Source organism: Curtobacterium sp. L3-7 (genome assembly GCF_048756585.1).
Lineage (GTDB): Bacteria > Actinomycetota > Actinomycetes > Actinomycetales > Microbacteriaceae > Curtobacterium.
In genome coordinates this window covers 286,289-343,959 of sequence record NZ_CP151474.1, presented here as the reverse complement: position 1 = coordinate 343,959, position 57,671 = coordinate 286,289, and the positions used below count along the sequence as shown (strand labels likewise).

Sequence of the window (57,671 nt, the reverse complement as noted above, 5' to 3'; positions counted from 1 at the left end):
GCGTTCCCCGGTGAACATCGTCAGCCGGAAGACCTCTTCCGCGACGACGAGGGCCTCGTCGAGGCGGCCGAGCAGACGCAGGAGTTCCGCGCGCTCGGCGAGGGCCTCGGTGCTGCGGCTCTGCCCGAGGGCACGGAGGCGGTCCTGGACCACCTGCACGTCCACGGCCGGACGGAGGCTGATGGGCGCGAAGGTGCTGCCCGGGCTGACACCGGCGGTGACGGGAGCCGCGTGGCGCGGTTCCCGGGCGCGGTCGTCCTGGTCGTCGAGGTGCTGGCGGTCGTCGGGGGACATCAGGGTCGAGGGTAACCGTGCGTGCCCGGGAGCGGCCGGTGCCACACGCGGTTGCTCAGGAGACGCCGTTCGAGACCGCGACCGCGGCGACTGCTGCGTACGTGACGAGCACTGCGATCACCGCGACGATCGCGAGCACGACGGCGAAGACACCCCAGCCGCGTCCGCGCTTCGTCGCGATCGCGATGATGCCCTGCACCAGGGCCCAGAGACCGATCACCGTCCCCAGGAGGAACAGCACGCCAGCACCCGCGAGCGCCGGGTCGTTCTCCATGTCCTGGAACTGCGACGGGTCTGGGGTCGTGCTCCCGCCGTTCTGCAGGATCTGGTCGAACGCGCTGCTGTGGACGATCGCGGTGCCGAAGAGGTAGCCGGTGATGACGCCGACCACGAGTGCGACGAGCCCGAGGACGAACGCGATGACACCGACGGTCTTCTTCTTCGCCTTCGGTTCCTCGTAGCTCTGCCAACCGGGGGCGCCGGCGGACGCGGGTGCCGCTGCCGCGTGCTGCTGACCGCCCCACGTCGGAGCGCCCTGCTGCTGGTCGTGCTGCTGCTGGCCGTACTGCTGCTGCCCGTACTGCGGCTGCTGCTGCCCGTACTGCTGCTGGCCGTACTGCGGCTGCTGCGGTGCGGCCTGCTCGCCGTACTGCGGTGCGGAGGCCGGGGTGATGCGCTCGCCGTATCGCGGTGCATCGTCCTGCGGAGCCGCCGGCTGCTGCGTCGGCTGCTGCTGCGGAGCGGGCTCGCCCCAGGTCGGTGCCTGGCCGTCGCCCGGCCGGTCCTCGTTGCTCCGGTCGTCGTTCGTCATGAGCGCTTCCCCGTCTCGTTCGTCCACGCACCTGCGCGGTCGTTCAGCACCCATCCTGGCAGCGGCACCACCACGTTGCCCGCAAGCAGGTCCGGGTCAGGCGCCGAAGACGGACCGGTTCGGTTCCGGAGACGCGACGGCCGTCGCGTCGGTGACGATGGGCGCACCGGCGATGAACGACCGGAGCTCCGCGCCGTGCACGACCTTCGCGGGCATCGGGTCGGACGAGTACCGGCGAGGCATGTCCGCGACCGGGAGGTCCGTGGGGGAGCCGAGCAGCACGATGTTGCCGAACCGACGGCCCTTGAGCATGCCGGTGTCCGCGACGGCCGCGACGGACGGCAGCACCGACTGCAGCGTCGACGCCTGACCCCTGGCGAAGGCGAGACCGGCACCGTCGGCGACGTTCACCGCGACGATGCCCGTCGGGGACAGGAACTCGGCGACCTCGCGGTAGAACTCGACGCTCGTCACGTGCGCCGGGATCCGTGCGCCGCCGAACACGTCCACGACGGCCAGGTCGACGGTGCCGCGCAGCCCGTGGGGGAGCTTCCCGAGGACCTCGCGCGCATCGCCGTACCGGACCCGGATCGAGGCGCCTCGGGGGAACGGCAGGGCCTCACGCACCTGGTCGACCAGGTCGCGCTCGAGCTCGATCACCTGCTGCCGCGAGCCCGGCCGGGTCACCGCGACGTAGCGCGGGAGCGTCAGGGCGCCGGCGCCGAGGTGCAGTGCCGTGATCGGTCCGGGCGGCAGCAGGTCGATCGCGTGGCCGATCCGGCGGATGTACTCGAACGCCAGGTGGGTCGGGTCCTCGAGGTCGACGTGCGACTGCGGCGTGCCGTCGACGACGAGCGTGAACGAGCCGGGCCGGTGCCGGTCGGGCTCGATCACCGAGAACCCGGCACCGAGCTTGAACCCGTCGAACGCATCAGCCATGGGTCCATGGAACACCACGCGATCACCACCCACGTCCCCACCCGTGGTTGGTGTGGCCCGCTGAGCGCCCGAACCACGATGGGATCACCGGTCGGGAACCCCCGCCGGACCCCACCGAAAGGCACACATCATGTCGGTCCAGCTCATCGCGAACATCGTCATCGGGCTCGCGCTCGTCGGGTTCCTCGCGTACCGGCAGGCCACCTGGCGGTACCTGGACCCCGCTCGCATCTGGCGTGGTCCGCTCGTGATGGCGGTCATCGGCGTCGTCGTCCTGGCGCAGACGAAGGCCACGATCACCACGACGGACATCGTCTTCCTCGGCATCGAGGCGCTCATCTCGGTCGGCGTGGGTCTGGCGATGGGCACCATGACCCGCTTCCGGACGGTGTCGACCCCTGATGACAAGGGCCGAACGATCCAGTCCCGGACCGGCTGGTACGGCGCCGGACTCTGGTTCGTGCTCATCGCCGTGCGTGTCGGGCTGGACGTCGTCGGCGGGAACATGGGCGCACACCTCCTCAGCTCCACCGGCGCGATCCTCCTGATGCTCGCGATCAACCGTGCCGCCCGCGCGCTCGTCATCGACCAGCGCATCCCCGGACGGACCCGCGGCATGATGGTCAGGTGACCTTGCTGTCCGTCCCCGAGCCGACCGACCCGTCCGCGGGCCGGTCGCGTTCGCGTCTCGGGTGGGTGCTGAGCGCCGTCGGCATCGTCGCCGTCACGTTCTGGTTCATCAGGAACGGCATCGCCGAGGAGCTCCCACCGTGGGTCTGGGTCGTCGGTGGCGTGACGATCGCGGCGTGGACGCTCCGGGAGTTCGTCAGGACGCCCCGCACGATGGCGGCAGCCGGCGCGGTCATGGTCGTCGCGGGCTCCGCGGTGGTCGCCCCGACCGACGCGCTGATGATCGCAGCCGTGATCGTCGGCATCGTCGTGCTGCAGGCGAGTGCGGCGGTCCCGGTGTGGGCCGGAGTCGTCGCCGCGCTGGTCGCCCTCGTCGAGATCGCCGTCTCCGCGAGCCTCGAGGGTGCCACCGTGCAGTTCGTGCTCGGGTCCTGCGCCGGTCTCGTCCTCGGGATCCTGGTCGGGTTCAGTCGGCGGCAGTACCGTCTCGCCGAGCAGCAGGCGCGCCAGGCCGAACGCGACCAGCAGCGTGCCCGGCTCCTGGCCGACCGGTCGCGGGCCGCCCGGGACATCCACGACGTCCTCGCGCACTCCCTCGGCGGCCTGGTGCTGCAGCTCGACGCCGTGGAGGCCCTGCTCGAGGCCGGTCGGGTCGACGAGGCCACGCTGCGTGCCGGTGCCGCGCGCACCCTCGCGGCCGACGGTCTCGCCGAGGCCCGCCGGGCGGTGCACGCCCTCCGCGACGACGCAGAAGCGGACACCGACACAGCCGCGACCACCGACACAGCCCCGGTCGCAGCACCGGGCGCCGGCCTGCACCCCCTCGTCGCCGCCCACCGTGACTTCGGCGGGGAACTCGTCGTCACCGGCGACCTCGCCCTCGCCGACCTGGACGACGCCCACCGCGCCGTCGTCGTCGCGAGCACCAGGGAGGCCCTGAGCAACGCCCGCCGCCACGCCCCCGGCCGACCGGTGTCCCTCTCGGTGATCCGGGACGGCGACGCCGTCGACGTGGTCGTCGCCAACCCGCTCTCCGGCGGCGGGCACGGGCTGATCGGCATCCACGAGCGCTTCGCAGAGCTCGACGCCGGCGCCACCGTCGAGGCCGAACGCTCCGAGGACGAGTTCGTCGTCGCGATGCACGTCCCCGTCGCCGGCGCCCGCGTCGACGAACCAGACGCGCAGGACGTGCAGAACGCGCAGAACGTGACGGACGCATGACCATCCGCGTGCTCGTCGTCGACGACCAGGCGATCGTGCGCGACGGCCTGGTGACGGTGCTGTCCATGGTGCCGGACCTCGAGGTCGTCGGAGAAGCAGCTGACGGGGCCGAGGCGCTCGCCGCGGTGGAACGGTGGTCCCCGGACGTCGTGCTGATGGACCTGCGGATGCCGGGCGTCGACGGTCCGACCGCCACGGCGCGCATCACGGCGGAGCACCCCGGCGTGGCCGTGCTCGTGCTGACCACCTTCGCCGACGACGAGTCGATCACCACCGCGCTCCGAGCAGGTGCCCGCGGATACTTGACCAAGGACGCCGGACGGGTGGAGATCGCCGCCGCCGTCCAGGCCGTCGCGTCCGGGCAGTCCACGTTCGACGCCGCGGTCGGAGCACGACTCGTCGCGCAGCTGACCGCGACGACGGCACCCGAGCGGCCGGCGTCCCTCCGCGCCCGCTTCCCCGAGCTCACCCCGCGTGAGGCCGACGTCCTCGAGCGCATCGCCGACGGCCGGACGAACCCGGAGATCGCCGCCGAGCTGTTCCTCACCGTGCCGACCGTGAAGTCCTACGTGAACCAGCTGTTCCAGAAGCTCGGTGTCCGCACCCGCGCGGAGGCCGTCGCCCTCGTCCTGCGCTGACGCGCGAGCGGGGCCGGCAGGCTGATGCGCGCGCACCGCCGCCCAGATGAATGCGTACACATGAACGGCCAGTGAACGCCAAGCGTCCTGACGTACCGTCGACCACCGTCGTCGTGCCGGGTGCGTCGACCCCCTGGAGCCCCCACCTCCCCGCGGGTCCGCACGCCGGCCGACCGTGACGCGCGTCGCTGTGCAGCGCACCCCACGCCGTCACCCGCAGTCCGCCTGCGGCTCCTCGGCGTGCTCGCGCGCACCGACCATTGAGTACATTGCGTTCGTTATGTAAAATACGGATGCAGCATCCGCCGGCCACGAACCGCAGGAGACCCGACATGTCCGCCGACACCATGAGCATCCAGACGCACCGTCTCGCCACGCCGAGCGTGCCCGCGGAGGCGACCCGTGCCTCCCGTCCGTTCCACGCGGACCGCGAGACGGCCCCCGTCTGGATGCGCGTGATCGGTGGTGCGCTCCTCACGGCGGGTGTCGGGTTGACCGCGGCCGTGCTCGGCTGGCCGGGGGAGGCGCCGGAGGCGGCGCTCCTCGTCCCGGGTCTCGTCGGCGTCGTCGTCGGCCTGCTCCTGCTGTTGGCGCGGTCCGGGTTCACGGTGACCGACACGCACGTCACCCTGCACTTCCGCCCCCTCCCGCCCCGGCGGATCGCGCGGCACCGGATCGTGGACGCCCGTCTCGTCGAGGCCGACGCGGCGACGTACGGCGGCATCGGCCTGCGGCTCGGCCGCGGCGTCCGGGCGCTGCTGTTCACCCCGGGGCTCGGCATCGAGCTCACGGACGAGCGTGGTCGCGTCACGTTCGTGCGGACGCGGCGTCCGGAAGACGCGTTCCGTGCGCTGGCGGGCCTGACTGGAGGCTCGGCTGCAGCTGAGCGCGAACGCCTGGGCTGAGCGCACGGCCGGGAATGGCTGCTGGTCGCCGCTGCTTATACACGGCAGTCCTGATCTTGGTCAAGCCAGGACTGGACATCGTGCGTGAGCGCTGCCTATGATGGCAGTTCGCGCTCCCTGGCATCCGTGTCGTCATATTGCGGTCGACGCAGAGTTCTTCGAGAACAGGCCCTGGTGAGTTCGGTCCCGTATATGTCGGCGGGTACCGCTCACCCAGATCATCGCACATGTGTTCCCGCTCACGCGGCTGGCCCATGATCGCGTGTCTTCGAGGGTTGCGCCGAGCGTTCAATCCACTCACCTACATGCTGCTCGTCAGTACCGGCCCGACGGGGCCTACGGAGGTCACACCCTTGGCTGCTGCGCCCAACGCATCCACCAACCCCAAGAACGGTCGCAACCACTCGCGACTCTCGTTCGCCAAGATCACGGACACCCTCACGGTTCCCGATCTGCTCGCTCTCCAGACGGAGAGCTTCGACTGGCTCGTCGGCAACGACGTCTGGAAGGCCCGACTGGCCGAGGGGCAGGAGCAGGGTCGTACCGACCTCGCGCTGCACTCCGGCCTCGAGGAGATCTTCGAGGAGATCTCCCCGATCGAGGACCTCGGCGAGACCATGCAGCTCTCGTTCACGTCCCCGGAGCTCGAGGACCCGAAGTACTCCATCGACGACTGCAAGGAACGCGGCAAGACCTACGCCGCCCCGCTGTACGTCAACGCCGAGTTCATGAACCACATGACCGGTGAGATCAAGACGCAGACGGTCTTCATGGGCGACTTCCCGCTCATGACCGAGCGCGGCACCTTCATCATCAACGGCACCGAGCGTGTCGTCGTCTCGCAGCTCGTCCGCTCCCCCGGCGTGTACTTCGAGCGTCAGCAGGAGAAGACGTCCGACAAGGACATCTACTCCGCTCGCATCATCCCGTCGCGTGGCGCATGGCTCGAGTTCGAGATCGACAAGCGCGACCAGGTGGGCGTACGCATCGACCGCAAGCGCAAGCAGTCGGTCACGGTCTTCCTCAAGGCCCTCGGCCTGACGAGCGAGGAGATCCTCGACGAGTTCCAGGGCTTCGCCTCGATCGAGTCGACCCTCGAGAAGGACGCCATCCTCACCAAGGAAGAGGCGCTCAAGGACATCTACCGCAAGCTCCGTCCGGGCGAGCAGGTCGCTGCCGAGGCCGCGCGTGCGCTCCTCGACAACTTCTACTTCAACCCGAAGCGCTACGACCTCGCGAAGGTCGGCCGCTACAAGCTGGACCGCAAGCTCGGCATCGACGCGCCGCTGTCCGACTCCGTGCTGTCCGTCCAGGACATCGTCGCGACCATCAAGTACCTGGTCTCGCTGCACGCCGAGCGCACCACGATCGACGGCGTCCGCGACGGCGAGCCGGTGCAGCTCCGCCTCGACGTGGACGACATCGACCACTTCGGCAACCGTCGCATCCGCGCGGTGGGCGAGCTCATCCAGAACCAGGTCCGCACGGGTCTGTCCCGCATGGAGCGCGTCGTCCGCGAGCGCATGACCACGCAGGACATCGAGGCGATCACGCCGCAGACGCTCATCAACGTGCGTCCCGTCGTCGCCGCGATCAAGGAGTTCTTCGGGACGTCCCAGCTGTCGCAGTTCATGGACCAGAACAACCCGCTCGCGGGCCTGACGCACAAGCGTCGTCTCTCGGCCCTCGGCCCGGGTGGTCTGTCCCGTGAGCGTGCCGGCGTCGAGGTCCGCGACGTCCACCCGTCGCACTACGGCCGCATGTGCCCGATCGAGACCCCTGAAGGCCCGAACATCGGTCTGATCGGCTCGCTCGCGTCGTTCGGTCGGATCAACTCGTTCGGCTTCATCGAGACCCCGTACCGTCGCGTCGTCAACGGCGAGGTCACGAAGACCATCGACTACCTCACCGCCTCGGAAGAGGACGAGTTCGTCGTCGCGCAGGCCAACGCCCCGCTGACCGACTCGTTCCACTTCGCCGACGACAAGGTGCTCGTCCGCAAGAAGGGCGGCGAGGTCGAACTCGTCGCCAAGGACGAGGTCGACTACATGGACGTCTCCCCGCGCCAGATGGTGTCGGTCGCGACGTCGCTCATCCCGTTCCTCGAGCACGACGACGCGAACCGCGCTCTCATGGGTGCGAACATGCAGCGCCAGGCAGTGCCGCTCCTCCGCTCCGAGTCGCCGCTCGTCGGCACCGGCATGGAGGGCTACACCGCCATCGACGCCGGCGACGTCGTCACCGCCGACAAGGCCGGTGTCGTCTCCGAGGTCTCGGCCGACGCCGTGACCCTGCAGCTCGACGAGGGCGGCACGCAGACGTACTACCTGCGCAAGTTCGACCGCTCGAACCAGGGCACGAGCTACAACCACCGTGTCGTCGTCTCGGCCGGTGAGCGTGTGGAGCAGGGCGAGGTCATCGCCGACGGCCCCGCGACGGAGAACGGCGAGCTCGCGCTCGGCAAGAACCTCCTCGTCGCGTTCATGCCGTGGGAGGGCTACAACTACGAGGACGCGATGATCCTGTCGCAGAACCTCATCAAGGACGACACCCTCTCCTCGATCCACATCGAGGAGTACGAGGTCGACGCCCGCGACACCAAGCTCGGCAAGGAAGAGATCACCCGCGACCTCCCGAACGTCAGCCCGGACCTCCTGGCCGACCTCGACGAGCGCGGCATCATCCGCATCGGTGCCGAGGTCCGCCCCGGCGACATCCTCGTCGGCAAGGTCACGCCGAAGGGCGAGACCGAGCTCAGCGCCGAAGAGCGCCTCCTCCGCGCCATCTTCAACGAGAAGTCGCGCGAAGTCCGCGACACCTCGCTGAAGGTGCCCCACGGTGAAGAGGGCACGATCATCGGCGTCAAGGTGTTCGACGCGCAGGACGGCGACGACGAGCTCGGCTCGGGCGTCAACCAGCGCGTGGTCGTCTACATCGCCCAGAAGCGCAAGATCACCGCAGGTGACAAGCTCGCCGGTCGTCACGGCAACAAGGGCGTCATCTCGACGATCCTGCCGGTCGAGGACATGCCGTTCCTCGCGGACGGCACCCCGGTCGACATCGTGCTCAACCCGCTCGGCGTCCCCGGCCGCATGAACTTCGGCCAGGTCCTCGAGATCCACCTCGGGTGGCTCGCGAAGCAGGGCTGGAACGTCGAGGGCGTCCAGGAGTGGGCATCGGCCCTCCCGGAGGCGGCGCGCAGCGCGGCACCCGGCACGAAGGTCGCCACCCCGGTGTTCGACGGCGCCTACGAGCGTGAGATCGAGGGCCTCCTCGACTCGACGCTCCCGAACCGCGACGGCGAGCGCCTGATCGGTTCCTCCGGCAAGGCCCAGCTCTTCGACGGTCGCTCCGGCGAACCGTTCCCGGAGCCGGTCTCGGTCGGGTACATGTACATCCTGAAGCTCCACCACCTGGTCGACGACAAGATCCACGCCCGTTCGACCGGCCCGTACTCGATGATCACGCAGCAGCCGCTGGGTGGTAAGGCGCAGTTCGGTGGACAGCGTTTCGGCGAGATGGAGGTGTGGGCGCTCGAGGCGTACGGCGCCGCCTACGCCCTCCAGGAACTCCTGACGATCAAGTCCGACGACATCCTCGGCCGCGTGAAGGTCTACGAGGCGATCGTCAAGGGCGAGAACATCCAGGAGCCCGGCATCCCGGAGAGCTTCAAGGTCCTCATGAAGGAGATGCAGTCGCTCTGCCTGAACGTCGAGGTCCTCTCGGCCGACGGCCAGGCGGTCAGCCTCCGCGACACGGACGACGAGGTCTTCCGTGCCGCTGAAGAGCTCGGCATCAACATCTCCTCGCGGTTCGAGTCGTCCTCCGTCGACGACATCTGATCCCGCCCCGCCCGACAACGTTTCGAATTCAGCAAGAGAGAAGAACATTGCTCGAAGCAACTTCCTTTGACGCACTGCGGATCGGCCTCGCCACGGCCGAGGACATCCGCCAGTGGTCGTACGGCGAGGTCAAGAAGCCGGAGACCATCAACTACCGCACCCTGAAGCCCGAGAAGGACGGTCTGTTCGGCGAACAGATCTTCGGTCCTTCCCGGGACTGGGAGTGCGCCTGCGGCAAGTACAAGCGTGTCCGCTTCAAGGGCATCGTCTGCGAGCGCTGCGGCGTCGAGGTCACCAAGTCCTCGGTCCGTCGTGAGCGCATGGGCCACATCGAGCTCGCCGCACCCGTCACGCACATCTGGTACTTCAAGGGCGTCCCGTCGCGCCTGGGCTACCTGCTGGACATGGCGCCGAAGGACCTCGAGAAGGTCATCTACTTCGCCGCGTACATGATCATCAGCATCGACGAAGAGGGCCGGCACGCTGACATGCCGGGTCTCGAGAACGAGATGCGCCTCGAGATCAAGAACCTCGAGAACCAGCGCGACTCGATCATCGCCGACCGCCTCAAGAAGCTCGAGGACGACCTCGCAGCGCTCGAGGAAGAGGGCGCGAAGGCCGACATCAAGCGCCGCACCAAGGACACCGCCGAGAAGGAGATGTCCCAGGTCCGCAAGTCGTTCGACGAGGACATCACCCGCCTCGAGCGCGTGTGGGAGGACTTCCGCAACCTCAAGGTGGGCGACCTCAAGCCCGAGGACGCCGTCTTCCACGAGCTGCAGGACCGGTTCGGGATCTACTTCGACGCCTACATGGGCGCCGAGGCGATCAAGCTCCGTCTCGAGGCGTTCGACCTGGCCGCAGAGGCCGAGTCGCTCCGTCTGCAGATCGCCGAGGGCAAGGGCCAGAAGAAGATCCGCGCGATCAAGCGTCTGCGCGTCGTCTCCTCCTTCCTCGCCACCGGCAACTCGCCGGCAGCGATGGTCCTCGACGTCGTCCCGGTCATCCCGCCGGAGCTCCGCCCGATGGTGCAGCTCGACGGTGGCCGCTTCGCCACCTCGGACCTCAACGACCTCTACCGTCGTGTGATCAACCGCAACAACCGTCTCCGCCGCCTGCTCGACCTCGGTGCCCCCGAGATCATCGTGAACAACGAGAAGCGCATGCTGCAGGAAGCGGTCGACGCGCTGTTCGACAACGGTCGTCGTGGTCGCCCCGTCACGGGTACCGGCAACCGCGCCCTGAAGTCCCTGAGCGACATGCTCAAGGGCAAGCAGGGTCGTTTCCGCCAGAACCTGCTCGGCAAGCGCGTCGACTACTCGGGTCGTTCGGTCATCATCGTCGGCCCGCAGCTCAAGCTCCACCAGTGCGGTCTGCCCAAGCAGATGGCCCTCGAGCTGTTCAAGCCGTTCGTCATCAAGCGCCTCATCGACCTGTCGCACGCGCAGAACATCAAGTCGGCCAAGCGCATGGTCGAGCGTTCGCGTCCGCAGGTGTGGGACGTCCTCGAGGAGATCATCCGCGAGCGCCCCGTCCTGCTGAACCGTGCGCCGACGCTGCACCGTCTGGGCATCCAGGCGTTCGAGCCGCAGCTCGTCGAGGGCAAGGCCATCCAGCTCCACCCGCTCGTGTGTGCTGCGTTCAACGCGGACTTCGACGGCGACCAGATGGCCGTGCACCTGCCGCTGTCGGTCGAGGCCCAGGCCGAGGCACGCATCCTGATGCTCGCCTCGAACAACATCCTCAAGCCGTCGGACGGCCGTCCGGTCACCCTGCCCGCGCAGGACATGATCATCGGTCTGCACCACCTGACGACCGTCCGCGAGGGCGCTGTCGGTGAGGGCCGTGCGTTCTCCTCCGTCGCCGAGGCGATCCTCGCGAAGGACCAGAACACGCTGCACCTGAACGCCAAGGTGAAGATCCGCATGTCGGGTGTCCACTTCGCCGAGGGTGAAGCACCCGAGGGCTACGAGGTCGGTCAGCCGATCCTCCTCGAGACGACCCTGGGTCGCGCGCTCTTCAACGAGACCCTGCCGGCGGACTACCCGTTCGTCCAGCGGGTCACCGACAAGGGCACGCTCTCCGCGATCGTCAACGACCTCGCCGAGCGCTACTCCAAGACCGAGACGGCCGCTGCGCTCGACCGGATCAAGGACGCCGGCTTCTACTGGGGCACGCGCTCCGGTGTGACCGTCGCGCTCTCCGACGTCGTGACGCCTCCTCGCAAGAAGGAGATCATCGCCGGTTACGAGGCGCAGGCCGCCAAGGTCCAGGGCGAGTTCGACAAGGGTCTGATCACTGACGCGGAACGTCGCGCCGACCTGATCAAGATCTGGACCGAGGCCACCAACGAGATCGCGCAGGAGATGCGGGACAACTTCCCCATCGACAACACGATCAACCGCATGGTCTCCTCCGGCGCCCGTGGTAACTGGCTGCAGGTCCGCAACATCGCCGGTATGCGTGGTCTGGTGAACAACCCGAAGGGCGAGATCATCGCCCGCCCGATCATCAACTCGTACCGCGAGGGCCTGACCGTGGCGGAGTACTTCATCGCCACCCACGGTGCTCGCAAGGGTCTTGCCGACACCGCACTGCGCACCGCGGACTCCGGGTACCTCACCCGTCGTCTCGTGGACGTCTCGCAGGACGTCATCATCCGCGAGGACGACTGCGGCACCACGCGCGGCCTCGAGCTGCCGATCGCCACGGTCGACGCCGACGGCAAGCTCGTCCGCGACGCCCGCGTCGAGAACACCGTGTACTCGCGCACCCTCGCCACCCCGGCGATGGACGCGAAGGGCACGGTCGTCGCCGAGGCAGGCGAGGACGTCGGTGACGTCCTCATCGACAAGCTGGTCGCGGCCGGTGTCGAGAGCATCAAGGTGCGCTCGGTGCTGACCTGCGAGTCGGCCGTCGGTGTCTGCGCGAAGTGCTACGGCCGGTCGCTCGCCACGGGCAACCTGGTCGACATCGGCGAGGCCGTCGGCATCATCGCCGCGCAGTCCATCGGTGAGCCCGGTACCCAGCTGACGATGCGTACCTTCCACACGGGTGGTTCGGCGTCCGCCGACGACATCACCCAGGGTCTGCCCCGTGTCACCGAGCTCTTCGAGGCCCGTACCCCGAAGGGCGCGTCCCCGATCGCCGAGGCCCCCGGCCGCGTCGTCGTCGAGGACACGGACAAGGGTCGTCGGATCATCCTCACGCCGGACAACGGTGACGAGCCGTTCATCTACCCGGTGCTCAAGCGTGCGACCCTCCTCATCGAGGACGGCCAGCACGTCGAGCTCGGCGAGCAGTTCATCGCCGGCACGGTGGACCCGAAGGAGGTCCTCCGCGTGAAGGGCGTCCGTGAGGTCCAGAAGCACCTGGTCAACGGTGTGCAGGACGTGTACGGCTCGCAGGGTGTGCCGATCCACGACAAGCACATCGAGGTCATCGTCCGCCAGATGCTCCGCAAGGTGACGGTCGTCGACCACGCCGACACGGACCTGCTCCCGGGTGAGCTCGTCGACCGCTCGCGGTACAACGAGATCAACCGTGCGGCGCTGCAGGAGGGTCGCAAGACCGCTTCCGCTCGCCAGGAGGTCATGGGCATCACCAAGGCGTCCCTCGCGACCGAGTCGTGGCTGTCCGCCGCGTCCTTCCAGGAGACCACCCGCGTGCTCACGCAGGCGGCCATGGAGGGCAAGCAGGACCACCTCGTCGGCCTCAAGGAGAACGTCATCATCGGAAAGCTCATCCCCGCCGGGACGGGCCTCAGCCGGTACCGCGACGTGGACGTGAACGCGACGGAGGAAGCGAAGGCGGAGCGGTACCCGAACCGCATCTTCGCGGATGACTCGTCGTTCTCGGACGCCGACCTGAGCTTCGTCGACTTCGACAGCTTCTCGTCGGACGACTTCACGCCGGGCACGTACAACTGAACCGAGTGATCCACTGACGAGGGCCCCGCATCCACCAGGATGCGGGGCCCTCGCTCGTTGCCGGAGTGGATGTGGTCAGCGGTACGTCCGCGTGACGCTGCCGAGGGGACCGTCGTCGCCCGTGGCCGAGACGGTCACGATGCCGCCGGCCATGCGACGTGGGTCGAGCGTCACGCTCCACTGCGACGACCCGGGCACCGGCGGCTCGACGCGGTTGCCGTCGGCATCGGTCACCGGTGTGCCGTCGGCGTCGGTGAACGACAGGCGGGCGCCGGGCTCGGCGGATCCGCTGAGGACGAGCTTCGTGGCGGTGACCTTCGTCACGTCCGCCGTCACCGGGAACGGGATCGTCGCCCCGCTCGTCGTGGAACCGATGAGCTTGCCGTCGTCGTACACCTCGGCGACGATGCCCATGAACCGGGTCCCGGCGGGCGGGTACGCCAGGTCGGCGCTCCACGTGCCGTCGGTGTTCGCCGTCCAGTCCTGCCCGTCGGCCAGTGACCACGGGGCTCCTGATTCGTCGACGAACCGCATGTCGGTTCCTGCCGGGCCGCGCCCCTCGAGGTGCACGGTGCGGGCGACGGGGTCGACCCGGACCGTGTCCACGAAGGGGGAGGGTTCGAGTTTCGCCGAGGTGTTCACGCGGAGCTGCTCCGTCCCGTCGAAGCGCTCTACGGTCGTGAGGGTGTGGTCGCCGAAGCGCACGCCGGAGATCCGGTGGGCGAAGGCGCCGTCGCGGTCGGTCGTGGTGGTCGCGGTCGGGACGCCGTCGAGGGTGAGCTCGATGCGGCTGCGGGGCTCGAAGCCGGTGCCGTCGATCTTCAGGGACCGGTTCCAGTTCTCGCGGGCGACCACGATCCGCTCGAAGCTCACCTCGTGGGTGCTCGCGCGGAGGGTCGCCACGGGGGAGCCGATCGAGTCGGCGACGCGGAAGGTGTGGTCCCCGAACCCGTCGACGTGCGCCGTGGTCCGCCACGAGCCGTTCGGCTTGACGCGGGTCTCGACGGGCGCACCGTCCGAGGGAGTGATCGAGACGAGATCGCCGGCGTCACCCGTGCCCGCCAGGGTCACGTCACCCGCGTTGTGCGCGATCGCGCCGACCCTCGCGGTGAACTGTGCCGCCTGCGCAGGGGACGCGACGAGCGTCGATCCGAGGACCAGCGCTGCGGCGACGACCGCCGCTGCGCATCGTCGCTGTACCACATCTGAAATACGTGTGTTCTGCATGGCGGCCATGCTGGCACTGCGACGGACGCCTGTCCAGGGTCGAAACGCAACGTTCACACGGGTGCTGCACCGCAGGGCGGGAGGCTCGGTGCCAGCTGGCACCGAGCCTCCCGTCCGCCGTTCGGTCGCGTCTAGATCGTGCGGCCGGCGTCGCTGTCGCGACCGCCTGATCCGCGCCCCGTCTCGTCCGCGAGCGAGTAGAGGCTGAGCACGTTGCCGTCGGGGTCGCGGACGTCGAACCAGTCGACGGCGCCGTCGACGCACTCGATGGGGCCGACGTCGATGCCGAGCGCGCCGATCCTGGTGTGCTGCGCGGCGACGTCGTCGACGCCGAAGCGGACGATGACCGCGTTCTCCTCGGCCTGGTCGTCCTCGAAGAGCTGGATCCAGATACCGCCGATCTCGTACTCGGCGATGCCCTCGTCCGGCTCGAGGTCCGGCTCGACGCGCTCGAACACCGCGCCGTACCAGAGGCAGGACGCTTCGATGTCGGTGACGGGCAGCCCCACGGTCACGCTCGTGATGTCCATGACTCATCATGTCCTGCGAGTGCCGCGCACGTCGAGGGATTTCCTCTCCTCCACAGCACGATCGATTCCGCGCCCGTCCACCGTCCCCTGTTCTGGGTGCGCCCCGATGTCCTCCGGCCCTCATTCTGGGACTTCGGTACCCGCCGGTCCCGGCCATAGCGTGGACAGGCGTCGAACCCTGTCGACGCACCAGGACGTCCTCACGCAACCCGAAGGAGGCAGCGAGACTCATGGCGACGCTCTCCGAGATCCTGATCCTCAACGGAGCACTCCCGATCGAGCACCTCGACTCGCTCACCGGCGACGAGGAGATCGACGAACGCTCGATCCGTTCCCTCGTCGACCGTGGCGTCGTCAGCGAGGCGCAGTTCATCACCGCACGTGCGGCGTCGAACAACTCCAAGACCGTCCCCCTGACCGACTACCCGGTCGACGGCACCGCGGTGTCGATGCTCCCAGCGGCGCTCTGCCGGCGGCACCAGGTGCTCGGCATCGGCTTCGAGGGCGAGGTCCTCGTCCTCGCGATGGTGAACCCGACGAACGTGCTCGCGGTCGACGACGCCCGTGCCGCCTCCGGCCGTGCCATCAAGCCGCTCCAGGTCGAGGAACGCGACCTCGCCGCGGCGCTCGACCGCTACCTGCGTGCCGACGACGAGCTCAACGACCTGACGTCCTCCCTCGAAGAAGAGGCGACGGCGAACGCGCAGCAGCAGGTCGACATCGGCGAGGGCTCGCTCGACGACGTCCCGATCGTCCGCTTCGTGAACCTGCTCGTCTCGCAGGCGATCCAGGACCACGCGTCCGACATCCACATCGAGCCCGGCGAGCACGAGGTCCGGGTGCGCTACCGCATCGACGGCGTGCTGCACGAGATGGCTCCTGCGCCCAAGAACATCCAGAACGGCGTCATCAGCCGTCTGAAGATCATGAGCGACATCGACATCGCCGAGCGTCGCAAGCCGCAGGACGGCCGCATGTCCGTCCGCCACGGTGGCCGCCAGATCGACCTCCGCGTTGCGACCCTCCCCACCGTGTGGGGCGAGAAGGTCGTCATGCGAATCCTCGACAACACGAACACGTCGATGTCCCTCAAGGACCTCAACCTGCTCGAGCAGAACTTCGACGCGTACCAGCGGTCCTACTCCAAGCCGTACGGCATGATCCTCGTCACCGGCCCCACCGGGTCGGGCAAGTCGACCACCCTCTACACGACGCTCAACGCCGTCGCCCGACCCGAGATCAACGTCATCACGGTCGAGGACCCGGTCGAGTACCGGATGGGTGGTATCAACCAGGTGCAGGTCAACCCGAAGGCCGGCCTGACGTTCGCCTCGGCGCTCCGGTCGATCCTGCGTTCCGACCCCGACGTCGTGCTCCTCGGTGAGATCCGCGACCACGAGACCGCCCAGATCGCGATCGAGGCATCGCTCACCGGTCACCTCGTGCTGTCCACGCTGCACACGAACGACGCCCCCTCGGCGATCACCCGTCTGACCGAGATGGACATCGAGCCGTTCCTGGTCGGGTCGGCGCTCGACTGCGTCGTCGCCCAGCGTCTCGCCCGCAAGCTCTGCGACCGCTGCAAGGCCCCGGCCGAGTACACGTTCGACCAGCTCCGGGTGCTGGGCTTCGTCGGTGAGGACGACGCCACGATCCCGCCGTTCTTCGCGCCGGTGGGATGTGCCGTCTGCTCGAACACCGGGTACCGAGGCCGGATCGCCCTGCACGAGGTCATGACCGTCTCCGAGGAGATCGAGCGCCTCGCCGTCGCACGGGCCTCCAGCGCCGAGATCAGCCGCGTCGCGCAGGAGCAGGGCATGCTCACGCTCCGCCAGGACGGGTGGGAAAAGGTGAAGCTCGGGCTGACGAGCGTCGACGAGATCCTGCGCGTGGTGGCGTAGGCGAAGGGCACGAACCGATGACCGACTCCGTGTACGACATCCCCGACGTCAACGACCCCATCGACGGATGGCACCCCGGCCGTCCCGGTGCCGAGGTCGGCGGCCGCCGTGCCGCGCGCCTGGCGTCGCAGTCGGAGGCGACCGCGGCTGCGCCGGCCCCTGCCGCTGCGCCCGCGCCAGCCGTGCCCGTCTACGACCTGTCCGACGACCTCGCCGGGTGGCCCGCACCGTCTGGTTCGCCGGTCGCCGTGCCGGTCGCCCAGCCGCAGGCGCGTCCGGCGACCCCGCCGGCCGCGGTCCCGCCCTCGACCGCGTCGTACGGGTACGCGGACCAGGCGACCCAGCACCTGCCGGTCGTGCCTGCCGAGCCGACCACGGTCCTCCCGGCCGTGCACGCACCCACCGTCTTCGCGACGCCCGCCGCCGCACCGGGTGCCGAGCCGCTGCCGGAGATCGGCTTCACGCGCCACGCTCGTGAAGTCGCGGACCCCGACCTCATCACCGCGCTCGCCCAGGTCGTCTACCAGGGCGCATCCGACCTCCACGTCACCGCAGACGCCCCGCCGACCGTCCGTGTCGACGGCGGTCTCCGCCCCGCCGTTCCCGGCGGGCCCTGGGCACGGAACAAGGTCATCGCGGCGCTGAAGACCCTGATGACCGTCGAGCAGGCCGGGCAGTTCGACCACGAGCAGGAGCTCGACTTCGCGTACTCGCTGTCGCCGGAGTACCGCTTCCGCGTGAACTACTACCAGCAGCGCGGCAACTGGGGAGCGGCCTTCCGCATCATCCCCACCAAGATCAAGACGCTCAAGCAGCTCGGGATCCCGGAGCACGTCGGCGACTTCGCCAAGCTGCCGCGTGGGCTCGTGCTCGTCACCGGCCCCACCGGGTCCGGCAAGTCGACCACCCTCGCCGCGCTCATCGACCTGGTCAACGAGACCCGTGCCGACCACATCGTCACGGTCGAGGACCCGATCGAGTTCATGCACGACCACAAGAAGGCGATCATCAACCAGCGTGAGGTCGGTGCGGACACGCACTCCTTCGCGAAGGCGCTCAAGCACGTGCTCCGTCAGGACCCCGACGTCATCCTGATCGGCGAGCTCCGCGACCTCGAGACGATCTCCGTCGCGCTCACCGCCGCCGAGACGGGCCACCTGGTGTTCGCGACGCTGCACACGCAGAGCGCTCCCGGCACCATCGACCGCGTCATCGACGTGTTCCCGCCGCACCAGCAGGGACAGATCCGGACACAGCTCGCCTCGACTCTCGAAGGCGTCGTCTGCCAGACGCTCGTGCCGAAGGCGAGTGGGGTCGGCCGGGTCGTCGCGACCGAGATCATGACCACGACCCCCGCCATCGGCAACCTCATCCGTGAGGGCAAGACGTACCAGATCACCTCCGCCATGCAGGCCGGTCGTGACTCGGGCATGCACACGATGGACCAGGACCTCGCCGAGCTCGTCAACGTCGGCACCATCACGCGGCGTGCGGCGATGGAGAAGGTCCACGACCACGAAGGGTTCGACCGGCTCGTGCAGCGCGTCGAATCACCGTCCGACTCGTCCGCAGCGGCCATCGCCGCGAGCGGGATCGACTTCGGCGACAAGTTCTCCGGAGGCCACTGATGTCACTCGCGTTCGACTACCGGGGCCGCGACGGCGGCGGCAAGCTCGTCAAGGGTCGGCTCGACGCCGCGTCCGAGGGGGCTGTCGTCCAGCGCCTGCGCACGATGGGGGTCTCGCCGATCGCCATCACCGAGGCGAAGGCCGGCACCGGGCTGCAGACCGAGATCAAGATCCCGGGGTTCGAGAAGGGCGTCGGGCTCAAGGACCTGGCGATCGTGTCGCGCCAGGCGTCGACCATGCTCTCGTCGGGGCTGTCCCTGCTCAGGACCCTGTCGATCCTGACGGACCAGACGGAGAACAAGAAGCTCAAGGGCATCTTCGAAGACGTCCGCGACCAGGTCGAGCGTGGTGTCGCGTTCTCCGACGCCGTCGCCAAGTACCCGGTCGACTTCCCGCCGATCATGATCAACATGATCCGCGCCGGCGAGACCGGCGGCTTCCTCGACCAGGCCATGGACTCCATCGCCACGAACTTCGAGAAGGAGCACAAGCTCCGCTCGACGATCAAGTCGGCGATGACCTACCCGGTCGTCGTCCTCTGCATGTCGTTGGCCGCGGTCGTCATCATGCTCGTCTTCATCGTCCCGATCTTCCAGGACATGTTCTCGAGCCTCGGCGGCAAGCTCCCCCTGCCGACGATGATGCTCGTCTACATGTCGCACGCGATGGTCTACGTCGGGCCGGTTCTCGCCGTCCTGATCATCGTCGGGTTCTTCTGGTGGCGGGCGAACAAGAACTCGCCCAGGGTCCGTGCGGCGGTCGACCCGATCAAGCTGCGCCTGCCGGTGTTCGGCGGGCTCAACAAGAAGATCGTGATCGCGCGTTTCTCGCGGAACCTCTCGAACATGATCGGTGCCGGTGTCCCCATTCTCCAGGGATTGCAGATCGCCGGAGAAGTCTCCGGGAACTACGTGGTGGAAAGCGCGGTGAACCGCGTTGCGGAAGCCGTGCGAAAAGGAAACACCATTGCCGAACCATTGTTGAAAGAACCGGTGTTCCCGTCGATGGTCTCGCAGATGGTCGCGGTCGGCGAGGACGCCGGTTCGCTCGAGGTCATGCTCGAGAAGATCTCCGAGTTCTACGACAGCGAGGTCGAATCGACGACAGAAGCGCTCACATCGCTGATCGAGCCGCTCCTCATCGCGTTCCTGGGCGTGGTGGTCGGCGGCATGATCGTCGCGCTGTACCTGCCGATCTTCCAGATCACGAGCCTCATCAAGTAGTCCCCCTGACCACCCCCGTCACTCGGACGGGGGTGGTTTGGTTTGTCGGCGTCCCCGCTTCTGGGGGCATTTTGCTCCGCCGTGGCCCCCGTTCTCGGGATTACCGCCAGAATCCGCCTCCAATACGCTGATCACCGGCGGCGAGCAAAGCCCCGAAATTCCCCACCCGACATTCCCGAATGAATGGAACAACCATGTACTTCGCTCTCATGGGCAAGCTCGACGCTCGCCGCAAGGGTCTCCTCGCCGACAAGGAGAAGGGCTTCACGCTCATCGAGCTCCTCGTCGTCGTCATCATCATCGGCATCCTCGCCGCGATCGCCATCCCGGTGTACATCGGCGTGCAGAACAACGCGAAGGACTCGGCCGCGAAGTCGGACCTGACCAACGCGAAGACCGCGGTCATCTCGTACTACACGCAGAACAACGCGAACCCGACGGCGCTCACGGGTCTCGAGGACCAGGGTTACACCGCGTCGACCTACACCACGCCAGGCGTGGCGCCGGCGTACAAGACCGGCTCCGGTGCCGCGGACGGCAAGTTCTGCATCCAGGTCACCAGCAACGCCGGGAACAAGTTCAGCGTCACGCAGAACGGTGGCGTCGTGAGTGGTCTCTGCGCCTAGTCGTCATGAAGCGGGTCGCGCCTCGGCGCGATCCGCTTCATCGCATCCCGACCCACCATCGTGAAGGGACCGTCCATGCTCCGCCTGGTCGACCGGCTCCGCGCAGCGCGCGAGCAGGAAGACGGCTTCACGATCATCGAGGTCATGGTCGCGATGACGATCTTCGCGATCATCGCCGCCGGTGTCGCAGCCGGCATCGTGTCGAGCATCTACCTCACGCAGGACAACCGGTCCCGCGAAGCAGCGCTCAACCTCGCGACGCAGACGATCGACGAGGTCCGGAGCACGAAGGACATCTTCAGCGTCACGAACAAGACCACCTCGGCGACGGTCGGCAACCAGCCCTACACGGTGACCCGCACGTCGAACTGGATCACCTCGTCCGGCACGGACAACGCCTGCGGCGCGGGTGACGGTCAGCTGTCCTACAAGCGTGTCAGCGTCAAGGTGAGCTGGACCAACGGGACCTCGAGTGACGAACGCTCCGTCGTGATGGACACGATGGTCGCCCCCTCGACCTCCGTGTCGAGCGCATCGAGCTCGACCATCGTCGTCGCCGTGAACAACGCCAGCGGCGGTCCGAACACCGGCGTCAGCGTCGCCATCACCCCCGTCTCGGGCGGAGCGACGTCGCTGTCGTCCCAACCGGCGGCCACCGATGCGAACGGCTGCACCTACGCGCTCAACGTCACCCCGGGCTCGTACAAGATCGTGCTCGCCAAGAGCGGCAACACCGACGAGACGCTCAACGCTTCCCCGTCCTTCACCGTCACCGCCGCCGTCGGGAGCGTCGCCAGCAAGACCTTCCTCTTCGACCAGCCCGCGACGGTGAACGTCCAGTACGCCGCGAACGCGCGAGCGGGCAGCAACCCGAAGCTCCCGTCGGGCATCGCGACGACCTTCCTCCGGGGCGACGCCGGTACCCCGGTCACCGCCACGACGACGACCGTCTTCCCGTACACCGACGGATGGGCGGTGGTGGCCGGCAACTACAACGCGTCGACCTGCAAGAACGTCAACCCGCTGAAGTGGACGACGCCCACCACCACGAACCTCATGGTCGACAGCGCGAGTGCTCCCGTCGGCGTCGGCGCGGTCCCCGGTACCACGAGCACGGTCAAGGTCCCGATGGCGCTCATCGACGTGAAGCTGAACGGTTCCGACACCGTGCTCACCGCGGTCGCGACGCCCGGTCCGACGGGTGCCAACGACCCCGGGTGCACGACGTCGCCCGCGACGACGTACACGTTCACCGGGCTGAACGCGACGACCGCGACGACCATCGCCCTGCCGTACGGCACGTTCAAGTTCAGCGAGGGGACGTCGGCGACGTCGCTGGGCTCGAACACGCCGGTGTTCGCGGCGTCCCCTGGCGCGACCAACGTCAACGTGTCGGTCTCCGGCCGGACGGTCCTGTTCGACCCGCGGACGAAGGCCGCGTCGTGACCGGGCGTCGGCCGTCGCGATGGCAGCGGCTGCTCCGTGACGAGCGGGGGATCAGTCTCGTCGAGCTCATCGTCGCGATGACCCTGAGCGTGCTCGTCCTGACGATCGCCGGCTCCTTCCTCATCTCGACGCAGCGTGCGTCGGTCACGGCGAGTGCGGTCAACGAGAACACCCGCACCGCGGCGGCGGCGATGAACGAGATGACCCGGGTGATGCGGTCCGCGACGGACAACCCGGTGTCGACCGGCGACGACCCGCAGTACGCGTTCCAGTACGCGAGCGCGACGAGCGTCCGCTTCTTCACCTACGTCAACACGTCGTCCACGGCGTCGCAGCCCGTTCAGGTCCAACTCTCGCTCGACACGACGAGGGGCACCATCACCGAGACGAAGTGGTCGGGCACCGTCGTGCCGTACAGCGACTACTTCACGTTCCCGATGTCCACGGGCGCGACGCTGAGCGCCACCCCGACGTCGACCCGCACGCTCGTGAACTCGGTCGTGTCGGCGAATGCCTTCACCTTCTACAACGCCGCCGGGGGCATCATCGCCCCGTCCGGCGGCTCCATCAGCGCGACCGACTTGCCGAACATCCGCAAGGTGACCGTGGCCGTGACGACCGGCACGAGCACGTCGGACACCCGAGCCACGACGCTCTCGAACAGCGTCAACCTGCCGAACATCGTGATGGGAGCATCCTCGTGATCCGGATCCTGCGTGCCATGCGCGCCCGTGACGACGAACGCGGCGTCGCCCTGGTGGCCGTCGTCGGGATCGGCATGGTCGTGATGATGCTCGTCGCGACCCTCGTCGCCGTCGCGACGAACGGCGCGAGGGCGACCACGAGCGATCGGGACTGGGCACGTGCAGCGGCCGCCGCCTACGCGGGCATCGCCGACTACCAGGCCCGGCTCAACGCGGACAACAGCTACGGGAACTACGGGCAGAAGCTCGCGCCGTTCAGCCAGGCGACGCTCAGCACCTTCACGAAGGGCACCGGCGACAACCCCGCGTTCGACTACACCGCAGGTGGTCGCTGGGTCAGCGTCCCCGGCGCGAACGGCGCGGCGAGCGACGGTTCGTACCGGTACGCCGTCGACAACTCGAAGCTCACCTCGCAGGGTGTCATCCGCCTCCAGTCCACCGGGCGGGCGGGTTCGACCACGCGGACGTTCATCGCGAACGTGAAGCCGGACGGCTTCTCGAACTACCTGTACTTCACGAACTACGAGTCGCAGGACCCGTCGGTGAGCAGTGAGACGTACAGCTACCGCTGCGGCTCCTCGACCTGCAAGGCCCCGTGCGTGAGCGCCTACCAGCCGCTGGCCGGGTCCACGAACTGCCAGTACATCCAGTTCGCTGCAGGCGACACGCTCGAGGGGCCGGTGCGATCGAACGACCAGTTCCGCATCTGCGGCGCCACGTTCAAGAGCACGGTGCAGAGCGTCTACGGCTGGTCGAAGACGGGGTGCACCGGGACGACGCCGAACTTCGCGTCCAACCCGACGACGAGCTCGACGCTGACCCCACCCGCCACGATCTCCGACCTCCGCGACTACATGCGGACCGACCTGGCGACGACGACCAACACGGTCGAGGGCCCCGGCTGCCTGTACACGGGGCCGACCAAGATCACCTTCGTGGGCGGCGGCAAGGTGAACATCATCTCCCCACTGACGGTGAAGACCACGGTCACGGGGACGACGAACCAGTCCGGCGGGTTGCTCACGGGTGGGGCCGCTCCGGCTCGGTGCGGTGACGTCGCTGCACTGCACACCGCGGCCGGCGCGACGATCGACATCCCGAAGAACAACCTCATCTACGTCCAGAACGAGCCGGGGTCCAGGTCTGGCTCGTCGCAGGACCCGAACCTGTGGAGCGCGTCGAGCTACAAGACGCAGGCGACCGCGTGCTCCAACACGACCCGAGCCAGCGCGTACACGACGCTTCCGTCGAACGGGGTCGGTTTCCCCGAGGTCGGGACCAACTCCAGCAACAGCGAAGCCGACCCGACGGCCGGCCTCGGCAACGCCGTCACCAACCCGTACAAGTGCGACAACGGCGACGTGTTCGTCCAGGGCACCGTCGACAAGGCCGTCACGATCGCGGCCGAGAACTTCGTCTACGTGACCGGCGACATCACCTACCCGACGAACCGCACCGCGTCGACGGTCCTCGGCCTGATCGGGCAACAGGCGGTCTGGGTGTGGAACCCGATCAACAGCTCCAACAGCACGTACAAGGCCAAGGACCGCCGCATCGACGCCGCCATCCTCTCCAACGACGGCACCTTCGCGGTCCAGAACTACACGCTCGGGTCGAGCAGGGGAACGCTGACGGTGAACGGCTCGATCGCGCAGAACTTCCGTGGTGCGGTCGCGACGACCGGCGGCACGGGCTACGCGAAGGACTACGAGTACGACTCGTCACTCGCGACGTACACGCCTCCGAAGTTCCCGCAGCCCACGATCACGACCTACCGGGTCGCGACCCAGGTCGAGTCCAAGACCGCGTACGCCGCCGACGGGAGCGCGTCGTGACCGCTGCCCTCTCGTTCCTCGCGACGATCACCGGCGTCCTCGGACTCGCGGTCGGGTCGTTCCTCAACGTCGTCGTGTACCGCGTCCCAGCCGGACTCTCGGTGTCGCGCCCCGCGAGCGCGTGCCCGCGGTGCGCGCACGCGATCCGCGGGTACGACAACGTCCCCGTGCTCTCCTGGCTGGTCCTGCGCGGACGGTGCCGCGACTGTGCTGCCCCGATCTCGGCGCGCTACCCGCTCGTGGAAGCCGCCACGGGCCTCCTGGCCGTCCTGGTGACCGTGTTCTTCGTGACCGCACCGTGGAGTCCGCTGCGGACCGCTGCACCGGACGGAGCGGGCGCTGCGCTGGCCTACGGCGCGGTCGTCCTCCTCGCCTACCTCTACGTCATGGCGATCAGCGTGGCGCTCACCCTGATCGACCTGGACACACACACCCTGCCGAACCGCATCGTGCTGCCGGCGTACGCCGTGGTGCCGCTGCTGCTCGCTGCGGCGTCGGCGCTCTCCGGCGACTGGGGAGCTCTGGCGCGCGCGTTCCTCGGGCTCGTCGTGCTCGGTGGCGTGTACCTCGCGTTGGCGCTCGCGGTCCCCGGCGGCATGGGGCTCGGAGACGTGAAGCTGGCCGGAGTCCTCGGCTTCGCGATGGCGTACCTCGGATGGGGACCCCTCGCAGTGGGTTCTTTCGGCGCCTTCGTCCTCGGCGGTATCTTCGCGATCGCACTGGTGATCGTGCGCCGGGCTGGGCGTCGGAGCGGTATCCCGTTCGGCCCCTGGATGCTCGCCGGCTCCTGGCTCGGCATCTCCCTCGGCGCGCCGATCTGGTCCACGTACCTCGGTGTGCTGGGCCTCGGTTGATCCCCGATCACTCGACCTGAACTCGGCCGTCTCCCACGGTCAGCCCAACAGACCACCCGCAGCGCACCCGAAGCCTGCGGCTCCGGAAGGACAACATCATGGCGAAGAGCATCGTCGGCGTGGACATCGGCTCAGCCACCATCCGCGCGGTCGAGGTCCAGGACCACGACAAGCCGCAGCCGACCATCGTGCGGTTCGCCGAGGTCCCGGTTCCTCCCGGCTCCACGCGCCAGGGCGAGGTCGTCGAGCCGAACACGGTGGCCGCAGCGCTCAAGCAACTGTGGTCCGCCGGGAAGTTCCGATCGAAGGACGTCGTGCTCGGGATGGGCAACCAGCGCGTGCTCTCCCGCGACCTGACGGTGCCGAAGGCGCCGCTCGCCCAGATCCGTGAGTCGCTTCCGTTCCAGGTGCAGGACATGCTCCCGGTCCCCGTCGGTGACGCCATCCTCGACTTCTACCCGACGTCCGAGTCGGTGACCGAGCACGGCCCCGTCGTCAACGGTCTCTTGGTCGCCGCGGTGAAGGACGCGGTCCTCGCCAACGTCCGCGCGGTCCAGCACGCCGGCCTGAACCCCGTCGGCGTCGACCTGATCCCGTTCGCGCTGTCGCGGGCCGTGGCTCCGACCGCGGCCCACCCGACCGCGGCCATCGTCGAGTGCGGTGGCAACACGACGACGGTCGTGATCGTGACACACGGCGTCCCGAAGTTCGTCCGCATCATCCCGACCGGCGGCGACGACGTCACGCGGATGCTCGCGGGCCGCCTGGACATCCCGGAGGCCGAGGCGGAAGCCGTGAAGCGTCACCTCGGCATGGACGCACTCGGTGCGCACACCCCCGACGATGCACTCGCGGTGGCGGCGATCCGTGAGACGACCAGCGAACTGCTCGCGAGCCTCCGGAACACGGTCAACTACTTCGTGAACACCCACCCCGCCGAACCCGTGGGGGAGATCCTGCTGGTCGGCGGCGGCGCTGCCCTTCCCGGCTTCCGCGACTCCCTCGCCGAGTTCACCCGGATCCCGGTCCGCCACGGCGATCCGTTCGCCAACGCCGGGCTGTCCCGCGGGATCAGCCGCGACGAGCTGTACTCGCGTGGGCCGTCGATCGCCACCGCGTGGGGTCTGGCAGCAGGGGGGAAGGCGGCATGAGCGAAGCGACGAAGGTCCGACCGCCCCGTACCGGGCGTCCGGCGAAGACGAACCAGAGCGCCGAGGGCCGCGTGTCCGCCGAGGTCGCCGAGCGCACCAAACGGCAGGGCCGCGCCAACATGCAACTGCTCACCGTCGGCGCCCGGCCGCGGGTGGATCTCCTCCCGACCGAGGTGCTGGTCGACCGACGAGAACGTCGGGTGGTCCGGCGGGTCTGGGGTGGTGTCGCCGTCGTCGCCGTCGTCGCGGGGATCGCGATCGGCGGGGCCTCACTCATGTCAGCCGAGTCCGCGAACGACCTTGCTGATGCCCAGGCGCAGACGCTCGCCCTGGTCCAGCAGCAGGCGCAGTACAAGGACGTCCGCGAGACCGAGGCCTCGACCTCGCTCCTCGAGGCAGCGCAGGCGGTCGGCGGAGCGACGGAGATCGACTGGGGGACCTACCTCGGTTCGGTGAAGAGTTCGCTCCCCGGAGGGGTGGACATCACCGGCGTCACGGTCGACTCGGCGTCACCGCTCGAGGCGTACGCCCAGGCCGACGCCCCGCTCCAGGGGCAGCGCATCGCGACGCTCACGTTCGACGCCGAGAGCCCGACGCTGCCCTCGGTCCCGGAGTGGCTCGACTCCGTCAAGTCCATCACCGGGTTCGTCGACGCGACCGCGAACTCGGTCACCCTCGACGAGACGTCCGGGACGTACACGGTCAACATGACGATCCACGTCAACGAGAAGGCATTCGACGGCAAGTACGACCTCGACGGGGGGAAGTGACATGAGCAAGAACCGACTCAACATGTTGATCGCTGTGCTGGCGATGGTCGTCGTGGCGGCGGCCGGCTTCTTCCTGGGCGTGCAGCCGCAGCTCGCACAGGCTGCGTCGAACCGTGCACAGCAGACCACGGTGGAGGCCACGAACAGCACCACCGCGAAGGAACTCGCGCGCCTCCGGGAACGGGCGAAGTCGCTGCCCGAGATGCAGTCGGAGCTCACCGGTCTGGAAGCGTCGGTGCCGTCGAGCGCGAGCATGTCGAGGTTCTACAGCGAGATCGACGGGATCGCCTCGACGTCCGGCGTCACGGTGTCCGCGATCACGACGTCGGACGCCATCGCCTACGCCCCGCCTGCGTCGACCACGACCGACACGGCGACCGATGCGGCGTCCCCTGCCGCGACCGCGTCACCCGAGCCGACTGCGTCCGCCACGGCATCGGCTGCACCGACCGCTCCCGACGTGACCACGAACCCGGCGATCACCGGCTCGAACTTCTCGGTCATCCCGGTCTCGGTGTCCGTCGACGGTTCCTTCGAACAGGCGCTGTCGTTCGCGTCCGGTACCCGGGACGGTGCGCGGCTGTTCCTGATCGACTCGATCTCGTCCTCGACGTCGGACGGGTCGGCAGACGCCGCGGCGGCTTCCAAGACGACCTGGACCTTCGCCGGGTACGTGTACGTCCTCCGCGCCCCGTCGGACACCCCCGCAAAGGGCTGACCAGCACCCCGCCAACTGGGGGAGGAGCCGCCACGCCGAAGCCTCTTCCGTGGCGGCTCCCGCTGTGCGTACGATGCTCCCGATGCCGCGTTCTGCGGCTCGTCACACCCCCTCGAACGGTCGGCTCGGATCGGCCGTTCCTCGTCGTGCCCGGAGTCGCGCGTGTTGTCTGGAATCGTGGAATTCCTCGGATGGTTCGGAGCTGTAACCGTCCTTGCTGGTTACATCCTGTTCTCAACCGGCAAGCTCCCGAACGGCCCGGTCTACCAGCTGTTCAACCTCGTCGGCGGGCTCGCGGTGGCGGTCAACGTCGCCGCCCACCACGCCGTCCCCTCGACGATCGTGAACGGCATCTGGGCCGTCGTCGCAGTCGTCGTCCTGGTCCGCATGGCCAGGGCGCGTCGCACGGCGAAGCGGGCCGGCCTCGAGACGCACCACGAGCTCTCGACGGAGCCGGCGGCCACGACCGCGGTGCTGCCCGTGATCGGCCCCGCCGTCCGGCACCACGAGCCGGACGTGACCGACACGGCGGACGCACCCCCGAGCCTCCAGGCCGACGTGGCCGACGTGGCCGACGTGGCCGACGTGGCCGACGTGGCCGACGTGGCCGAGCCTGTCGAACAGGCGACCACCGCCCCCGCCGCCCCCATGACCGAGAGCGTCCCGGTCATCACCGCAGCGATCGCCATCGCCCTCGTGAACGCCGCGCAAGAGCAGCGCCGCGCCGAGCGCAACGAACGGGACGACCGCGAGCAGCAGGACCAGCCCGCGAGCTGACCGCACCGAACCACGCAACGCACACCGCACCCGACCCGCCACACCAGCCACGGCACCCGTCACCGGCGCTACCATCGGTCCATGTCCCGGTGGTTGGTGGCGACGATGACGTCGATCCTCTTCATCGCGCTCGTCATCGCCGTGAGCGGGTTCGAGTCCCTCCTCGCCGACATCGCGATCATCTCCCAGACCGACGCGACGCCGTACCTCGGCCCGGCGATGGTCCTCGGCGGCGCGGTGGTGGTGTTCCTCGCGACGGCGTTCGGCATCCCGGACGGCAACCCCGGCGTCACGGGCCTGGTCGCAGCCGCGACGAGCTACCTCGTGATGCTCGGCGTCGGGTCGGTCGGCTACGCGCTGATCCGCCAGGACGTCACCGAGCTCCTGGTGTTCCCGGCGGGCTACGCCCTCGGCCCGTTCGTGGTCGGCTCGGTCGTGATCGCGCTGCTGTGCGTGATCGGCGGGATCGCGATGGCCAGGCACCAGACCAAGCAGTCGAACTGACGGCGGTCGCCGGTAGGATATCGGTGCCGCCGGAACAGCGCGGCAGCGAGACCACGGGGGACCGATGAGCACGGACGACACCGCACCGCAGGACGGATGGGGATCCGTCCCACGGGTCGCGGACATCAGCGGCACGCGCGAAGCGTCGGCGCCGACGGGTGCTGCAGCAGCGCCGGCACCGCGGCCGCGCAAGCGGATGCGCCGCGGGGCACTCATCGGCATCATCGCGGGCGGAGCGGCCGTGGTGCTGCTGGCCGTCGCGGGCGGGGTCGGCTACTCGGTCGGCTCGAACAGCCACGCACCGGAACGCCAGGTCGAGGCGTTCCTCGACCACCTCCGGTCCGGCAAGGTCGACGCGGCCCTGACCGACGCCGGCATCGAGCACGCGAAGGACGACGTCCTGTTGACCGACGCCGCGTACGCCAAGGCGAAGTCGCGCGTCACGGGGTACCGCATCGCCGCCACGAAGACCGACGGCGACACCGCGACGGTGGGCGCGTACCTGACGCAGAGCGGACGCCAGGTCGCCGCCACGTTCACCCTCGACAAGACCGGCACCGACTGGGGCGTGTTCCCGAAGTGGCAGCTCCAGGCCCCCGACCTCGGATCGGTGGACGTCGTCGTGCAGGCCCCGGCGGGCACCACGGTCGCGGTCGCCGGCCAGAAGGTGACCACGGACAAGACCGGCGGGCTCACCCTGCGTGCGCTCCCGGGTTCGTACGACGTCGCGGTCGACGGCGGCAAGTGGTTCACGGCCGACACCACGACGGCGGACGTCCGCGGGTTCGCCGCGGCGGAGTCGACGCCGGTCTCGATCACGACGACGCTCACCGACGACGGCAGAGCGGCTGCGACGGATGCCGTGAACGCCTGGGTGGACGGCTGCATCGCCTCGACGTCGACCACCCCGGACGGCTGCAGCTTCTACGCGTACGGCGAGAACCCGGCGAACACCTACACCGACCAGAAGTGGACGCTCGACGCCCGCCCGACCGTGCAGGTGGACGGCTGGCTCGCCGATGGCTGGATGGTCACCACGTCGTCGTACGGCTCGGCGACGTTCACGGCGAACTTCACGGGGCCGGCTGGCTCCGGCACGGCGACGGCCGGTCCGATCAACGTGAACGCCTCCGGCTACATCACGGGCTTCACCGACGCGGGTGCGACGTTCGAGTCGTCGATCGGCAACGGCTCGTCGGACACCGGCTCCTGATCGCTGGTGGTCGCCTCCGTCCCGGACGGGAGGCCCGACCCGCCTCCCCGACGGCAGCACGCCGGAGCGCGTGGCGGGCTCCAGGGCGCGCCCCGCGCCCGGCGCGACCGGCCGGCGGGCGTGCGTTCGCCGACGGCCGATTCCACGGGCCTCCAGGGTGACGCGCCCGGATTGATTTCGCGAGGGTACGCAGGTAGGCTCTTCCGGGTGTGCGCCCTCGGGCGCGCCCGAAAAGTTCGGCAGGTCGACGACCTGATCCGGACAGTCCGCCCCCAAACCACGTCCGCCTGACAGGCGGCCGTTCGCGTGGGCGAGGATGCCGACGGACCACGTCGGCCAGAGAACACGAGCGAAGAACCAGGAGAACAGTTGCCTACTATTCAGCAGCTGGTTCGCAAGGGTCGTACGCCCAAGGTCGTCAAGACCAAGGCACCGGCCCTCAAGGCGAACCCCCAGCAGCGTGGTGTGTGCACCCGCGTCTACACCACCACCCCGAAGAAGCCGAACTCGGCACTGCGCAAGGTCGCTCGTGTGAAGCTCTCGAACGGTACCGAGGTCACGGCCTACATCCCCGGTGAGGGCCACAACCTGCAGGAGCACTCGATGGTGCTCGTCCGCGGCGGTCGTGTGAAGGACCTCCCGGGTGTCCGCTACAAGATCATCCGTGGCGCACTGGACACCCAGGCCGTCAAGAACCGTAAGCAGGCGCGTAGCCGCTACGGCGCGAAGAAGGGTTGAGTTAGATGCCTCGTAAGGGTCCCGCCCCCAAGCGTCCCGTCGTCGCAGACCCCGTCTACGGCGCACCGATCGTCAGCCAGCTCGTCAACAAGATCCTCCTCGACGGCAAGAAGGGCCTCGCCGAGCGCATCGTCTACGACGCACTCGAAGGTGTCTCGTCGAAGAACGGCCAGGACGCCGTCGTCACGCTGAAGAAGGCGCTCGACAACGTCCGTCCGACCCTCGAGGTCCGTAGCCGCCGCGTCGGTGGCTCGACCTACCAGGTCCCGGTCGAGGTCAAGCCGCACCGTGCGAACACGCTGGCCCTGCGCTGGCTGACCTCGTACGCGAAGGCTCGCCGCGAGAAGACGATGACCGAGCGTCTCATGAACGAGATCCTCGACGCGTCGAACGGTCTCGGCGCCGCTGTCAAGCGTCGCGAGGACACCCACAAGATGGCCGAGTCGAACAAGGCCTTCGCGCACTACCGCTGGTAATCCCGGCGTACCTGGCTGATCGGTTCGGGCGCCGTCAGGGCAAGACCCACGGCGCCCGGCCGACCACCATCTCCTACAACTCTTCCGGAGGAACCCTGTGGCACAGGACGTGCTCACCGACCTGAACAAGGTCCGCAACATCGGCATCATGGCGCACATCGACGCCGGCAAGACCACGACCACCGAGCGCATCCTGTTCTACACGGGCATCACGCACAAGATCGGTGAGGTCCACGACGGCGCCGCCACGATGGACTGGATGGCGCAGGAGCAGGAACGCGGCATCACGATCACGTCGGCCGCGACGACCTGCTTCTGGGACAACAACCAGATCAACATCATCGACACCCCCGGTCACGTGGACTTCACGGTCGAGGTGGAGCGCTCGCTCCGCGTCCTCGACGGTGCTGTCGCCGTCTTCGACGGCAAGGAGGGCGTCGAGCCCCAGTCCGAGACCGTGTGGCGTCAGGCGGACAAGTACAACGTCCCGCGCATCTGCTTCGTCAACAAGATGGACAAGCTCGGTGCGGACTTCTACTTCACCGTCGACACGATCGTGAAGCGCCTCGGCGCCGAGCCCCTCGTGCTGCAGCTCCCGATCGGTGCGGAGTCCTCCTTCGAGGGCGTCGTCGACCTGGTCGAGATGCGTGCCCTCACCTGGCGCGGCGACGCCAAGGGTGACGTCCAGATGGGCGCCAAGTACGAGATCGAAGAGATCCCGGCCGACCTGGCCGACCGCGCCGCCGAGTACCGCGAGAAGCTCATCGAGCGCGTGGCCGAGGCGGACGACGAGCTCATGGAGCGCTACCTCGAGGGCGACACCGACTTCTCGGTGGCCGAGATCAAGGCTGCGATCCGCAAGCTCACCGTCAACAGCGAGCTCTACCCGGTGCTCTGCGGTTCTGCGTTCAAGAACCGTGGCGTCCAGCCGATGCTCGACGCGGTCATCGACTACCTGCCGTCGCCGCTCGACGTCCCGCCGATGATCGGCCACGACGTCAAGGACGAGGAGAAGGAGATCATCCGCAAGCCGGATGCCTCCGAGCCCTTCTCGGCGCTCGCGTTCAAGGTCGCGGTGCACCCGTTCTTCGGTCGCCTCACCTACGTCCGCGTGTACTCCGGCCACATCGAGTCCGGTGCACAGGTCATCAACTCGACCAAGGGCAAGAAGGAGCGCATCGGCAAGATCTTCCAGATGCACTCCAACAAGGAGAACCCGGTCGACGCGGTCACCGCCGGTCACATCTACGCGGTCATCGGCCTGAAGGACACCACCACCGGTGACACCCTGTGCGATCCGCAGGACCAGGTCGTCCTCGAGTCGATGACCTTCCCGGAGCCCGTCATCGAGGTGGCGATCGAGCCGAAGACCAAGGCGGACCAGGAGAAGCTCTCCACGGCCATCCAGAAGCTCGCCGAAGAGGACCCGACGTTCCGCGTCGAGCTCAACGCCGAGACCGGTCAGACGACGATCAAGGGCATGGGCGAGCTCCACCTCGACATCCTGGTCGACCGCATGAAGCGCGAGTTCAAGGTCGAGGCGAACGTCGGCAAGCCCCAGGTGGCCTACCGCGAGACCCTCACCAAGACCGTCGAGCGCTACGACTACACCCACAAGAAGCAGACCGGTGGTTCCGGTCAGTTCGCCAAGGTGCAGATCGCGCTCGAGCCGATGGAGGTCACGGCGGAGAAGGTCTACGAGTTCGAGAACGCCGTCACCGGTGGTCGCGTGCCTCGTGAGTACATCCCGTCGGTCGACGCCGGTATCCAGGACGCCATGCAGGTCGGTATCCTCGCCGGGTACCCGACCGTCGGTGTGAAGGCCATCCTCAAGGACGGCCAGGCGCACGACGTCGACTCGTCCGAGATGGCGTTCAAGATCGCCGGCTCGATGGCCTACAAGGAAGCGGCTCGTAAGGCCGGTCCGGTCATCCTCGAGCCGATCATGGCCGTCGAGGTCCGTACGCCCGAGGAGTACATGGGCGACGTCATCGGTGACCTGAGCTCGCGTCGTGGCAACATCGCCGCGATGGAGGACGCTTCCGGCGTCAAGGTGGTCCGCGCGAGCGTGCCGCTGTCCGAGATGTTCGGCTACGTCGGGGACCTTCGTTCGAAGACCTCCGGTCGTGCCGTCTACTCGATGACGTTCGAGACCTACAACCAGGTCCCGTCCAACGTCGCCGAGGAGATCGTCGCGAAGTCCAAGGGGGAGTGACGCTCTTCCGAGCGTGCTCTCCACAGGCGGGGGCGCCCGGCGACGGGCCCCTCGCCACCAAGTAAAGTAAAGACACACACACCGCGTGCCAACGGTTCGGCATCCCTGACAGGGGTGCTCCCGGGGGTCTCGCATCCGAGTCCTGAGGAGGACCCACAGTGGCCAAGGCCAAGTTCGAGCGCACCAAGCCGCACGTCAACATCGGAACCATCGGTCACGTCGACCACGGCAAGACCACGCTCACGGCGGCGATCACCAAGGTTCTGCACGACCAGTACCCGGACCTCAACGAGGCCCGTGACTTCGCTCAGATCGACAACGCTCCCGAAGAGCGCCAGCGCGGCATCACGATCAACATCTCCCACGTCGAGTACCAGACCGACAAGCGCCACTACGCGCACGTCGACGCTCCTGGTCACGCCGACTACGTGAAGAACATGATCACCGGTGCGGCCCAGATGGACGGCGCGATCCTCGTGGTCGCCGCCACCGACGGTCCCATGCCCCAGACGCGTGAGCACGTGCTGCTCGCTCGCCAGGTCGGCGTGCCGTACATCGTCGTCGCGCTGAACAAGTCCGACATGGTCGACGACGAGGAGATCCTGGAGCTCGTCGAGCTCGAGGTCCGTGAGCTCCTCGGCTCGCAGGAGTTCGACGAGGACGCACCCGTCGTGCAGGTCTCGGCGCTCAAGGCGCTCGAGGGCGACGAGAAGTGGGTCAAGTCCGTCCAGGACCTCATGGCCCAGGTCGACGAGCACGTGCCGGACCCGGTGCGCGCCACCGACCAGCCCTTCCTCATGCCGATCGAGGACGTCTTCACGATCACCGGTCGTGGCACCGTCGTCACCGGTCGCGTCGAGCGCGGCGAGCTGGACCTCAACTCCGAGGTCGAGATCGTCGGCATCAAGCCGACCCAGAAGACCACGGTCACGGGCATCGAGATGTTCCGCAAGCTGCTCGACAAGGCAGTCGCCGGTGACAACACCGGTCTGCTCATCCGTGGCCTCAAGCGTGAGGACGTGGAGCGCGGCCAGGTCGTCGTGAAGCCGGGTTCGGTCACGCCGCACACCGAGTTCACCGCGAACGCGTACATCCTGAACAAGGAAGAGGGCGGTCGTCACAACCCGTTCTACGCGAACTACCGTCCGCAGTTCTACTTCCGCACCACGGACGTCACCGGCGTCATCACGCTGCCCGAGGGCACCGAGATGGTCATGCCCGGCGACACCGTCGCGATGACGGTCGAGCTGATCCAGCCGATCGCCATGGAAGAGGGCCTCCGCTTCGCCATCCGTGAGGGTGGTCGTACGGTCGGCGCCGGCACGGTCGAGAAGATCATCAAGTAACTTCTGGTTCCTTGCGTCAGCGGGGTCGGACCTTCGGGTCCGGCCCCGCTTTCGTCGTTGCCGGGACGGTGCTGCGTGCTGCGGACAGATCGCGCACGGTCGGGCAACATGTCTCGCAAGCGGCCGGACCACCCGGCCATCGGATGGCCGGGACCCCGGCCGACAGGGAGGCACCATGGCCGGCTTCGACGACATCCAGAAGAACGTCTCCGCGAAGGCGCAGGAGGTCACCGACAAGGCGAAGGCCTTCGTCGACGAGAACAAGGACAAGATCGAGGAGGCCGTCAAGAGCGAGAAGGTGGAAGAGGTCTCGGACAAGATCATCCACGGGCTCGCGGACGGCCTGAAGAAGGTCACCGGCGGGAAGTTCGACGACAAGATCGACGACGCCGCCGCGAACGTCGACAAGCACGTCGGCAACGAGTAGCCCCGCGCCGACTCCTGCGACCCCGCGCCCGTCCGGCTCTCGCCGGGCGGGTGTTCGCGTCCCTCGGACGGCCGACAACGGTGTACCCCGATCTGGGTGCATCGGTCCGTCGGCGTGCTCGATACCGTGGAATGGCGGGACCGCCCTGGGTCCCGCGGTGACCCGAACACCCCCGCAACGCTGTTCGACCCTGCCCGGTCGACGGCGCGGTCTGCTGTGCCTCGCGTCATCCGAAGACGACTCGAGAGCACTCTCCGATGCGACTGTCCCTCTTGCCCGCACGCCCCCGATCCGTGGCGATGGCGGTGGTGATCGCCCTGGTGACCGGGCTCCTCGCGGTGTTCGCGATCGCGCAGCCCGCATCGGCGGCCTCGACGGTCACCGTGACCGCGAAGGCCGACGACTCGGTCCTGAGTGGGGCGCCGGCGACGGTGACGCTCACGGCGAAGAACACCGCCGACGCCTCCGGGGGGACGGACCTCTACAACCTCGGGTACTCGTACACGCTGCCGGCCGGCGTGACCTACGTCGCGGGCAAGGCGACGGCGGACGGCACGGCGCTGCCGGATCCCACCACGACGACCCTCGCCGACGGCGGCACGCTCCTCGTCTTCTCGAACGTGTCCGACCTGGTCTCGGGCGACCAGAAGTCGATCGCGTTCCAGGTCACCGCGTCCGACACGGTCTTCCCGGTGGGCACGTCGTTCACCGGCACGGCGCAGATCGCCGTGAACAGCGACGCACGCAACATCCCGACGTTCGACGCCACCGGGGCTCCGGCGACGAACACGTCGAACTCGGCGACGGCGACCTCGAACGCGACGTCGATCTCCGCGATCCGCATCACGAAGGCGGAGGGCAGCCCCGAGAACGAACTCGTCCGCGGCGTCCACGACCACGCGACGGTGTACACGCTCACCGTGCAGAACACCGCGACGGCTCCGAGCACGGACGTCACGGTGACGGACCTCCTGCCGGCGGGGCTGGAGTTCCTCGGCTGCGGCGCGGTCGACAACACGACCTCGGGGCCCGAGTACGAGGGTGCGCCGTCGCTGCAGTCCGCCACGGCGGCCGGCGCCACGGGCGAGTGGGACCAGAGCGCCTGCCTGACGCCGCAGAGCGTGACCACGGTGGACGACGTCGCGGGACAGAACGGCAAGGTCTTCACGAAGGTCGTCTGGTCGATCCCGACGTTGACGAACACCCCGGTCACCATCAAGTACCTCGCCGCGGTGCCGCTGTTCGAGAACACCATGTCGTTCAGCGGGCAGGGCACGGGCAAGCCCGCCGGGGCCGTGTCGGCACCGGCCGCCACCGACCTGCACGACGAGGCGAACCTCGACAACAACAACGGCCCCTCGACCCGTCAGGACACCGCAGACACCACGTCGAACGGCCGCGGGCAGGAGAACACCGTCGTCGCCGCCGGGACCTACACGGGGAGGGTCGGCGGGACGGCGACCTCGGCACAGTCCGCGAGCGCCGCACTCACCGTCGAGGCGATGGACCTCGCCGTGGCGAAGTCGGTCACCACGCCGGCCGATGGCTCCTTCGCGGCCGGCAAGTTCGCGACCTACTCGCTGGACGTGCGGGCGAGCGAGTACGAGTCGTCGGCGGGCATCACGTTCACCGACACGCTCGGCGACGGACTCTGCCCCGCGTTCCCGACTGGTACGCCCACCACGGGGACCTTCCCCGCGGACTGCACGCTCTCGATGAACGCGTCGCTGAACCAGCAGATGACGAACGCCACGGTCGACCGTGTCGCGTACGACGCGGCCACGGGCAAGTTCACGATCTCGTTCCACATCGCGGACATGGCGGCAGACGGCGTGACGACCGTCCGCTACCAGGCGCTCATGCGGACCGCCTACTCGGTCACGGGCTCCGGCGGGCCGACGTCCGCCGGTGACTCGTTCGACAACACGGTCGCGATGACGGGCACCTCCACCGGTGTCCACGGCGACAGCGGCGCCACGAAGGTGGTCGACGACTCCCGTGCGTCCATCACGTCGAAGGCGCCGGTGATCTCGAAGTCCGTCCTGCCGCGGAGCGCGAGCGACGGCGTGACGAGCTCCGCCGACTGCACCGCCGACGGCCGGCCCGGCTCCTACGTGACGGCCACCCCGAGCGACGCCTTCCAGCTCGGGGACCTGGTCTGCTTCAAGCTGCAGGTGGACTTCCCCGCCGGCGTGCAGAGCCGCAACGCGACGATCACCGACATGCTCCCCGTGCACACCACGGCCGGCAGCAGCTGGGCCGAGGACACCGACTGGTCCTACGGGACGGAGAGCACGGTCCCGGAGTCGGACGTCGCCCTGAAGTCCTCGTCGTCGACGATGGGCGCGTTCGCGATCGGGCACACGGTCTCCGGCGCGAGCGGCACGTACGTGGACGGTGACACCGACGGTGCACGGGTCGTGCTCTACGTCGCCGCGCGCATCACCTCGCAGGGCTCGAGCGCGACGACGGTCGACCTCGCCGACAACCTCATGAAGGTCGCCCAGCAGAACACCGCCGGCGCCGTGACGAGTCTCCGCACCTCGGTCGGCTACGCCGTGGCCGGGACGCCCACCGCGACCCTCGCGAAGGACATCGTCGATGCCAGCGGTGCGGTCACGAACCCGTCGACGACGACCGAGGGCGCGACGCTGCACTACCGCCTGACCGTCGGCAACGAGCCAGCGACGGGCACCAGCGCGGCCATCGGCGACGTCACCGTGTGGGACGCGCTCCCCGCCGGCGTCGAGTGTGCTGCCGTCGCGGCGATCTCGAATGACGGAGTCTGCGGTCCGGCTCCGACCGGCGCCGCGTCGCAGTACGCGTCCTCGCGCTACCTCCGCTGGACGATCCCCTCGATCGACGCCGCTGCCACGACGGCGCTGACGTACGACCTGACCGTGCCGACCCCGGGGTACGTCGGCACGGCGTACGCCAACACGGCATCGGTCACGAGCTTCACGACCACGACGAACGCGGACACGACGACCACCTGGATCCCGGCGAAGACCGCTGGGAGCACCTTCACCGCGACGCCGGGGGCAGGGCAGGGGACTGCGCCGAACGCCGATGCCTCGCGAGCCGTGTCGATCCCGGCCGTGGCGGTCGAGAAGCGCGGCAGCGCGGTCGCCGACTCCGCGACGAACCTCTCCGGTGACACCGCGGCACCCGGCCAGGGCGTGACGTACACCTACTCCGCCACCGTCCCGGCGCACACGAGCGTCGGCAACGGCGCGCTCAGCGACCCGTTGCCGACCGGCGTCTCGACGACGTCCGCGAGCAGCTGGACCCTGACCTTCCCGGACGGCAGCACGATCACCGTGCCGGCTTCGGCGCAGTCGACCGACGTCGACGGGACCTACGCCGGACAGACCTTCACGCTGACCGGGACGGGGAACACGCTCGGTGCCGGTGCCGTCGTCTTCCCCACGACCTTCGACAACGCCGGGGACTCGACCGCGATCTTCTCCGTGACCGCGTCCGGGCTCGTGGTGACGAAGGGCGTCGGGAAGTACGACGCGTCCGGTACCGCCCCCGGCACGGTCACGAACACGGCGACGTTCTCGTCGAAGCCGGCCGACGGTACCCCGTCGACGAGCACCGCCGCGAAGACGATCGCGGTCCAGCCCCCACAGGTCGGCATCACGAAGACCAACAACCTGGGCGGCCGGACCGTCGCCGGTCGGGACACCGTGACGTGGACGCTGACGGCGAAGAACACCGCGTCCACCGCGGACGCGCGGTCGACCGTGATCGCGGACTGCTTCCCCGACGACCTCACCCTCACGAGCAGCTCACGTGCCGAGAGCACGCCGACGGGCGCGCAGCGGAGTGCACTGGGCTCCTGTCCGACCGGCACCACGCTGCACACCTGGTCGGTGGGCACCCTGGCCGCCGGCGCCTCCGCGACGATCACCGTCACCGCGACGGTGGGGACGGCCGCCCCCGCCGGACGGCAGTACGTGAACACCGCCAGGGTCCTCGCGTCCAGCCTCGACACCGACTACGCCACGGCGAACACGTCGTTCGTGCAGGTCGCGACCACGACGAACACCGTGACCGTGTCCGGACCGTCCATCGCGAAGACGCTCACCGCGCCGACGTGGAACGCCATCACCGGGGCCGGCACGGGCACCGCGACGACGAACCCCGCGAACAAGAACGCGCTCCCGATCCGCGCGGGCGACACCGCGACCTACCGCATCACCGCGACCGTCCCGGCGAACGTCGCGATGTACGACGGCCGGATCACGGACACCCTGCCGAAGGGCATGACGGCGGTCGGGACCCCGACCGCGACCGCGAGCGACTCCTCGGTCACGGTCACCCCATCGGTCGCCTCCGGGACCGTCACGGTGCGGATCTCCGACATCGCGTCGGGGCTCGGCGCACCGCTGACGATCACGGTCGACGTCCCGGTGCGGGTCGGTGCCGGTCAGTCGTCCGGCACGGCGTACTCGAACACGGCGAAGCTCGCCTACGACCGGACGGCGAAGGGCGCCGAGCCGACCGACGCATCGACGACGTCGAACCAGGCGAACGCGACCGCGGTGACCCCGTCGCTCGCGATCGCGAAGTCGGCGACGGTGGCCGGGCAGACGACGACCACCGCGAAGGCCGAGCCGGGCCAGGACATCACCTACGCGGTGACGGTCTCGAGCTCCGGTTCGCCCGCGTACGGCACGAGCGTCACCGACTGCGTGCCGGACGGCATCGTGGTCGACCCCGCACGGATCTCCGGCGGCGGCACGCTCAGTACCGACGCGAAGTGCGGCGGCGGCGTCATCACCTGGCCGAGCACGACCTTCGGCACCGGTTCCGCGACCACGTACACGTACCACGCCGTGCTCGCCGAGGACGCGGAGCTGACCGGTGACGCCCTCGTGAACACCGCCTCGACGGGCACGTACACCTCGCTCCCGGACGGTGACGGCGGCTCGTACGGCCCCACCACCGCGAGCGCGTCGGTGACCCCGTCGTTCCCGTCCGTCGCCGTGGCGAAGTCGAACGACACCGCCGGCGGGCTGTCCTACCTCGGCGTCCCGTCCGACTTCACGGTGACGTTCACGAACACCGGCAGTGCCGCGACCTCCGTCGCCGCGCGAGACGTCCTGCCCGACGGGTGGACCTACGACGCCGGCAGCTCGACGACCGCCAGGAACGGAGGCGCCAGCACGGCAGCTCCCGACCCGTCGGTGGCCGGGACCACGCTCACCTGGGCGGACCTCGGGGCACTCGGGACGAACGAGACCCTTACGCTGCACTACCGCGCGACCCCCACGACGGCCGCCGCGACCGCGGCGGGCACGGCGACGAAGCACACGAACCACGTCACCGCGACGATCACGGACGCCTCCGGCGGCACCGGGTACGACGGCGGCGCCGGCTCGTTCACCACCTACCCGAAGCAGCAGGACGGCACGAAGGGGACCGACGCGACCGCGACCGCCTCGATCGCCGCGGCCGACCTGTCGATCGCCAAGAAGGCGACGACCGCGGACGTCGTGGCCGGCGCGACCACGGCGAAGGCCTGGACGATCGTGGTCACGAACACCGGCGGGGACGCCGCACACGGCACGACGGTGGTGGACACCGTCGCCGGGCTCCCGGACGGTGCGACCCTGCGGTTCTCCGGGTCGGGCTGGACGTGCACGACGACCGGCACGGACGAGCAGACCTGCGTCAACGGCGCCGTGGTCGCGTCGGGCTCGGCGTTCCCGGAGCTCGACGTCGCACTGACGCTGCCCGCCGACGCCCCGCTCACGGCGATCCGCAACAGCGCAACGATCCACCAGGGGACCGGCCAGACCTTCGACCCGAACGACGCGAACGACTCGGACTCGGCGAGCACCACCCCGGTCGCGATCGCGGACCTCGCCATCACGAAGACCGCAGCAGCCGACCGGTTCACCGCCGGCGGCACCGCGTCGTGGACCCTCTCGGTGCAGAACGTCCGTGACCCGGCCGAGCAGAGCGTGTCCGACGCCCGCGGCACCGTCACCGTGACCGACACGCTGCCGAGCACCGTGCGGCTCGAGCAGGTGACCGTCGCGGACGACAGCGGGTGGACGTGCGACACCGACGGCAACACCCTGACCTGCACCCGTGACGGCCTGGCGAACGGGACGACCGCACCGCCGATCACCGTCGCGGCGACGGTGCGGCCGGACACGACGGCGTCGCAGACGATCGCGAACACCGCCCGCGTCGCCGTCGACCCGTCGACGACCGACCCGAAGGCGTCGAACGACGTCAGCAACACGAGCACCCCGGTCGACGACACCACCTCGCTGACGATCGCGAAGGCGTTCTCCAGCGACCGCCTCGTGGCGGGCGAGCCGGCGGACTGGACCATCACGGTCCGGAACACCGGCACGGCCGACGCGCGGAAGGTCGTCGTGACCGACGCGCTCGAGTCGGGGACGAGCCTCCAGGGCGGGTCCCAGACCGACGGCGACTGGACGTGCACGTCCGACGACACGGTCTCCTGCGTGCTCGACGGCACCCTGCGTGCCGGGACGACGTCGTCGTTCACCATCACGGTGACGACGCCTGCCGGCCTCTCCGGCACCCTCGCGAACACGGCCGTGGTGCGCTCGGACAACGCGGCCACGCAGACCGCGAGCACCTCGAGCGCCGCGACGCAGACGGTCGGACTGCGGGTCACCAAGACCGCGGACGTCCAGTCGGTCGACGCCGGTGAGGACGTCACCTACACGATCCAGGTCGCGAACCCGGACGGGCCGTCCGACCTGCCGGCGGGCGACGCGACCACCCCGAGCGTCCGCGTGCAGGACACGCTGCCGGTCGGTGTCGAGTACGTCGGGCTGACCGACGGGACCGCCGCGCACTGGACCGTGGAGTCGAACGTCGACGGCGTCCTGACCCTCGTGAGCACCGACGGCATCGCCGCTGGTACCACCGACCCGGACACCATCGGCGTCGTGGTGCACGTCCCCGCCTCGTTCCGCGGCTCGTCCATCGTGAACACCGCCACCGCCGCGCCGGTCACCGCGAAGGGGGAGACCGCGCACGACGACGCGACCGTCGACGTCACCACCTCCGCGGATCTGTCGATCACGAAGACCAGGACCAGCGCGGCCACGGCCGACGCCGGTACGGACGTGACGTACGACGTGACCGTGACGAACGCCGGCCCCTCGGACGCCCAGCGCGTCACGTGGACCGACTCGGCTCCGGCCGGGATGACCGTGACCGCGGTCAGCACGGACGACGACGGGTGGCAACAGGGCGCCGACCCGACCTCCTGGTCCACCGACACGCTCGCATCCGGTGCGTCCGCCACGTTCCACGTGACGGCGGCGATCGCCTCGGGGACGCCCGCCGGCGCACTCAGGAACACGGCGACGGTCTCGTCGGGGACGGACGACCCCGACCCCGCGGACGACACCGCGGTGGCCGACGTCGACGTGACCACGCACGCCGCGCTGACGCTGTCGAAGACCCCGGTCGACCGGACCGGGTCGACGGACCGTTCCACGACGACCACCGCCGGCGCCCAGCAGGTCTGGTACCTGCAGGTGCGCAACGAGGGACCGTCCGACGAGCAGCCGGACACCGTCGTCACCGACCAGCTGCCGGAGGGCATGCGGTTCGTGGCCGCGGAGTCCGACGGCGCGGTCTGGACGTGTGACGGCACCACGGACACCACCGTCGTGACGTGCACGCTAGGGTCGACCGTCCTGGCGGGTACCGACGCGCCGGGACTCTGGCTGACCACGGCGATCGCGTCTGGCTACACGGCCGGTGCGATCGAGAACCGCGCGGCGATCACCGCGCAGGGCACGCCGGAGCCGATCGGGACGAACGGTGGGACCGCGGTGGCCCCGCTGCCCGTCGCCGCCGTGGCGAACGTGCAGATCAGCATCGGGCACAGCGGGAAGGCCGTGATCGGGAAGGACCTGCCCGAGACGGTGCAGGTCCGGAACGCCGGACTCTCCGACGCGGCGGCCGTCACCGCGACCTACACGTTGCCGAAGGGCCTGACGTACGTCTCGACCGAGGCGGATCCGGCCTGGACGGTCACCGGGGTCGTCACGAACGCCGACGGCAGCACGACGGTGTCGTTCGCGCTGAGCGGCACGCTGCCGGCCGGCTCGCTGGCGCCGGCGATCACGGTGCACCAGACGCCGACCGCTGCGGCGTACCCCGGCGTGACGCCGACGGCGACGGTCGCGACGACGACCACCGAGACGACGTTGGCGGACAACGCCGCCGACGACGAGCTCGCGGTCCAGCCGCTCTCGAGCCTCTCCGTGACGAAGACGCACACCGGCGAGCTGGTCCGGGGGAGCACGGTCGGGTACACGATCACGGTCAGGAACGCCGGGCCCACCGAGGACCCTGGCCCCGTCGTGGTCACCGACGCACTGCCGACGGGACTGTCCTTCGTGAGCGTCGACGACCGCGCCGCCACCTGCACGACGGGCTCGACGGTGTCCTGCACGCTCGACGAGCCGCTCGCGAGCGGTGACCGGCTCGCGATCCAGCTGACCGTCCGGGTCGCCACGGACGCCCCCGACCGCATCACCAACGTCGCGACCGTCCGGTCCGCGACGACGCAGGTGACCGGTACGGTCGCGACGGATCCGCTCCGCGCGAGCGACCCGGCTCCGGTCCGCGCCGACCCGCAGCCCCGTGCGCTCGCGTTCACCGGCGCGGCGGGCCTGGGGCTCGGTGGAGCGCTCGCGTTGCTCGCGCTCTCGGTCGGCCTGCTGCTGCTCCTGCTCCGCCGCCGACGCGACGCACGATGACCGAGCGGCGGGCGGCGACCGCCTGACGGACGGGAGGACCGGTGCACGCCCGCACCGGTCCTCCCGTCCGCCACCGGTCGCCACCACCCCGTCGGCCGGTGGGATCCGCCGGGCCGCGGTGCGCGATCCGTCGCTTCCTGCTGCCCCGCTGAGGCGGGTCGTGTTTGCTCGGAGGGGTGACACGCCTCCGCAGATCCGCGACCAACGGTCGTGGCTACCACCGCGTCCGCTCGGGCAAGGGCTTCTCGTACCGCGACCCCGACGGGCAGACCGTGACGGACCCCGGTGTCCGGCAGCGCCTCGAGGACCTCGTCGTGCCGCCGGCGTGGGAGGACGTCTGGATCTCGCCGTACGACAACGGCCACGTCCTCGCCACCGGCATCGACGCGGTCGGACGACGGCAGTACATGTACCACCCGTCCTGGCGCGAGCGGATGGACCGCATCAAGTACGACCGGGCGCTCGCCCTGGCGGAGTCGCTCCCGAGCGCACGCCGCGGTGTCACCCTCGACCTGCGACGCCCCGAGCCGGACCGGCGACGCGCGCTCGCTGCGGCGTTCCGGATGCTCGACCAGGGATCGCTGCGGGTGGGGTCGGAACGGTACGCGACCGAGCACGGCAGCCGTGGTCTCTCCACGTTGCTCTGCGCGCACGCGCACGTGTCCGGTGACGACATCGAGCTCTCCTTCCCCGGCAAGAGCGGGCAGGAGTGGTCCTCGTCCATCCACGACGCCGACCTGTCGAGCGTGATCGCCGGGATGAAGCGACGCGGACCCACCGCGCGGCTGCTGTCCTTCCGTCCGACCAGGGGAGCCGACTGGGAGCCGCTGTCGGCCGAGGACATCAACGCCTACGTCAAGGAGCGTGCAGGGGACGAGTTCACCGCGAAGGACTTCCGGACGCTGCACGGCACGGTAGCGGCGGCGATCGACTTGGCGGAGACCGGGCCGCAGTCCAGCGAGGCGAAGCGGAAGCGTGCGGTGTCGCACGCGGTCAAGGCGGCGAGCGAGGTCCTCGGCAACACCCCGACGGTGGCCAGGCAGAGCTACGTCGACCCCCGCCTGCTCGACGCGTACGAGCACGGCGAGACCATCGATCCGAAGCGCGAGCACGCCGCGGAGTCCGAGGTCCGGGCGCTGCTCTACCGCCAATGACCTGCATCGGTGCCGCGACGCGTCCGGGATGACGTACCGTTGACCCTCGTGCCGTCCCACCCCCACGCGGCACGGAAGGACCCACATCAGTCGTGACCGACGAGTGCATCCACGGATTCCCCACCGAACTCTGCGACATCTGCGCGCCTCGACAGCGCGAGGTGCCGGACGTCCCCAAGGCCCCTGCGCCGCGGCGCACCCGCGTCAGCACCTCGCTGCGGTCGACCCCCGGCGGTTCGCCCGCCCGTGCGAAGGCGACCGCGCTGCGCACGGCTGAGCCGGACATGCCGGCCGCCCGGGTCTTCGGCGCCCTGCGCGCACACCACGTGACCCACATCGACAACTTCGACGGGATCGTCGCGGACGGGGCGATCCTCGCGTCCGACGCCGTCACACCGTCGTACGACATCAGCGCCCCTGCTGCCCGCGCGGCCCGCGCGGCGGCGACCGCTCCCGACGGGTCGAGCGTCGCCAGCCACGTCCCGTTCTCGCTCTCGCCCGACGGCGCGCGCTGGGACGAGGTCCGTCGCGGGGCGCACGACACCGAGCGCTGGTCCGACGCCGCCCGGCACGCCCGTGGCGTCGACTACGTCGTGCTCGTCGTCCCCACCGCGGCCTTCGGTGCATCGGTGATCCTGGCGGACACGGACGCCGACGCCGAGGACGTCCGGTTCGCCGTCGGTCCGGAGGCAGCGGCGAACCTGCTGCGTCGCACGGACCTCACCGACCCGGAGATGCACGGCGTGGAGGTCCTCGCCGGGCCGAGCGTGCCGTTCTCCTCGGTCGCGGTCATCGGCGTGCCGAACGACCGTGCACGCCACGCCGTGAAGGACATCCTGTCCGAGCACGGCGGGCACGTCCCGCGCGTCGCGGTCTTCCCGCCGTGGTTCGTGCCGCCGGTCGTCCCCGACGAGGACTGACCCGAGCGCCCCGGCTGCCCATCGCGCCCCCTCACGAACACCGCACCCCGCCACCCCGGGGCGCGATGTCCGGGAGGGGGCGCGACGCATGTCGGCGGGGTCGGGGGCGGGGGCGCCCGAGGCGTCTCGGGACGTGCGCTGCGGGGCGGACGCGAGCCGGGCCTCCAGGGCGGTGGATCCGCGGCAGACCGGGGAAGTACGCTGGTCTCGACACGCCCGGGGAAACGCGACACGCCCGGGTTGCACGGAACCCCGGGCTATGGGAGACTTGTCCGGTTCCGAAATTCCGGGGGCGTTCGCGCCCCGAAGGATCACTGCACTGGCAGTGCACAACCCCCCTGTCCAGCAGGGCTGGGTTGGGCCGCAGGCAGCAGAACACATCGAAGCCCCACAACCTGACGGACACCCGTGTCCTTCAGCCGGGGTGGCGATACGTCCACGCGGGCCGTCGTGTGCAACACGGCATGACCGTCCGCGCGGTTGACAGGAGAACAGCGGTCATCCCCAGCGGATGCGTCCGGTGATTCACGCAAACAGCCAGGTCCGCACAGGGCGGAACCCGGCGGCGTCAGGCGGCCCGAGGGTGCGCGGCGCAGAGAGGACAGAGAACACATGGCGGGACAGAAGATCCGCATCCGGCTCAAGTCGTACGACCACGAGGTCATCGACACGTCGGCCCGGAAGATCGTCGACACGGTGACCCGTGCCGGTGCGACCGTGGTCGGCCCGGTGCCGCTCCCCACCGAGAAGAACGTGATCGCAGTGATCCGTTCTCCCCACAAGTACAAGGACTCGCGCGAGCACTTCGAGAAGCGCACGCACAAGCGGGTCATCGACATCGTCGACCCGACGCCGAAGGCCGTCGACTCGCTCATGCGTCTCGACCTCCCGGCCGACGTCAACATCGAGATCAAGCTGTAAGGGGGCTGAACTGATGGCGAACACAACCAAGACCGTCAAGGGCCTCCTCGGCAAGAAGCTCGGGATGACCCAGGTGTGGGACGAGAACAACAAGTTCATCCCCGTCACCGTGATCGAGGTCGGCCCGAACGTGGTCACCCAGATCCGCAACGTGGAGCGCGACGGCTACGAGGCGATCCAGATCGCCGCTGGCCAGATCGACCCCCGCAAGGTGAACAAGCCGGCCGCTGGCCACTTCGAGGCCGCCGGGGTCACCCCGCGCCGCACCCTCACCGAGATCCGCACGTCGGACGCGAGCGAGTACACGCTGGGCCAGGAGCTCACCGTCGACGCCACGTTCGAAGCCGGCGCGAAGGTCGACGTCGTCGGCACGAGCAAGGGCAAGGGCTTCGCGGGTGTCATGAAGCGCCACGGCTTCGCCGGCGTCTCCGCATCGCACGGTGCCCACCGCAACCACCGCAAGCCCGGCTCGATCGGTGCTTCCTCGACCCCGTCGCGTGTCTTCAAGGGCATGCGCATGGCCGGTCGCATGGGTGGAGAGCGCGTGACCGTCCTCAACCTCACGGTGCACGCCGTCGACGCCGAGAAGGGTCTGCTGCTCGTCAAGGGCGCCGTCCCCGGTGCTCGCGGTCGCTCCGTCTTCGTCCGCACCGCCGTGAAGGGTAAGTGATCATGGCCACCACGACTGCAACCACGATCGACGTCCTCGACGTCTCTGGCGTCAAGTCCGGCTCCGTCGAGCTCCCCGCCGAGCTCTTCGACGTCGAGACCAACGTCCCGCTGATCCACCAGGTCGTCACCGCGCAGCGCGCCGCGTCGCGTCAGGGCACCCACAAGACCAAGAACCGCGGCGAGGTCCGCGGTGCTGGTCGCAAGCCGTTCAAGCAGAAGGGCACCGGCCGCGCCCGTCAGGGTTCGGTGCGTGCTCCCGAGCACACCGGCGGTGGCGTCGTCCACGGACCGACCCCGCGCGACTACTCGCAGCGCACCCCGAAGAAGATGATCGCCGCTGCGCTGCTCGGCTCGCTCTCGGACCGTGCCCGCGGTGGCCGTATCTCCGCTGTGGAGGGCTTCGTCGCGGCCGAGGTGCCGTCGACCAAGACCGCCCGCACGCTCCTCGAGAAGGTCGCGCCCGTCAAGAACGTGCTCGTCGTGCTCGAGTCGGACGACGAGCTCACGCTCAAGTCGATCCGCAACCTGCCGAACGTCCACGCGCTCTCGTACGGCCAGCTGAACGCATACGACGTCCTCGTCTCGGACGCCATCGTCTTCAGCAAGAGCGCCCTCGACGCCTTCATCGCGTCGAAGACCGCGAAGGAGATCTCCGCATGAGCGGCTTCAACAAGGACCCGCGCGACATCATCATCGCGCCCGTCGTGTCGGAGAAGAGCTACGGCCTCATCGACCAGGGCAAGTACACGTTCCTCGTGGACCCCCGCGCGAACAAGACCGAGATCAAGCTCGCCATCGAGAAGATCTTCGACGTCAAGGTCGCCGGCATCAACACGCTGAACCGTCCTGGCAAGACCCGTCGCACGCGTTTCGGCATCGGCAAGCGCAAGGACACCAAGCGCGCCATCGTGACGCTCAAGTCCGGTTCGATCGACATCTTCACGGCTGTCGGCTGAGGACCAGAGGGAAAACATCATGGCTATTCGTAACTACAAGCCGACGACCCCGGGTCGTCGCGGCTCGTCGGTCGCCGACTTCGCCGAGATCACCCGTTCGACGCCGGAGAAGTCCCTGCTTCGTCCGCTGCCGAAGACCGGTGGCCGGAACAGCTCGGGCCGCATCACGACCCGTCACATCGGTGGTGGCCACAAGCGCCAGTACCGCGTGATCGACTTCCGTCGTCACGACAAGGACGGCGTCGACGCCAAGGTCGCGCACATCGAGTACGACCCGAACCGCACGGCGCGCATCGCGCTCCTGCACTTCGTGGACGGCACCAAGCGCTACATCCTCGCGCCGAACAAGCTCAAGCAGGGCGACGTCGTCGAGCAGGGCCCCGGCGCCGACATCAAGCCCGGCAACAACCTGCCGCTGCGCAACATCCCCGTGGGTACGGTCATCCACGCGATCGAGCTCCGCCCGGGTGGCGGCGCCAAGCTCGCGCGTTCGGCCGGCGCCTCGGTGCGTCTCGTCGCCAAGGACGGCCCCTATGCGCAGCTCCGTCTGCCGTCGGGCGAGGTCCGCAACGTCGACGCCCGTTGCCGCGCCACCATCGGCGAGGTCGGCAACGCCGAGCAGTCGAACATCAACTGGGGCAAGGCCGGCCGCATGCGCTGGAAGGGCGTCCGCCCGACCGTGCGTGGTGTCGCGATGAACCCGATCGACCACCCGCACGGTGGTGGTGAGGGCAAGACGTCCGGTGGTCGTCACCCGGTCAGCCCCTGGGGCCAGGCCGAGGGTCGCACGCGCAAGCCGAACAAGCCGAGCGACAAGCTCATCGTCCGTCGCCGTAACGCCGGCAAGAAGCGCAAGTAGGAGTTCAGAAGATGCCACGCAGTCTGAAGAAGGGCCCCTTCGTCGACGAGCACCTGCTTCGCAAGGTCGTCACGCAGAACGAGGCCAACACGAAGAACGTGATCCGGACGTGGTCGCGCCGCTCGATGATCGTCCCGAACATGCTCGGGCACACCATCGCGGTGCACGACGGACGCAAGCACATCCCGGTGTTCGTCACCGAATCGATGGTCGGTCACAAGCTCGGCGAGTTCGCGCCGACCCGTACCTTCCGCGGTCACGTGAAGGACGACAAGAAGGGCCGTCGCCGCTAAGGCGGCGACGCAGAGGAGGAACGAAATGGTGGAGTCGATCGCACGCGTGCGACACATCCGCGTCACGCCTCAGAAGGCCCGTCGCGTCATCGAGCTGATCCGCGGCAAGCAGGCCCACGAGGCGCTCGCCATCCTGAAGTTCGCCCCCCAGGGCGCTTCGGAGCCCGTGTACAAGCTGGTCGCCTCGGCGATCGCGAACGCACGTGTCAAGGCGGACTCGACGAACAGCTTCCTCGACGAGCGCGACCTCTACGTGAGCCGCGTCTTCGTCGACGAAGGCACGACCCTCAAGCGGTTCCAGCCGCGTGCTCAGGGCCGGGCCTTCCGGATCAACAAGCGCACCAGCCACATCACGGTGGTCCTCGCGACCCCTGACGAGGCCGAGGCTGCTGCCGCGACGAGCAAGAAGGCGAGCAAGTAATGGGCCAGAAGGTCAACCCGTACGGCTTCCGCCTCGGGATCACGACGGACCACGTCTCGCACTGGTTCACCGACAGCACGAAGCCGGGTCAGCGCTACGCCGACTACGTCGCCGAGGACATCAAGGTGCGTCAGTACCTGAAGAAGACCCTCGACCGTGCCGGCGTCGCCCGCATCGAGCTCGAGCGCACCCGTGACCGTGTCCGCGTGGACATCCACACGGCGCGTCCTGGCATCGTCATCGGTCGCCGCGGCGCCGAGGCGGAGCGCATCCGTGGCGAGCTCGAGAAGCTCACCAAGAAGCAGATCCAGCTCAACATCCTCGAAGTCAAGAACCCCGAGACCGAGGCCCAGCTCGTCGCGCAGGGCATCGCGGAGCAGCTCTCCGCTCGTGTCGCGTTCCGTCGCGCCATGCGCAAGGGCCTCCAGGGTGCACAGCGCGCCGGTGCCAAGGGTGTCCGCATCCAGGTCGCCGGCCGTCTCGGCGGCGCCGAGATGTCGCGCTCGGAGTTCTACCGCGAGGGCCGCGTGCCCCTGCACACGCTCCGCGCCAACATCGACTACGGCTTCTACGAGGCCCGGACGACGTTCGGTCGCATCGGCGTGAAGGTGTGGATCTACAAGGGCGACATCACGAACAAGGAGCTCGCTCGCGAGCAGGCGAACCAGCGTTCGTCGCGCCCCGAGCGTCGTGGAGGCCCGCGTGGCGACCGCAACGACCGCGGTGACCGTCGTGGCGGCGACCGCGGCGACCGTGGCGGCCGCGAGCAGCAGGCCCCGCAGGACGCGCCGGCCGGCGCAGGAGTTGAGGCGTAACCATGCTTATCCCCCGTCGAGTCAAGCACCGCAAGCAGCACCACCCGAAGCGTTCGGGTCAGGCGACCGGTGGCACCAAGGTCTCCTTCGGTGACTACGGCATCCAGGCCCTGACCCCCGCCTACGTGACCAACCGTCAGATCGAGTCCGCTCGTATCGCCATGACGCGTCACATCAAGCGTGGCGGCAAGGTGTGGATCAACATCTACCCGGACCGTCCGCTCACGAAGAAGCCTGCCGAGACCCGCATGGGTTCCGGTAAGGGTTCCCCCGAGTGGTGGATCGCGAACGTCAAGCCGGGCCGCGTGCTCTTCGAGCTCTCCGGCGTCAGCGAGGACATCGCCCGCGAGGCGTTGACCCGTGCAATTCACAAGCTGCCCCTCAAGGCACGCATCATCAAGCGCGAGGAGGGCGACGCATAATGGCGATCGGTTCCAAGGAGCTCCGTCCGACGGAGCTCGACACGTTCGAGAACGAGCGTCTTGCTGACGAGCTGAAGAAGGCCAAGGAGGAGCTCTTCAACCTCCGCTTCCAGTCGGCCACCGGCCAGCTGGAGAGCCACGGTCGTCTTCGTGCCGTCAAGCGCGACATCGCCCGGATCTACACCGTCCTCCGCGAGCGCGAGCTCGGCATCCGTGCCACCCCCGCGCCCGTCGAGACCGCAACCAAGGCCAAGAAGTCGACGAAGAAGGCTGACAAGCCGGTCGAGTCGACCGAGGCCGAGACCGCCGAGGAGAACTGATGGCGAACGAAGAGAAGGACTCCGCCGCCCTCACCCGCGGCTACCGCAAGACGCGCCGCGGTTACGTGACCAGCGACAAGATGGACAAGACCATCGTCGTCGAGGTCGAAGACCGCGTGAAGCACGCCCTCTACGGCAAGGTCATCCGCCGCACCTCCAAGGTGAAGGCACACGACGAGGCCGGTTCGGCCGGTGTCGGCGACCTCGTCGTGATCAGCGAGACCCGTCCCCTCAGCGCCTCCAAGCGCTGGCGCCTGGTCGAGATCCTCGAGAAGGCCAAGTAGGCCTCGCGGCCCGCTTGCGGAAATAGGAGACAGCAGTGATTCAGCAGGAATCCCGCCTGAAGGTCGCCGACAACACGGGTGCCAAGGAGATCTTGACCATCCGCGTGCTCGGTGGCTCGGGTCGTCGCTACGCCGGTCTCGGTGACGTGATCGTCGCCACGGTGAAGGACGCCATCCCCGGCGGCAACGTGAAGAAGGGTGACGTCGTCAAGGCGGTCATCGTTCGCACCAAGAAGGAGACCCGTCGCAACGACGGCTCCTACATCAAGTTCGACGAGAACGCGGCAGTGATCCTCAAGGCTGACGGCGACCCGCGCGGCACGCGCATCTTCGGTCCGGTCGGTCGCGAGCTTCGTGACAAGAAGTTCATGAAGATCATCTCGCTCGCGCCGGAGGTGCTGTAAGCCATGGCGAACATCAAGAAGGGTGACCTGGTCCAGGTCATCACGGGCGCGACGCAGGAGCGTGGCGGCGACCGTGGCAAGCAGGGCAAGGTCATCGAGGTCCTCACGGACAAGAACCGCGTCGTCGTCGAGGGCGTGAACTTCGTCACGAAGCACGTCCGCGTCGGCCAGACGCAGCGTGGTTCGAAGACCGGCGGCATCGAGCAGCACGAGGCCCCGATCCACGTGTCGAACGTCGCGATCGTCGACCCCAAGACGAAGAAGCCGACCCGCGTCGGCTTCCGCACCGAAGAGGTGGAGAAGGACGGTGTCAAGAAGACCGTCCGAGTCCGCTACGCCAAGAAGTCTGGTGAGAAGCTCTGATGACTGACACGACTGCCGCGACGGCTGACAAGGTCCAGCCGCGCCTGAAGCAGAAGTACAAGAACGAGATCAAGGCGGCGCTGACCGAGCAGTTCGGCTACGCGAACGTCCACCAGGTCCCCGGCCTGGTCAAGGTCGTCGTGAACACCGGTGTCGGCGAGGCAGCTCGCGACTCGAAGATCATCGAGGGGGCCATCAAGGACCTCACGGCGATCACCGGTCAGAAGCCGCAGGTCACGATGGCCCGCAAGTCCATCGCGCAGTTCAAGCTGCGCGAGGGCCAGGCCATCGGCGCGCACGTCACCCTCCGTGGCGACCGCGCGTGGGAGTTCCTGGACCGCCTGCTCTCGCTGGCGCTGCCCCGTATCCGCGACTTCCGTGGTCTCAGCGACCGCCAGTTCGACGGCAACGGCAACTACACCTTCGGTCTCACGGAGCAGAGCATGTTCCACGAGATCGACCAGGACCGCATCGACCGTGTCCGCGGCTTCGACATCACCGTCGTGACCACCGCGAAGACGGACGACGAGGGACGCGCGCTGCTCAAGCAGCTCGGCTTCCCGTTCCGCTCTGCCGAGCAGACGGTCTAAACTACTTCGGGCGCTGCGGGCCGAAGGACTCTCGAGTCCTCCGGCCCGCACGCACGAACACAGACTCCGGGGAATCGCCCTGGAGTCACTCGATCGCTCAGGTCGGCATTCGTGGAACGGGTGTCGAAACCAGGCGAGAAACGGAATCACATCATGACGATGACCGATCCGGTCGCAGACATGCTGACCAGATTGCGGAACGCGAACTCGGCGCACCACGACGCCGTCTCGCTTCCGAGCAGCAAGCTCAAGACCACCATCGCTGACATCCTCAAGCGCGAGGGCTACATCACCGAGTGGAAGGTCGAGGACGCCCGCGTGGGCAAGACCCTCACCATCGAGCTCAAGTACGGCCCCGAGCGCGAGCGTTCGATCGCCGGCATCAAGCGCGTGTCGAAGCCCGGTCTCCGGGTCTACGCGAAGTCGACGGAGATCCCCCAGGTCCTCGGTGGCCTCGGCGTGGCGATCCTGTCCACCTCGTCGGGTCTCCTGACCGACCGCGAAGCCGAGCAGAAGGGCGTGGGTGGGGAAGTCCTCGCCTACGTTTGGTGATCGAACATGTCACGAATCGGACGTCTTCCCATTGACATCCCCGCTGGCGTGACCGTCTCCATCGACGGTCAGAACGTCGCGGTCAAGGGCCCGAAGGGCGAGCTCGCGCTCGTCGTCGCGGAGCCCATCCAGGCGAACGTCGAGGAGAACCAGGTCCTCGTCACCCGCCCGGACGACGAGCGTGAGTCCCGGTCGCTCCACGGCCTGACCCGCACGCTCATCGCGAACCAGATCATCGGCGTCACCCAGGGCTACTCCAAGGGCCTCGAGGTCGTCGGCACCGGGTACCGCGTCCAGGCGAAGGGCTCGAACCTCGAGTTCGCGCTCGGCTACTCCCACTCGATCACGGTCGAGCCGCCGGCGGGCATCAGCTTCGCCGTCGAGGGCAACAACAAGGTCACCGTCAACGGCATCGACAAGCAGGCCGTCGGCGAGGTCGCTGCGAACATCCGCAAGCTGCGGAAGCCCGAGCCCTACAAGGGCAAGGGTGTCCGTTACGCGGGCGAGAACGTGCGCCGCAAGGCCGGAAAGTCAGGTAAGTGATCATGGCTATCGGAACTCGTACCCGAGGCAAGAGCAAGGCGGCTGCCAAGGCCCGTCGCCACAACCGCCTCCGCAAGAAGATCACCGGCACCGAGGCACGTCCGCGTCTCGCCGTCACCCGCTCGGCACGTCACGTGTTCGTGCAGGTCATCGACGACTCCAAGGGTCACACCCTTGCCAGCGCGTCGACGATGGAGGCCGACCTCCGCTCGTTCGACGGCGACAAGACCGCCAAGGCGCGTCGCGTCGGCGAGCTCCTCGCCGAGCGTGCGAAGACCGCCGGTGTCGAAGCCGTCGTGTTCGACCGCGGTGGTAGCAAGTACGCCGGTCGCGTCGCCGCGATCGCCGATGGTGCCCGTGAAGGAGGGCTGAACCTGTGAGCGACATCGCGAACAACAGCAACGCCGAGGAGACCCCGGCCGTCGAGGAGACGACCGAGGCCACCAGCGCCGAGGAGACCAAGTCCACCGACGCCAAGGCGGAGGCTGCTGCCCCCGTCGCCGAGCGTCCGGTCGAGACCGCTGCCGGCTCCGCGTCCAACAACCGCGACTCGGCCGACAACCGTGGCCGTCGTGGTGGCGGACGTGACCGTCAGCAGGGCCGCGACCGCAACAACCGCGGTGGCGACAGCCAGTTCCTCGAGCGCGTGGTGACCATCAACCGCGTCTCGAAGGTCGTCAAGGGTGGTCGTCGCTTCAGCTTCACGGCGCTCGTCGTCGTGGGTGACGGCAACGGCCTCGTGGGCGTCGGCTACGGCAAGGCCAAGGAGGTCCCCACGGCGATCTCCAAGGGCGTCGAAGAGGCGAAGAAGAACTTCTTCCGCGTCCCGCGCGTCGGCAACACGATCCCGCACCCGGTGCAGGGTGAGGCCGCCGCTGGCGTCGTCCTCCTGCGCCCGGCGGCTGCCGGTACCGGTGTCATCGCCGGTGGTCCGGTCCGCGCCGTGCTCGAGTGCGCCGGCATCCACGACGTCCTGAGCAAGTCGCTCGGTTCGTCGAACACCATCAACATCGTGCACGCCACGGTCGAGGCCCTCAAGCAGCTCGAGGAACCCCGCGCCGTCGCCGCACGTCGTGGCCTCGACGTGGACCACGTCGTGCCGGCTCGCCTCCTGAAGGCCGAGGCGGCAGCACGTGCCGCAGCGACCGAGAAGGCAGGTGCCTGATGGCCATGCTGAAGATCACGCAGACGAAGTCCGTCATCAGCGAGAAGCAGTACCAGCGCGACACGCTCCGCAGCCTGGGTCTCAAGCGCATCGGCCGTACGGTCCTGCGCGAGGACAACTCCCAGAACCGCGGGTACATCGCGACGGTGGCGCACCTCGTGAAGGTCGAGGAGGTCGACGCATGAGCGACGAGAAGAACGAGCGCGTCCAGATCCTGAAGGTGCACCACCTTCGTCCGGCCGCTGGCTCGAAGAAGGACCGCACCCGTGTCGGTCGCGGTGAGGGCTCGAAGGGCAAGACCGCGGGCCGCGGTACCAAGGGTACGAAGGCCCGTTACCAGGTCCGCGTCGGCTTCGAGGGTGGGCAGATGCCGCTGCACATGCGCACCCCGAAGCTCCGCGGGTTCAAGAACCCGTTCCGCGTCGAGTACCAGGTCGTGAACCTGGACAAGCTCGCGGAGCTCTACCCGAACGGTGGCGACGTCACCGTTGCGGACCTGGTCGCCAAGGGCGCCGTCCGCAAGAACGAGAAGGTCAAGGTTCTCGGTCAGGGTGACATCAGCGTGAAGCTCACCGTCACGGTCGACAAGGTCTCGGGCTCCGCCCAGGACAAGATCGTGGCTGCGGGCGGCACCGTCTCCCAGTAGTCCCGTCGGCGGCCCGTGCGTTTGCGCACGGGCCGCCGTTACGGTTTCCTTGATGACAGACCCGGAGCTGGTCGGCCACGTGCCGACGGTCCCGGGTCGCGCGGTCGGCGTCCCGGCCACGGGCGGCCTCGCCCGGCTCGATCGGCAAGACCGGTCCCAGTAGTTCGGAGAGTTCTCGTGTTCAGAGCGGTCGCGCGCATCATGCGCACCCCCGATCTTCGCAAGAAGATCGGCTTCACCCTGGCGATCATCGCGCTGTTCCGGCTCGGGTCGTACATCCCCGCCCCGTACGTGGACTACGCCGCCGTCCAGACCTGCCTCGCGAGCGCATCGTCCTCCGGCGGTCTCTACGACCTGATCAACCTGTTCTCCGGTGGCGCGCTGCTGAAGCTCTCGGTCTTCGCGCTCGGCATCATGCCGTACATCACGTCGTCGATCATCGTGCAGCTCCTGCGCGTCGTGATCCCGCACTTCGACGCCCTCTACAAGGAGGGCCAGACCGGCCAGGCGAAGCTGACGCAGTACACGCGCTACCTCACGATCGCGCTCGGTGTGCTGCAGTCCACCACGCTGATCACGGTGGCCCGTTCCGGCCAGCTCTTCGGCACGAACGCCAGCGCCTCCTGCTCGTCGATCATCTCGAACGACAGCTGGTACGCGATCATGCTCATGGTCGTCACGCTGACCGCCGGGACCGGCCTCATCATGTGGATGGGCGAGCTCGTCACCGAGCGCGGCATCGGCAACGGCATGTCGCTCCTCATCTTCACGTCCATCGCAGCGCAGTTCCCGTCGGCGCTCTGGGCGATCGAGCAGTCGCAGTCCTTCGAGCTCTTCCTGTTCGTGATCCTCGTCGGCCTGGTGATCATGATGGCCGTCGTGTTCGTCGAGCAGTCACAGCGGCGCATCCCCGTGCAGTACGCGAAGCGCATGGTCGGCCGCCGGACCTACGGCGGCAACAACACGTACATCCCGATCAAGGTGAACATGGCCGGCGTCGTGCCCGTCATCTTCGCCTCGTCGCTGCTCTACCTGCCGGCCCTCATCGCGCAGTTCAACCAGCCCTCCGACGGCTCGGA

54 protein-coding genes (2 of these 54 running past the window's edge) are annotated in these 57,671 nt (G+C 68.7%); 49 read left to right on the top strand and 5 right to left on the bottom strand.

Features of this window, described 5'->3' with window-relative positions; genetic code table 11:
- The 3 genes from AAEP80_RS01635 to AAEP80_RS01625 form a co-directional block, all read right to left on the bottom strand.
- On the bottom strand, nucleotides 1-294 hold the 5' portion of the coding sequence (locus tag AAEP80_RS01635) for a hypothetical protein (RefSeq protein ID WP_420365696.1). 549 nt of this gene lie to the left of the window's left edge; 294 of the gene's 843 nt are visible here — the first part of the coding sequence; it begins with the start codon at nucleotides 292-294; the stop codon falls past the left edge of the window.
- A 55-nt stretch (nucleotides 295-349) separates the two neighbouring features.
- A complete protein-coding gene (locus AAEP80_RS01630; RefSeq protein WP_420365695.1) occupies nucleotides 350-1,105 on the bottom strand; it encodes a DUF4064 domain-containing protein in 756 nt (251 codons plus the stop codon).
- Nucleotides 1,106-1,201: 96 nt separating this feature from the next.
- Nucleotides 1,202-2,044, bottom strand: a complete 843-nt coding sequence (locus tag AAEP80_RS01625; RefSeq protein WP_402727275.1) for a spermidine synthase — start codon at nucleotides 2,042-2,044, stop codon at nucleotides 1,202-1,204.
- 130 nt (nucleotides 2,045-2,174) lie between these two features.
- Between AAEP80_RS01625 and AAEP80_RS01620 the strand changes: the two genes are divergently transcribed.
- From AAEP80_RS01620 to AAEP80_RS01595, 6 genes are all read left to right on the top strand, one after another.
- Nucleotides 2,175-2,675: a hypothetical protein gene (locus AAEP80_RS01620; protein ID WP_420365694.1), complete on the top strand. Its 501-nt coding sequence runs from the start codon at nucleotides 2,175-2,177 to the stop codon at nucleotides 2,673-2,675.
- Nucleotides 2,672-3,895 carry a sensor histidine kinase gene (locus tag AAEP80_RS01615; RefSeq protein ID WP_420365693.1) on the top strand — a complete coding sequence of 408 codons (1,224 nt, stop codon included), beginning with the start codon at nucleotides 2,672-2,674 and terminating at the stop codon, nucleotides 3,893-3,895. The genes AAEP80_RS01620 and AAEP80_RS01615 overlap by 4 nt, the downstream gene beginning before the upstream one ends.
- A complete protein-coding gene (locus tag AAEP80_RS01610; protein ID WP_420365692.1) occupies nucleotides 3,892-4,533 on the top strand; it encodes a response regulator in 642 nt (213 codons plus the stop codon). The genes AAEP80_RS01615 and AAEP80_RS01610 overlap by 4 nt, the downstream gene beginning before the upstream one ends.
- 332 nt (nucleotides 4,534-4,865) lie before the next feature.
- Nucleotides 4,866-5,438, top strand: coding sequence for a hypothetical protein (locus AAEP80_RS01605; protein WP_420365691.1), 573 nt, complete (start codon nucleotides 4,866-4,868; stop codon nucleotides 5,436-5,438).
- A 353-nt stretch (nucleotides 5,439-5,791) separates the two neighbouring features.
- On the top strand, nucleotides 5,792-9,280 hold the full coding sequence (gene rpoB / locus AAEP80_RS01600) for a DNA-directed RNA polymerase subunit beta (protein ID WP_281266035.1): 3,489 nt from the start codon (nucleotides 5,792-5,794) through the stop codon (nucleotides 9,278-9,280).
- Nucleotides 9,281-9,327: 47 nt separating this feature from the next.
- Nucleotides 9,328-13,209, top strand: a complete 3,882-nt coding sequence (locus AAEP80_RS01595) for a DNA-directed RNA polymerase subunit beta' (RefSeq protein WP_420365690.1) — start codon at nucleotides 9,328-9,330, stop codon at nucleotides 13,207-13,209.
- A gap of 75 nt (nucleotides 13,210-13,284) precedes the next feature.
- Here AAEP80_RS01595 and AAEP80_RS01590 read toward each other — a convergent pair whose 3' ends face one another.
- Nucleotides 13,285-14,436, bottom strand: a complete 1,152-nt coding sequence (locus tag AAEP80_RS01590) for a hypothetical protein (protein ID WP_420365689.1) — start codon at nucleotides 14,434-14,436, stop codon at nucleotides 13,285-13,287.
- Nucleotides 14,437-14,567: 131 nt separating this feature from the next.
- The gene (locus AAEP80_RS01585; RefSeq protein ID WP_281266032.1) at nucleotides 14,568-14,966 is read right to left on the bottom strand and encodes a VOC family protein; all 399 of its coding nucleotides are present in this window, start codon (nucleotides 14,964-14,966) and stop codon (nucleotides 14,568-14,570) included.
- A gap of 230 nt (nucleotides 14,967-15,196) precedes the next feature.
- On the opposite strand from AAEP80_RS01585, the gene AAEP80_RS01580 reads away from it, so the two are divergent.
- From AAEP80_RS01580 to secY, 43 genes are all read left to right on the top strand, one after another.
- Nucleotides 15,197-16,867, top strand: a complete 1,671-nt coding sequence (locus AAEP80_RS01580) for a GspE/PulE family protein (RefSeq protein WP_420365688.1) — start codon at nucleotides 15,197-15,199, stop codon at nucleotides 16,865-16,867.
- A gap of 17 nt (nucleotides 16,868-16,884) precedes the next feature.
- Nucleotides 16,885-18,495, top strand: a complete 1,611-nt coding sequence (locus AAEP80_RS01575; RefSeq protein WP_420365687.1) for a type IV pilus twitching motility protein PilT — start codon at nucleotides 16,885-16,887, stop codon at nucleotides 18,493-18,495.
- On the top strand, nucleotides 18,495-19,718 hold the full coding sequence (locus AAEP80_RS01570; protein WP_413600696.1) for a type II secretion system F family protein: 1,224 nt from the start codon (nucleotides 18,495-18,497) through the stop codon (nucleotides 19,716-19,718). The genes AAEP80_RS01575 and AAEP80_RS01570 overlap by 1 nt, the downstream gene beginning before the upstream one ends.
- A gap of 194 nt (nucleotides 19,719-19,912) precedes the next feature.
- The gene (locus tag AAEP80_RS01565) at nucleotides 19,913-20,344 is read left to right on the top strand and encodes a type IV pilin protein (RefSeq protein ID WP_420365686.1); all 432 of its coding nucleotides are present in this window, start codon (nucleotides 19,913-19,915) and stop codon (nucleotides 20,342-20,344) included.
- A gap of 75 nt (nucleotides 20,345-20,419) precedes the next feature.
- On the top strand, nucleotides 20,420-21,790 hold the full coding sequence (locus AAEP80_RS01560; protein WP_420365685.1) for a type IV pilus modification PilV family protein: 1,371 nt from the start codon (nucleotides 20,420-20,422) through the stop codon (nucleotides 21,788-21,790).
- On the top strand, nucleotides 21,787-22,494 hold the full coding sequence (locus AAEP80_RS01555; RefSeq protein ID WP_420365684.1) for a PulJ/GspJ family protein: 708 nt from the start codon (nucleotides 21,787-21,789) through the stop codon (nucleotides 22,492-22,494). The genes AAEP80_RS01560 and AAEP80_RS01555 overlap by 4 nt, the downstream gene beginning before the upstream one ends.
- Nucleotides 22,495-22,511: 17 nt before the next feature.
- Entirely contained in the window at nucleotides 22,512-24,329 is a 1,818-nt protein-coding gene (locus AAEP80_RS01550; protein WP_420365683.1) for a hypothetical protein, read from the top strand.
- Nucleotides 24,326-25,183, top strand: a complete 858-nt coding sequence (locus AAEP80_RS01545) for a prepilin peptidase (protein ID WP_420365682.1) — start codon at nucleotides 24,326-24,328, stop codon at nucleotides 25,181-25,183. The genes AAEP80_RS01550 and AAEP80_RS01545 overlap by 4 nt, the downstream gene beginning before the upstream one ends.
- 98 nt (nucleotides 25,184-25,281) lie before the next feature.
- Nucleotides 25,282-26,334 (top strand): type IV pilus assembly protein PilM, encoded by a 1,053-nt coding sequence (gene pilM / locus AAEP80_RS01540; RefSeq protein WP_420365681.1) that lies wholly within the window; start codon nucleotides 25,282-25,284, stop codon nucleotides 26,332-26,334.
- On the top strand, nucleotides 26,331-27,104 hold the full coding sequence (locus tag AAEP80_RS01535) for a hypothetical protein (RefSeq protein WP_420365680.1): 774 nt from the start codon (nucleotides 26,331-26,333) through the stop codon (nucleotides 27,102-27,104). Before pilM ends, AAEP80_RS01535 begins: the two co-directional genes overlap by 4 nt.
- A 1-nt stretch (nucleotide 27,105) precedes the next feature.
- On the top strand, nucleotides 27,106-27,822 hold the full coding sequence (locus AAEP80_RS01530) for a hypothetical protein (protein ID WP_420365679.1): 717 nt from the start codon (nucleotides 27,106-27,108) through the stop codon (nucleotides 27,820-27,822).
- A 177-nt stretch (nucleotides 27,823-27,999) separates the two neighbouring features.
- Nucleotides 28,000-28,599 carry a CBU_0592 family membrane protein gene (locus tag AAEP80_RS01525; RefSeq protein WP_420365678.1) on the top strand — a complete coding sequence of 200 codons (600 nt, stop codon included), beginning with the start codon at nucleotides 28,000-28,002 and terminating at the stop codon, nucleotides 28,597-28,599.
- Between the two features lie 81 nt (nucleotides 28,600-28,680).
- Nucleotides 28,681-29,103, top strand: coding sequence for a DUF6121 family protein (locus AAEP80_RS01520; RefSeq protein ID WP_402727260.1), 423 nt, complete (start codon nucleotides 28,681-28,683; stop codon nucleotides 29,101-29,103).
- A 64-nt stretch (nucleotides 29,104-29,167) separates the two neighbouring features.
- Complete coding sequence (locus AAEP80_RS01515; protein WP_420365677.1) at nucleotides 29,168-30,316, top strand: hypothetical protein; 1,149 nt, start codon at nucleotides 29,168-29,170, stop codon at nucleotides 30,314-30,316.
- A gap of 369 nt (nucleotides 30,317-30,685) precedes the next feature.
- Nucleotides 30,686-31,054: a 30S ribosomal protein S12 gene (rpsL, locus tag AAEP80_RS01510; protein ID WP_058728453.1), complete on the top strand. Its 369-nt coding sequence runs from the start codon at nucleotides 30,686-30,688 to the stop codon at nucleotides 31,052-31,054.
- Nucleotides 31,055-31,059: 5 nt separating this feature from the next.
- Nucleotides 31,060-31,530: a 30S ribosomal protein S7 gene (gene rpsG, locus AAEP80_RS01505; RefSeq protein ID WP_144760634.1), complete on the top strand. Its 471-nt coding sequence runs from the start codon at nucleotides 31,060-31,062 to the stop codon at nucleotides 31,528-31,530.
- A 97-nt stretch (nucleotides 31,531-31,627) separates the two neighbouring features.
- A complete protein-coding gene (fusA, locus tag AAEP80_RS01500) occupies nucleotides 31,628-33,745 on the top strand; it encodes an elongation factor G (protein WP_281266018.1) in 2,118 nt (705 codons plus the stop codon).
- A gap of 158 nt (nucleotides 33,746-33,903) precedes the next feature.
- Nucleotides 33,904-35,091 carry an elongation factor Tu gene (gene tuf, locus AAEP80_RS01495; RefSeq protein ID WP_281266017.1) on the top strand — a complete coding sequence of 396 codons (1,188 nt, stop codon included), beginning with the start codon at nucleotides 33,904-33,906 and terminating at the stop codon, nucleotides 35,089-35,091.
- Between the two features lie 175 nt (nucleotides 35,092-35,266).
- The gene (locus AAEP80_RS01490; RefSeq protein WP_402727258.1) at nucleotides 35,267-35,518 is read left to right on the top strand and encodes an antitoxin; all 252 of its coding nucleotides are present in this window, start codon (nucleotides 35,267-35,269) and stop codon (nucleotides 35,516-35,518) included.
- Nucleotides 35,519-35,775: 257 nt separating this feature from the next.
- Entirely contained in the window at nucleotides 35,776-44,292 is an 8,517-nt protein-coding gene (locus AAEP80_RS01485; protein ID WP_420365676.1) for an isopeptide-forming domain-containing fimbrial protein, read from the top strand.
- Between the two features lie 176 nt (nucleotides 44,293-44,468).
- The gene (locus AAEP80_RS01480; protein ID WP_402727256.1) at nucleotides 44,469-45,446 is read left to right on the top strand and encodes a DNA topoisomerase IB; all 978 of its coding nucleotides are present in this window, start codon (nucleotides 44,469-44,471) and stop codon (nucleotides 45,444-45,446) included.
- Between the two features lie 92 nt (nucleotides 45,447-45,538).
- The gene (locus tag AAEP80_RS01475; RefSeq protein ID WP_281266013.1) at nucleotides 45,539-46,366 is read left to right on the top strand and encodes a DarT ssDNA thymidine ADP-ribosyltransferase family protein; all 828 of its coding nucleotides are present in this window, start codon (nucleotides 45,539-45,541) and stop codon (nucleotides 46,364-46,366) included.
- 612 nt (nucleotides 46,367-46,978) lie between these two features.
- Nucleotides 46,979-47,287, top strand: coding sequence for a 30S ribosomal protein S10 (gene rpsJ, locus AAEP80_RS01470; protein WP_017885534.1), 309 nt, complete (start codon nucleotides 46,979-46,981; stop codon nucleotides 47,285-47,287).
- Between the two features lie 13 nt (nucleotides 47,288-47,300).
- Complete coding sequence (gene rplC, locus AAEP80_RS01465; RefSeq protein ID WP_413600710.1) at nucleotides 47,301-47,957, top strand: 50S ribosomal protein L3; 657 nt, start codon at nucleotides 47,301-47,303, stop codon at nucleotides 47,955-47,957.
- A gap of 2 nt (nucleotides 47,958-47,959) precedes the next feature.
- Nucleotides 47,960-48,619, top strand: coding sequence for a 50S ribosomal protein L4 (rplD, locus tag AAEP80_RS01460; RefSeq protein ID WP_281266011.1), 660 nt, complete (start codon nucleotides 47,960-47,962; stop codon nucleotides 48,617-48,619).
- Complete coding sequence (rplW, locus tag AAEP80_RS01455; RefSeq protein ID WP_111009849.1) at nucleotides 48,616-48,915, top strand: 50S ribosomal protein L23; 300 nt, start codon at nucleotides 48,616-48,618, stop codon at nucleotides 48,913-48,915. The genes rplD and rplW overlap by 4 nt, the downstream gene beginning before the upstream one ends.
- Before the next feature lie 19 nt (nucleotides 48,916-48,934).
- Nucleotides 48,935-49,774 carry a 50S ribosomal protein L2 gene (rplB, locus tag AAEP80_RS01450; RefSeq protein ID WP_281266010.1) on the top strand — a complete coding sequence of 280 codons (840 nt, stop codon included), beginning with the start codon at nucleotides 48,935-48,937 and terminating at the stop codon, nucleotides 49,772-49,774.
- A gap of 11 nt (nucleotides 49,775-49,785) precedes the next feature.
- On the top strand, nucleotides 49,786-50,067 hold the full coding sequence (rpsS, locus tag AAEP80_RS01445; RefSeq protein WP_017885529.1) for a 30S ribosomal protein S19: 282 nt from the start codon (nucleotides 49,786-49,788) through the stop codon (nucleotides 50,065-50,067).
- A gap of 25 nt (nucleotides 50,068-50,092) precedes the next feature.
- Nucleotides 50,093-50,488, top strand: coding sequence for a 50S ribosomal protein L22 (gene rplV / locus AAEP80_RS01440; RefSeq protein WP_123654823.1), 396 nt, complete (start codon nucleotides 50,093-50,095; stop codon nucleotides 50,486-50,488).
- Entirely contained in the window at nucleotides 50,488-51,303 is an 816-nt protein-coding gene (gene rpsC, locus AAEP80_RS01435) for a 30S ribosomal protein S3 (RefSeq protein WP_281266009.1), read from the top strand. Before rplV ends, rpsC begins: the two co-directional genes overlap by 1 nt.
- Nucleotides 51,304-51,305: 2 nt before the next feature.
- Entirely contained in the window at nucleotides 51,306-51,725 is a 420-nt protein-coding gene (gene rplP, locus AAEP80_RS01430) for a 50S ribosomal protein L16 (protein WP_123654821.1), read from the top strand.
- Nucleotides 51,725-52,045 (top strand): 50S ribosomal protein L29, encoded by a 321-nt coding sequence (gene rpmC, locus AAEP80_RS01425; RefSeq protein ID WP_281266008.1) that lies wholly within the window; start codon nucleotides 51,725-51,727, stop codon nucleotides 52,043-52,045. The genes rplP and rpmC overlap by 1 nt, the downstream gene beginning before the upstream one ends.
- A complete protein-coding gene (gene rpsQ, locus AAEP80_RS01420) occupies nucleotides 52,045-52,329 on the top strand; it encodes a 30S ribosomal protein S17 (protein WP_071276754.1) in 285 nt (94 codons plus the stop codon). Before rpmC ends, rpsQ begins: the two co-directional genes overlap by 1 nt.
- A gap of 35 nt (nucleotides 52,330-52,364) precedes the next feature.
- On the top strand, nucleotides 52,365-52,733 hold the full coding sequence (rplN, locus tag AAEP80_RS01415; protein ID WP_071299494.1) for a 50S ribosomal protein L14: 369 nt from the start codon (nucleotides 52,365-52,367) through the stop codon (nucleotides 52,731-52,733).
- 3 nt (nucleotides 52,734-52,736) lie between these two features.
- Nucleotides 52,737-53,096 carry a 50S ribosomal protein L24 gene (gene rplX / locus AAEP80_RS01410; RefSeq protein WP_144760603.1) on the top strand — a complete coding sequence of 120 codons (360 nt, stop codon included), beginning with the start codon at nucleotides 52,737-52,739 and terminating at the stop codon, nucleotides 53,094-53,096.
- The gene (gene rplE / locus AAEP80_RS01405) at nucleotides 53,096-53,686 is read left to right on the top strand and encodes a 50S ribosomal protein L5 (RefSeq protein WP_281266007.1); all 591 of its coding nucleotides are present in this window, start codon (nucleotides 53,096-53,098) and stop codon (nucleotides 53,684-53,686) included. The genes rplX and rplE overlap by 1 nt, the downstream gene beginning before the upstream one ends.
- 153 nt (nucleotides 53,687-53,839) lie before the next feature.
- Complete coding sequence (rpsH, locus tag AAEP80_RS01400; RefSeq protein ID WP_281266006.1) at nucleotides 53,840-54,238, top strand: 30S ribosomal protein S8; 399 nt, start codon at nucleotides 53,840-53,842, stop codon at nucleotides 54,236-54,238.
- Between the two features lie 6 nt (nucleotides 54,239-54,244).
- A complete protein-coding gene (gene rplF, locus AAEP80_RS01395) occupies nucleotides 54,245-54,781 on the top strand; it encodes a 50S ribosomal protein L6 (protein WP_281266005.1) in 537 nt (178 codons plus the stop codon).
- Between the two features lie 2 nt (nucleotides 54,782-54,783).
- Nucleotides 54,784-55,161 (top strand): 50S ribosomal protein L18, encoded by a 378-nt coding sequence (gene rplR, locus AAEP80_RS01390; protein ID WP_281266004.1) that lies wholly within the window; start codon nucleotides 54,784-54,786, stop codon nucleotides 55,159-55,161.
- Entirely contained in the window at nucleotides 55,158-55,946 is a 789-nt protein-coding gene (gene rpsE, locus AAEP80_RS01385) for a 30S ribosomal protein S5 (RefSeq protein WP_413600711.1), read from the top strand. Before rplR ends, rpsE begins: the two co-directional genes overlap by 4 nt.
- Nucleotides 55,946-56,131 carry a 50S ribosomal protein L30 gene (gene rpmD, locus AAEP80_RS01380; RefSeq protein WP_082517835.1) on the top strand — a complete coding sequence of 62 codons (186 nt, stop codon included), beginning with the start codon at nucleotides 55,946-55,948 and terminating at the stop codon, nucleotides 56,129-56,131. Before rpsE ends, rpmD begins: the two co-directional genes overlap by 1 nt.
- Nucleotides 56,128-56,592 (top strand): 50S ribosomal protein L15, encoded by a 465-nt coding sequence (rplO, locus tag AAEP80_RS01375; RefSeq protein ID WP_281266002.1) that lies wholly within the window; start codon nucleotides 56,128-56,130, stop codon nucleotides 56,590-56,592. Before rpmD ends, rplO begins: the two co-directional genes overlap by 4 nt.
- Nucleotides 56,593-56,769: 177 nt before the next feature.
- On the top strand, nucleotides 56,770-57,671 hold the 5' portion of the coding sequence (secY, locus tag AAEP80_RS01370; protein WP_281266001.1) for a preprotein translocase subunit SecY. It continues 421 nt past the right edge of the window; 902 of the gene's 1,323 nt are visible here — the first part of the coding sequence; its start codon is at nucleotides 56,770-56,772; the stop codon falls past the right edge of the window.

Bases quoted from the DNA above. Each gene is read 5' to 3' on its own strand.
- AAEP80_RS01630 (WP_420365695.1), bottom strand. From the start codon at position 1,105: ATGACGAACGACGACCGGAGCAACGAGGACCGGCCGGGCGACGGCCAG.
- AAEP80_RS01625 (WP_402727275.1), bottom strand. From the start codon at position 2,044: ATGGCTGATGCGTTCGACGGGTTCAAGCTCGGTGCCGGGTTCTCGGTG.
- AAEP80_RS01620 (WP_420365694.1), top strand. From the start codon at position 2,175: ATGTCGGTCCAGCTCATCGCGAACATCGTCATCGGGCTCGCGCTCGTC.
- AAEP80_RS01610 (WP_420365692.1), top strand. From the start codon at position 3,892: ATGACCATCCGCGTGCTCGTCGTCGACGACCAGGCGATCGTGCGCGAC.
- AAEP80_RS01605 (WP_420365691.1), top strand. From the start codon at position 4,866: ATGTCCGCCGACACCATGAGCATCCAGACGCACCGTCTCGCCACGCCG.
- AAEP80_RS01590 (WP_420365689.1), bottom strand. From the start codon at position 14,436: ATGCAGAACACACGTATTTCAGATGTGGTACAGCGACGATGCGCAGCG.
- AAEP80_RS01585 (WP_281266032.1), bottom strand. From the start codon at position 14,966: ATGGACATCACGAGCGTGACCGTGGGGCTGCCCGTCACCGACATCGAA.
- AAEP80_RS01580 (WP_420365688.1), top strand. From the start codon at position 15,197: ATGGCGACGCTCTCCGAGATCCTGATCCTCAACGGAGCACTCCCGATC.
- AAEP80_RS01575 (WP_420365687.1), top strand. From the start codon at position 16,885: ATGACCGACTCCGTGTACGACATCCCCGACGTCAACGACCCCATCGAC.
- AAEP80_RS01570 (WP_413600696.1), top strand. From the start codon at position 18,495: ATGTCACTCGCGTTCGACTACCGGGGCCGCGACGGCGGCGGCAAGCTC.
- AAEP80_RS01565 (WP_420365686.1), top strand. From the start codon at position 19,913: ATGTACTTCGCTCTCATGGGCAAGCTCGACGCTCGCCGCAAGGGTCTC.
- AAEP80_RS01560 (WP_420365685.1), top strand. From the start codon at position 20,420: ATGCTCCGCCTGGTCGACCGGCTCCGCGCAGCGCGCGAGCAGGAAGAC.
- AAEP80_RS01550 (WP_420365683.1), top strand. From the start codon at position 22,512: ATGCGCGCCCGTGACGACGAACGCGGCGTCGCCCTGGTGGCCGTCGTC.
- pilM (WP_420365681.1), top strand. From the start codon at position 25,282: ATGGCGAAGAGCATCGTCGGCGTGGACATCGGCTCAGCCACCATCCGC.
- AAEP80_RS01535 (WP_420365680.1), top strand. From the start codon at position 26,331: ATGAGCGAAGCGACGAAGGTCCGACCGCCCCGTACCGGGCGTCCGGCG.
- AAEP80_RS01530 (WP_420365679.1), top strand. From the start codon at position 27,106: ATGAGCAAGAACCGACTCAACATGTTGATCGCTGTGCTGGCGATGGTC.
- AAEP80_RS01520 (WP_402727260.1), top strand. From the start codon at position 28,681: ATGTCCCGGTGGTTGGTGGCGACGATGACGTCGATCCTCTTCATCGCG.
- AAEP80_RS01515 (WP_420365677.1), top strand. From the start codon at position 29,168: ATGAGCACGGACGACACCGCACCGCAGGACGGATGGGGATCCGTCCCA.
- rpsG (WP_144760634.1), top strand. From the start codon at position 31,060: ATGCCTCGTAAGGGTCCCGCCCCCAAGCGTCCCGTCGTCGCAGACCCC.
- AAEP80_RS01490 (WP_402727258.1), top strand. From the start codon at position 35,267: ATGGCCGGCTTCGACGACATCCAGAAGAACGTCTCCGCGAAGGCGCAG.
- AAEP80_RS01485 (WP_420365676.1), top strand. From the start codon at position 35,776: ATGCGACTGTCCCTCTTGCCCGCACGCCCCCGATCCGTGGCGATGGCG.
- rpsJ (WP_017885534.1), top strand. From the start codon at position 46,979: ATGGCGGGACAGAAGATCCGCATCCGGCTCAAGTCGTACGACCACGAG.
- rplC (WP_413600710.1), top strand. From the start codon at position 47,301: ATGGCGAACACAACCAAGACCGTCAAGGGCCTCCTCGGCAAGAAGCTC.
- rplD (WP_281266011.1), top strand. From the start codon at position 47,960: ATGGCCACCACGACTGCAACCACGATCGACGTCCTCGACGTCTCTGGC.
- rplW (WP_111009849.1), top strand. From the start codon at position 48,616: ATGAGCGGCTTCAACAAGGACCCGCGCGACATCATCATCGCGCCCGTC.
- rplB (WP_281266010.1), top strand. From the start codon at position 48,935: ATGGCTATTCGTAACTACAAGCCGACGACCCCGGGTCGTCGCGGCTCG.
- rpsS (WP_017885529.1), top strand. From the start codon at position 49,786: ATGCCACGCAGTCTGAAGAAGGGCCCCTTCGTCGACGAGCACCTGCTT.
- rplV (WP_123654823.1), top strand. From the start codon at position 50,093: ATGGTGGAGTCGATCGCACGCGTGCGACACATCCGCGTCACGCCTCAG.
- rpsC (WP_281266009.1), top strand. From the start codon at position 50,488: ATGGGCCAGAAGGTCAACCCGTACGGCTTCCGCCTCGGGATCACGACG.
- rplP (WP_123654821.1), top strand. From the start codon at position 51,306: ATGCTTATCCCCCGTCGAGTCAAGCACCGCAAGCAGCACCACCCGAAG.
- rpmC (WP_281266008.1), top strand. From the start codon at position 51,725: ATGGCGATCGGTTCCAAGGAGCTCCGTCCGACGGAGCTCGACACGTTC.
- rpsQ (WP_071276754.1), top strand. From the start codon at position 52,045: ATGGCGAACGAAGAGAAGGACTCCGCCGCCCTCACCCGCGGCTACCGC.
- rplX (WP_144760603.1), top strand. From the start codon at position 52,737: ATGGCGAACATCAAGAAGGGTGACCTGGTCCAGGTCATCACGGGCGCG.
- rplE (WP_281266007.1), top strand. From the start codon at position 53,096: ATGACTGACACGACTGCCGCGACGGCTGACAAGGTCCAGCCGCGCCTG.
- rpsH (WP_281266006.1), top strand. From the start codon at position 53,840: ATGACGATGACCGATCCGGTCGCAGACATGCTGACCAGATTGCGGAAC.
- rplF (WP_281266005.1), top strand. From the start codon at position 54,245: ATGTCACGAATCGGACGTCTTCCCATTGACATCCCCGCTGGCGTGACC.
- rplR (WP_281266004.1), top strand. From the start codon at position 54,784: ATGGCTATCGGAACTCGTACCCGAGGCAAGAGCAAGGCGGCTGCCAAG.
- rpmD (WP_082517835.1), top strand. From the start codon at position 55,946: ATGGCCATGCTGAAGATCACGCAGACGAAGTCCGTCATCAGCGAGAAG.
- rplO (WP_281266002.1), top strand. From the start codon at position 56,128: ATGAGCGACGAGAAGAACGAGCGCGTCCAGATCCTGAAGGTGCACCAC.